This is a genomic window from Algibacter sp., from assembly GCF_029245835.1.
In the GTDB taxonomy this organism is placed as follows: Bacteria; Bacteroidota; Bacteroidia; order Flavobacteriales; family Flavobacteriaceae; genus Algibacter_B.
On record NZ_JAQWOO010000029.1, the window covers coordinates 1 to 51,307 of the forward strand.

General features: G+C 32.7%; 58 protein-coding genes. 25 read left to right on the plus strand and 33 right to left on the minus strand.

All coding sequences use genetic code 11. The features are described from left to right. The first annotated feature begins 108 nt into the window (after window positions 1-108). On the plus strand, window positions 109-384 hold the full coding sequence (locus P8K68_RS04360) for a YHS domain-containing (seleno)protein (protein WP_300248433.1): 276 nt from the start codon (window positions 109-111) through the stop codon (window positions 382-384). 125 nt (window positions 385-509) lie between these two features. On the opposite strand, the gene tyrS is transcribed toward P8K68_RS04360, so the two are convergent. Continuing rightward, window positions 510-1,805 carry a tyrosine--tRNA ligase gene (tyrS, locus tag P8K68_RS04365; RefSeq protein WP_300248434.1) on the minus strand — a complete coding sequence of 432 codons (1,296 nt, stop codon included), beginning with the start codon at window positions 1,803-1,805 and terminating at the stop codon, window positions 510-512. An 87-nt stretch (window positions 1,806-1,892) separates the two neighbouring features. Between tyrS and P8K68_RS04370 the strand changes: the two genes are divergently transcribed. Beyond that, window positions 1,893-2,900 (plus strand): NAD-dependent epimerase/dehydratase family protein, encoded by a 1,008-nt coding sequence (locus P8K68_RS04370; protein ID WP_300248435.1) that lies wholly within the window; start codon window positions 1,893-1,895, stop codon window positions 2,898-2,900. Here P8K68_RS04370 and P8K68_RS04375 read toward each other — a convergent pair. From P8K68_RS04375 to P8K68_RS04385, 3 genes are read right to left on the minus strand one after another with little or no spacing between them, the layout of a single operon-like run. After that, complete coding sequence (locus P8K68_RS04375; RefSeq protein WP_300248436.1) at window positions 2,887-3,426, minus strand: DUF4296 domain-containing protein; 540 nt, start codon at window positions 3,424-3,426, stop codon at window positions 2,887-2,889. The two genes, P8K68_RS04370 and P8K68_RS04375, sit on opposite strands and share 14 nt — an antisense overlap. Continuing rightward, the gene (locus P8K68_RS04380) at window positions 3,423-4,769 is read right to left on the minus strand and encodes a dihydroorotase (protein ID WP_300248437.1); all 1,347 of its coding nucleotides are present in this window, start codon (window positions 4,767-4,769) and stop codon (window positions 3,423-3,425) included. Before P8K68_RS04380 ends, P8K68_RS04375 begins: the two co-directional genes overlap by 4 nt. 4 nt (window positions 4,770-4,773) lie before the next feature. Continuing rightward, window positions 4,774-5,496 carry a polyprenol monophosphomannose synthase gene (locus tag P8K68_RS04385; protein ID WP_300248438.1) on the minus strand — a complete coding sequence of 241 codons (723 nt, stop codon included), beginning with the start codon at window positions 5,494-5,496 and terminating at the stop codon, window positions 4,774-4,776. Window positions 5,497-5,614: 118 nt separating this feature from the next. On the opposite strand from P8K68_RS04385, the gene P8K68_RS04390 reads away from it, so the two are divergent. Both P8K68_RS04390 and P8K68_RS04395 read left to right on the plus strand, forming a co-directional pair. Next, a complete protein-coding gene (locus P8K68_RS04390) occupies window positions 5,615-6,262 on the plus strand; it encodes a DUF4271 domain-containing protein (protein WP_300248439.1) in 648 nt (215 codons plus the stop codon). Window positions 6,263-6,283: 21 nt separating this feature from the next. After that, window positions 6,284-7,033: a uroporphyrinogen-III synthase gene (locus P8K68_RS04395; RefSeq protein ID WP_300248440.1), complete on the plus strand. Its 750-nt coding sequence runs from the start codon at window positions 6,284-6,286 to the stop codon at window positions 7,031-7,033. A gap of 61 nt (window positions 7,034-7,094) precedes the next feature. Here P8K68_RS04395 and pckA read toward each other — a convergent pair whose 3' ends face one another. Then, window positions 7,095-8,711 carry a phosphoenolpyruvate carboxykinase (ATP) gene (gene pckA, locus P8K68_RS04400; protein ID WP_300248441.1) on the minus strand — a complete coding sequence of 539 codons (1,617 nt, stop codon included), beginning with the start codon at window positions 8,709-8,711 and terminating at the stop codon, window positions 7,095-7,097. Window positions 8,712-8,771: 60 nt separating this feature from the next. Continuing rightward, on the minus strand, window positions 8,772-9,170 hold the full coding sequence (locus P8K68_RS04405) for a DUF423 domain-containing protein (RefSeq protein ID WP_300248442.1): 399 nt from the start codon (window positions 9,168-9,170) through the stop codon (window positions 8,772-8,774). 110 nt (window positions 9,171-9,280) lie between these two features. Here P8K68_RS04405 and P8K68_RS04410 point away from each other — a divergent pair, with 110 nt between their 5' ends. The 3 genes from P8K68_RS04410 (at window position 9,281) to P8K68_RS04420 (ending at window position 11,965) form a co-directional block, all read left to right on the plus strand. Next, on the plus strand, window positions 9,281-10,645 hold the full coding sequence (locus P8K68_RS04410; protein ID WP_300248443.1) for a saccharopine dehydrogenase C-terminal domain-containing protein: 1,365 nt from the start codon (window positions 9,281-9,283) through the stop codon (window positions 10,643-10,645). 189 nt (window positions 10,646-10,834) lie between these two features. After that, window positions 10,835-11,305, plus strand: a complete 471-nt coding sequence (locus tag P8K68_RS04415; protein ID WP_300248444.1) for an Lrp/AsnC ligand binding domain-containing protein — start codon at window positions 10,835-10,837, stop codon at window positions 11,303-11,305. 93 nt (window positions 11,306-11,398) lie between these two features. Next, window positions 11,399-11,965: a DUF3575 domain-containing protein gene (locus tag P8K68_RS04420; protein WP_300248445.1), complete on the plus strand. Its 567-nt coding sequence runs from the start codon at window positions 11,399-11,401 to the stop codon at window positions 11,963-11,965. A 78-nt stretch (window positions 11,966-12,043) separates the two neighbouring features. On the opposite strand, the gene P8K68_RS04425 is transcribed toward P8K68_RS04420, so the two are convergent. After that, a complete protein-coding gene (locus P8K68_RS04425; RefSeq protein WP_300248446.1) occupies window positions 12,044-13,585 on the minus strand; it encodes a glycine--tRNA ligase in 1,542 nt (513 codons plus the stop codon). Between the two features lie 81 nt (window positions 13,586-13,666). On the opposite strand from P8K68_RS04425, the gene P8K68_RS04430 reads away from it, so the two are divergent. Beyond that, a complete protein-coding gene (locus tag P8K68_RS04430) occupies window positions 13,667-14,344 on the plus strand; it encodes a phosphoribosyltransferase family protein (RefSeq protein ID WP_300248447.1) in 678 nt (225 codons plus the stop codon). Window positions 14,345-14,538: 194 nt separating this feature from the next. After that, a complete protein-coding gene (locus P8K68_RS04435) occupies window positions 14,539-16,143 on the plus strand; it encodes an Ig-like domain-containing protein (RefSeq protein WP_300248448.1) in 1,605 nt (534 codons plus the stop codon). Here the strand turns inward: P8K68_RS04435 and P8K68_RS04440 are convergent. From P8K68_RS04440 to leuS, 7 genes are all read right to left on the minus strand, one after another. Beyond that, on the minus strand, window positions 16,136-16,915 hold the full coding sequence (locus tag P8K68_RS04440) for an amidohydrolase (protein ID WP_300248449.1): 780 nt from the start codon (window positions 16,913-16,915) through the stop codon (window positions 16,136-16,138). The genes P8K68_RS04435 and P8K68_RS04440 overlap by 8 nt on opposite strands. Window positions 16,916-17,011: 96 nt before the next feature. Next, a complete protein-coding gene (locus P8K68_RS04445; RefSeq protein ID WP_300248450.1) occupies window positions 17,012-17,500 on the minus strand; it encodes a hypothetical protein in 489 nt (162 codons plus the stop codon). 60 nt (window positions 17,501-17,560) lie between these two features. After that, window positions 17,561-18,703, minus strand: coding sequence for a methionine aminotransferase (locus P8K68_RS04450; RefSeq protein ID WP_300248451.1), 1,143 nt, complete (start codon window positions 18,701-18,703; stop codon window positions 17,561-17,563). 137 nt (window positions 18,704-18,840) lie between these two features. Further along, window positions 18,841-20,613 (minus strand): DNA mismatch repair protein MutS, encoded by a 1,773-nt coding sequence (locus P8K68_RS04455; protein ID WP_300248452.1) that lies wholly within the window; start codon window positions 20,611-20,613, stop codon window positions 18,841-18,843. 81 nt (window positions 20,614-20,694) lie between these two features. Beyond that, complete coding sequence (locus P8K68_RS04460; protein WP_300248453.1) at window positions 20,695-21,390, minus strand: zinc metallopeptidase; 696 nt, start codon at window positions 21,388-21,390, stop codon at window positions 20,695-20,697. Window positions 21,391-21,467: 77 nt separating this feature from the next. Further along, window positions 21,468-21,740 carry a SemiSWEET transporter gene (locus P8K68_RS04465; protein WP_300248454.1) on the minus strand — a complete coding sequence of 91 codons (273 nt, stop codon included), beginning with the start codon at window positions 21,738-21,740 and terminating at the stop codon, window positions 21,468-21,470. Further along, complete coding sequence (gene leuS, locus P8K68_RS04470) at window positions 21,740-24,613, minus strand: leucine--tRNA ligase (protein WP_300248455.1); 2,874 nt, start codon at window positions 24,611-24,613, stop codon at window positions 21,740-21,742. Before leuS ends, P8K68_RS04465 begins: the two co-directional genes overlap by 1 nt. 217 nt (window positions 24,614-24,830) lie before the next feature. Between leuS and P8K68_RS04475 the strand changes: the two genes are divergently transcribed. The 6 genes from P8K68_RS04475 to P8K68_RS04500 all read left to right on the plus strand — a co-directional run bounded on the left by P8K68_RS04475 (window position 24,831) and on the right by P8K68_RS04500 (window position 28,943). Continuing rightward, window positions 24,831-25,709, plus strand: a complete 879-nt coding sequence (locus P8K68_RS04475) for a permease-like cell division protein FtsX (RefSeq protein WP_300248456.1) — start codon at window positions 24,831-24,833, stop codon at window positions 25,707-25,709. A 70-nt stretch (window positions 25,710-25,779) separates the two neighbouring features. Next, the gene (locus P8K68_RS04480; protein WP_300248457.1) at window positions 25,780-26,034 is read left to right on the plus strand and encodes a DUF3098 domain-containing protein; all 255 of its coding nucleotides are present in this window, start codon (window positions 25,780-25,782) and stop codon (window positions 26,032-26,034) included. A gap of 57 nt (window positions 26,035-26,091) precedes the next feature. Beyond that, the gene (locus P8K68_RS04485) at window positions 26,092-26,886 is read left to right on the plus strand and encodes an undecaprenyl-diphosphate phosphatase (RefSeq protein WP_300248458.1); all 795 of its coding nucleotides are present in this window, start codon (window positions 26,092-26,094) and stop codon (window positions 26,884-26,886) included. A 3-nt stretch (window positions 26,887-26,889) separates the two neighbouring features. Then, window positions 26,890-27,585 carry a tRNA pseudouridine(55) synthase TruB gene (gene truB / locus P8K68_RS04490; RefSeq protein ID WP_300248460.1) on the plus strand — a complete coding sequence of 232 codons (696 nt, stop codon included), beginning with the start codon at window positions 26,890-26,892 and terminating at the stop codon, window positions 27,583-27,585. Window positions 27,586-27,622: 37 nt separating this feature from the next. Then, window positions 27,623-28,171, plus strand: coding sequence for a hypothetical protein (locus P8K68_RS04495; protein ID WP_300248461.1), 549 nt, complete (start codon window positions 27,623-27,625; stop codon window positions 28,169-28,171). A gap of 58 nt (window positions 28,172-28,229) precedes the next feature. Further along, window positions 28,230-28,943 carry a hypothetical protein gene (locus P8K68_RS04500; protein ID WP_300248462.1) on the plus strand — a complete coding sequence of 238 codons (714 nt, stop codon included), beginning with the start codon at window positions 28,230-28,232 and terminating at the stop codon, window positions 28,941-28,943. Here P8K68_RS04500 and P8K68_RS04505 read toward each other — a convergent pair. Beyond that, window positions 28,930-29,547, minus strand: coding sequence for a thioredoxin family protein (locus P8K68_RS04505; protein WP_300248463.1), 618 nt, complete (start codon window positions 29,545-29,547; stop codon window positions 28,930-28,932). The two genes, P8K68_RS04500 and P8K68_RS04505, sit on opposite strands and share 14 nt — an antisense overlap. Before the next feature lie 132 nt (window positions 29,548-29,679). Here P8K68_RS04505 and P8K68_RS04510 point away from each other — a divergent pair, with 132 nt between their 5' ends. From P8K68_RS04510 to P8K68_RS04520, 3 genes are read left to right on the plus strand one after another with little or no spacing between them, the layout of a single operon-like run. Next, the gene (locus tag P8K68_RS04510) at window positions 29,680-30,243 is read left to right on the plus strand and encodes a DNA-3-methyladenine glycosylase I (RefSeq protein WP_300248464.1); all 564 of its coding nucleotides are present in this window, start codon (window positions 29,680-29,682) and stop codon (window positions 30,241-30,243) included. Next, window positions 30,209-30,808, plus strand: coding sequence for a hypothetical protein (locus tag P8K68_RS04515; protein ID WP_300248465.1), 600 nt, complete (start codon window positions 30,209-30,211; stop codon window positions 30,806-30,808). Before P8K68_RS04510 ends, P8K68_RS04515 begins: the two co-directional genes overlap by 35 nt. Continuing rightward, window positions 30,795-31,475 (plus strand): DUF2490 domain-containing protein, encoded by a 681-nt coding sequence (locus tag P8K68_RS04520; protein WP_300248466.1) that lies wholly within the window; start codon window positions 30,795-30,797, stop codon window positions 31,473-31,475. Before P8K68_RS04515 ends, P8K68_RS04520 begins: the two co-directional genes overlap by 14 nt. A 144-nt stretch (window positions 31,476-31,619) precedes the next feature. On the opposite strand, the gene ppk2 (P8K68_RS04525) is transcribed toward P8K68_RS04520, so the two are convergent. The 5 genes from ppk2 (P8K68_RS04525) to P8K68_RS04545 all read right to left on the minus strand — a co-directional run bounded on the left by ppk2 (P8K68_RS04525) (window position 31,620) and on the right by P8K68_RS04545 (window position 35,424). Continuing rightward, window positions 31,620-32,396 (minus strand): polyphosphate kinase 2, encoded by a 777-nt coding sequence (ppk2, locus tag P8K68_RS04525; RefSeq protein ID WP_300248467.1) that lies wholly within the window; start codon window positions 32,394-32,396, stop codon window positions 31,620-31,622. 3 nt (window positions 32,397-32,399) lie between these two features. Further along, a complete protein-coding gene (gene ppk2 / locus P8K68_RS04530; RefSeq protein ID WP_300248468.1) occupies window positions 32,400-33,248 on the minus strand; it encodes a polyphosphate kinase 2 in 849 nt (282 codons plus the stop codon). 58 nt (window positions 33,249-33,306) lie between these two features. After that, entirely contained in the window at window positions 33,307-33,933 is a 627-nt protein-coding gene (gene aat / locus P8K68_RS04535) for a leucyl/phenylalanyl-tRNA--protein transferase (RefSeq protein ID WP_300248469.1), read from the minus strand. A 181-nt stretch (window positions 33,934-34,114) separates the two neighbouring features. After that, complete coding sequence (locus tag P8K68_RS04540; RefSeq protein WP_300248470.1) at window positions 34,115-34,492, minus strand: DUF3127 domain-containing protein; 378 nt, start codon at window positions 34,490-34,492, stop codon at window positions 34,115-34,117. Between the two features lie 62 nt (window positions 34,493-34,554). After that, entirely contained in the window at window positions 34,555-35,424 is an 870-nt protein-coding gene (locus P8K68_RS04545; RefSeq protein WP_300248471.1) for a flavin reductase family protein, read from the minus strand. Window positions 35,425-35,549: 125 nt separating this feature from the next. Here P8K68_RS04545 and P8K68_RS04550 point away from each other — a divergent pair, with 125 nt between their 5' ends. Together P8K68_RS04550 and P8K68_RS04555 are read left to right on the plus strand one after the other, a co-directional pair. Continuing rightward, a complete protein-coding gene (locus P8K68_RS04550; RefSeq protein ID WP_300248473.1) occupies window positions 35,550-36,701 on the plus strand; it encodes a HAMP domain-containing sensor histidine kinase in 1,152 nt (383 codons plus the stop codon). A gap of 118 nt (window positions 36,702-36,819) precedes the next feature. After that, window positions 36,820-37,170 (plus strand): hypothetical protein, encoded by a 351-nt coding sequence (locus tag P8K68_RS04555; RefSeq protein ID WP_300248474.1) that lies wholly within the window; start codon window positions 36,820-36,822, stop codon window positions 37,168-37,170. Here the strand turns inward: P8K68_RS04555 and P8K68_RS04560 are convergent. Together P8K68_RS04560 and greA are read right to left on the minus strand one after the other, a co-directional pair. After that, window positions 37,165-37,554 (minus strand): HIT family protein, encoded by a 390-nt coding sequence (locus tag P8K68_RS04560; RefSeq protein WP_300248475.1) that lies wholly within the window; start codon window positions 37,552-37,554, stop codon window positions 37,165-37,167. The genes P8K68_RS04555 and P8K68_RS04560 overlap by 6 nt on opposite strands. A 50-nt stretch (window positions 37,555-37,604) precedes the next feature. Beyond that, window positions 37,605-38,078 carry a transcription elongation factor GreA gene (greA, locus tag P8K68_RS04565; protein ID WP_300248476.1) on the minus strand — a complete coding sequence of 158 codons (474 nt, stop codon included), beginning with the start codon at window positions 38,076-38,078 and terminating at the stop codon, window positions 37,605-37,607. Window positions 38,079-38,334: 256 nt separating this feature from the next. Between greA and P8K68_RS04570 the strand changes: the two genes are divergently transcribed. Continuing rightward, entirely contained in the window at window positions 38,335-38,766 is a 432-nt protein-coding gene (locus P8K68_RS04570) for a hypothetical protein (protein ID WP_300248477.1), read from the plus strand. 51 nt (window positions 38,767-38,817) lie between these two features. On the opposite strand, the gene P8K68_RS04575 is transcribed toward P8K68_RS04570, so the two are convergent. The 8 genes from P8K68_RS04575 to P8K68_RS04610 form a co-directional block, all read right to left on the minus strand. Next, on the minus strand, window positions 38,818-40,995 hold the full coding sequence (locus P8K68_RS04575; protein ID WP_300248478.1) for a TonB-dependent receptor: 2,178 nt from the start codon (window positions 40,993-40,995) through the stop codon (window positions 38,818-38,820). 290 nt (window positions 40,996-41,285) lie between these two features. Next, window positions 41,286-41,693, minus strand: a complete 408-nt coding sequence (gene arfB / locus P8K68_RS04580; protein WP_300248479.1) for an alternative ribosome rescue aminoacyl-tRNA hydrolase ArfB — start codon at window positions 41,691-41,693, stop codon at window positions 41,286-41,288. 153 nt (window positions 41,694-41,846) lie between these two features. Continuing rightward, window positions 41,847-43,406, minus strand: a complete 1,560-nt coding sequence (locus P8K68_RS04585; RefSeq protein WP_300248480.1) for a DUF4301 family protein — start codon at window positions 43,404-43,406, stop codon at window positions 41,847-41,849. After that, window positions 43,407-43,976, minus strand: a complete 570-nt coding sequence (locus P8K68_RS04590) for an ATP-binding protein (RefSeq protein ID WP_300248481.1) — start codon at window positions 43,974-43,976, stop codon at window positions 43,407-43,409. Beyond that, on the minus strand, window positions 43,937-44,569 hold the full coding sequence (pnuC, locus tag P8K68_RS04595) for a nicotinamide riboside transporter PnuC (protein ID WP_300248482.1): 633 nt from the start codon (window positions 44,567-44,569) through the stop codon (window positions 43,937-43,939). Before pnuC ends, P8K68_RS04590 begins: the two co-directional genes overlap by 40 nt. Beyond that, entirely contained in the window at window positions 44,553-44,813 is a 261-nt protein-coding gene (locus P8K68_RS04600) for a thiamine-binding protein (RefSeq protein WP_300248483.1), read from the minus strand. Before P8K68_RS04600 ends, pnuC begins: the two co-directional genes overlap by 17 nt. 122 nt (window positions 44,814-44,935) lie before the next feature. Continuing rightward, window positions 44,936-45,661, minus strand: coding sequence for a geranylgeranylglyceryl/heptaprenylglyceryl phosphate synthase (locus P8K68_RS04605; protein ID WP_300248484.1), 726 nt, complete (start codon window positions 45,659-45,661; stop codon window positions 44,936-44,938). After that, the gene (locus P8K68_RS04610; RefSeq protein WP_300248485.1) at window positions 45,661-46,287 is read right to left on the minus strand and encodes a 4'-phosphopantetheinyl transferase family protein; all 627 of its coding nucleotides are present in this window, start codon (window positions 46,285-46,287) and stop codon (window positions 45,661-45,663) included. Before P8K68_RS04610 ends, P8K68_RS04605 begins: the two co-directional genes overlap by 1 nt. Window positions 46,288-46,419: 132 nt before the next feature. On the opposite strand from P8K68_RS04610, the gene ahcY reads away from it, so the two are divergent. Continuing rightward, window positions 46,420-47,736 carry an adenosylhomocysteinase gene (ahcY, locus tag P8K68_RS04615; RefSeq protein WP_300248486.1) on the plus strand — a complete coding sequence of 439 codons (1,317 nt, stop codon included), beginning with the start codon at window positions 46,420-46,422 and terminating at the stop codon, window positions 47,734-47,736. A gap of 227 nt (window positions 47,737-47,963) precedes the next feature. On the opposite strand, the gene P8K68_RS04620 is transcribed toward ahcY, so the two are convergent. Continuing rightward, a complete protein-coding gene (locus P8K68_RS04620; RefSeq protein WP_300248487.1) occupies window positions 47,964-48,236 on the minus strand; it encodes a hypothetical protein in 273 nt (90 codons plus the stop codon). Between the two features lie 95 nt (window positions 48,237-48,331). Here P8K68_RS04620 and P8K68_RS04625 point away from each other — a divergent pair, with 95 nt between their 5' ends. The 3 genes from P8K68_RS04625 (at window position 48,332) to P8K68_RS04635 (ending at window position 50,530) form a co-directional block, all read left to right on the plus strand. After that, window positions 48,332-48,808 carry a DUF1569 domain-containing protein gene (locus P8K68_RS04625; protein ID WP_300248488.1) on the plus strand — a complete coding sequence of 159 codons (477 nt, stop codon included), beginning with the start codon at window positions 48,332-48,334 and terminating at the stop codon, window positions 48,806-48,808. Between the two features lie 82 nt (window positions 48,809-48,890). Further along, on the plus strand, window positions 48,891-49,256 hold the full coding sequence (locus tag P8K68_RS04630; protein WP_300248489.1) for a S24 family peptidase: 366 nt from the start codon (window positions 48,891-48,893) through the stop codon (window positions 49,254-49,256). A gap of 2 nt (window positions 49,257-49,258) precedes the next feature. Then, entirely contained in the window at window positions 49,259-50,530 is a 1,272-nt protein-coding gene (locus P8K68_RS04635) for a Y-family DNA polymerase (protein WP_300248490.1), read from the plus strand. A gap of 337 nt (window positions 50,531-50,867) precedes the next feature. Here P8K68_RS04635 and rpmA read toward each other — a convergent pair whose 3' ends face one another. Then, a complete protein-coding gene (gene rpmA, locus P8K68_RS04640) occupies window positions 50,868-51,128 on the minus strand; it encodes a 50S ribosomal protein L27 (RefSeq protein WP_300248491.1) in 261 nt (86 codons plus the stop codon). A gap of 22 nt (window positions 51,129-51,150) precedes the next feature. After that, on the minus strand, window positions 51,151-51,307 hold a 157-nt coding region (locus P8K68_RS04645), incomplete at its 5' end, for a Rho termination factor N-terminal domain-containing protein (protein ID WP_300248492.1).

Here is a 51,307-nt window from a genome sequence, read left to right on the forward strand (position 1 = left end):
CAGAAGCTTTGGGAACTTTCTTAGCAACCTGATTTCAGGGCTTATCGCATATAGCTTCTTGCCTAAAAAACCGTCTATTAAATTTCAAACTATAAATTCCAATCAAGTTTGCCTGTTTTAATAATCGAACTCAGGTTAAAAATATTTAATAAAAACCCTAAAAAGTATATACCACAATACGGCGGCTATTGTGCTTACGCCATTGCTGTTAAAAGCGATAAAGTTTCTATAAACCCCAAAACATTTCAAATTAAAGGTGATAAACTCTATTTATTCTATAACGCTTGGGGCACTAATACATTAGACTTGTGGAAGAAAGAAAACGAAAACGTATTACGAGAAAAAGCCGATGAAAATTGGAAAAACTTGAGGTTTAAAAAATAATTGTAAACTTTAGTAAGTTATTGGGAAAAAATACGACTAAAAAAAAGCTAAGAATAAAGAAAAATTAGTTTTTAGTTGGTTGGTTAAATGTAAAGCCTGGGTTTTTCACTCAGGCTTTACTATTTTTAAACAATTTGTAATACAAAGTAATTCTTTTTACCTCTTTGTAGTAGTACAAATTTATTGTTTATTAAATCTTTTGAAGTAATACTATAACCTTCTTTTACCTTCTCTTTATTTACAGAAATAGAATTTTCTTTTAATGCTCTTCTGGCTTCTCCATTAGATTTTAAAAACCCACCTTTTTCAGCTAATGCTGCAATAATATCTAAACCATTTTCAATTTCAGATTCAGCTATTTGTGTTTGTGGTACACCATCAAAAACATCTAAAAATGTTTTTTCATTCAATGCTTTTAAATCTTCGCTTGTAGATTTACCAAAAAGAATATTACTTGCTTTTATAGCATTATCTAATTCGGCTTTAGAATGCACCATAACTGTAATTTCTTCAGCCAAACGCTTCTGTAATACTCTTAAATGAGGTGCTTCTTTATGTTCTGATATCAAACCATTTATAGCATCTTCATTTAAAAAAGTGAAAATTTTAATGTACTTTTCTGCATCATCATCACTTGAATTTAGCCAATACTGGTAAAATTTATAAGGTGATGTTCTGTTGGCATCTAACCAAACATTCCCGCCTTCAGATTTTCCGAATTTAGAACCGTCAGATTTTGTAATTAACGGACACGTAATTGCGAAACCTTTTCCGCCAGCAATCCTTCTAATTAATTCGGTTCCAGTTGTAATGTTCCCCCATTGGTCGCTACCTCCCATTTGAATAGAACAATCACTTGTTTTGTAAAGATGAAGAAAATCATACCCTTGTACCAATTGATAGGTAAACTCTGTAAAACTCATCCCTTCAGAGGCATCTGAAGAAATTCTATTTTTCACAGAATCCTTCGCCATCATATAATTTACAGTGATGTGTTTACCAACATCGCGAATAAATTCAAGAAATGAAATATCTTTCATCCAGTCGTAATTATTCACAAGTTCAGCTGCATTAGCATCACTACTTTCAAAATCTAAAAAATGGGCTAATTGTGCTTTTATAGCGTCTTGATTATGTCTAAGTGTTTTTTCATCTAACAAATTACGCTCGTTAGATTTCCCTGAAGGATCACCAATCATTCCTGTGGCACCACCAACTAATGCTACTGGCTTATGCCCACAACGCTGATAATGCGCCAAAAGCATAATAGGAACCAAGTTACCAATGTGTAAAGAATCTGCCGTAGGATCAAAACCTACGTAAGCACTTCGCATGCTTTCCATTAAATGTTCTTCAGCTCCTGGCATAACAGTATGTATCATGCCTCTCCAAGTTAATTCTTCAACAAAATTGTTTATCATTCCTCTTAAATTTTTACAAAACTATGCAAAGATAAAAATACAGCTATAATTCCTTATGGATTCTGAATAATTCTTTAATTTAGTTGCATGATTTTAGTAACAGGAGGAACAGGATTAGTTGGATCGCATTTACTTTATAAACTCGTTTTAGAGCATGAAAAAGTAAAAGCAACTTATAGAAATGAAAGTAAAATTTCTAATACTAAAAATATATTCTCTTGCTATACTGAAGATTTTGACACCTTATTTAATGCGATTGAGTGGATACAGGCAGACCTTGTTGATGTTCCAGCGCTTTCTAAAGCGTTTCTTGGAGTAACTAAAGTATATCATTGTGCTGCATTTGTTTCTTTTGAACCAGATAAATATCAGCTTTTAAGAAAAACAAATATTGAAGGTACAGCAAATATTGTAAATCTCTGTATCTCAAATAACATTAAAAAACTTTGTTATGTAAGCTCCATTGCCACTTTAGGTGAGGCTTTGAATAATGAACCTATTTCTGAAGAAACGAATTGGAATCCGGAAGACGACAATAGTGTTTATGCCATTACAAAATATGGTGCTGAAATGGAAGTCTGGAGAGGAACACAAGAAGGTATTGATGCTGTAATTGTAAATCCTGGAGTTATTTTGGGGGCAGGTATTTGGCGTTATGGCACAGGGAGTCTATTTAAAAAAGCTAAAAAAGGCTTAAAATATTATACTTCTGGAACATTAGGAGTTGTTTCTGTTGACGATGTTATCTCTGTTATGACCATTTTAATGGAAAGTGAAATAACAAACGAACGCTTTGTTTTAGTTGCTGAAAATTGGACTTACAAAAATTTCCTTCAAGCTTTAGCGAAAGCAGTACATGCAACCCCACCTATAAAAATCGCTAACCATAGCCTTTTAAGTATCGCTTGGAAATTAGATTGGTTAAAACATAAAATTACTGGTAAAAGAAGACTATTAACTAAGCACATAGTTAAATCTTTAATAACTGAAACACATTACAGTAGTGATAAAATAAAAACAGCTTTAAATTATAAATTTAAAGCTGTTGAAGAAACCATTAAAACTACTGGGATTCATTATCTTAATCAGAAATAGGCTCTACTAAACCTTCTATTTCTTTTATGCTTTCTTCAAGCAATTTTTTATCTATTTGAATAGCATCTTTTTCATTAATAACTTCTAATTTTAAGGAGTCTTTATTTATCTTTTGTTCTTTAAAAACTTTTGCTAAAGAGTCTGCTTCCCTTTTTGTTTTTTCTTTCCATTCTTCAGCTTCAATAGTTTTGAGTTCAGCTTTAAGAGCTTCTAAACTATCTGATAACAATGTGTAAATTTCCTCATAATCATCAACATGAAAAGCATAATAACTATTACTTAAAGCAAATTGCAAGCTATCAATGTTGTATTTTTCATAGACGTAAGTATTAATATTAAGACTACTATCTCTCATGATAATTTTATTTTTTGAATTTGCTGATGTAATAAGTTTAGCATCAATTAAAATATTGACCATCTTACCTTTAGAAATTAGATTTTTTGGTTTTTCCGGACCATCTAATTTATTACAAGCTAAAGCAATAAAAATTATTCCAACAAATAGTATGAGTCTTTTTAAAATCATCTATTAAAAGTTAATCGTTTTGCTACTTTCACATCACTAAATTTTTTGTTGTGATATGCTAAGCTACCATTTAAAAAAGTATGTGTGATTCTTGATTTAAAAGTAGCGCCTTCAAAAGGCGACCATCCACATTTATATAAAATATTATCTTTTGTAACAGTCCAAGGATTATTTAAATCTACTAATACTAAATCGGCAAAATACCCTTCTTTAATATATCCGCGTCTTTCAATTTGAAATAAAATAGCTGGATTATGACACATTTTTTCAACGATTTTCTCTAGAGATATTTTTTCTTTATGATACATTTCTAACATGGCTGGTAAAGCATGTTGTACTAACGGGCCTCCTGAAGGCGCACTTGTATAAACGTTACTTTTCTCATCCTTAGTATGTGGTGCATGATCTGTAGCTATAACATCAATTCTATCATCTAATAAAGCGTCCCATAATTGATCTCTATCTTTTTTAGTTTTAACCGCAGGATTCCATTTTATAAGCGTCCCTTTTTTATCATAATCTTCATCAGAAAACCATAAATGATGGATACAAACCTCTGCTGTTATTTTCTTTTCTTTTAAAGGTATTTTATTAGTGAATAAATTAGTCTCTTTACCTGTTGAAAGGTGAAAAACATGTAATCTTGCACCAGTTTTTTTAGCTAACTTTATGGCTTGAGAAGATGAAAAATAGCAGGCTTCTTCACTTCTAATAATAGGATGATATTTAATAGGAATATCGTCTCCAAATTTATCAGTATACTGTTTTAAATTCTTCTTTATTGTACCTTCATCTTCACAATGTACTGAAATTACCATATTGGTGCTTTCAAAAATCTTTTCTAAAACTTTTGGATCATCAACCAACATATTCCCTGTTGAAGACCCTAAAAATAGTTTTAAACCAGCAACCTGATTCACATCTAGTTTTAAAATTTCATCCAAATTATCATTAGTACCGCCAAACATAAAAGAATAGTTTGCAGATGATGTTTTTGCTGCTATTTCAAACTTCTCTTCTAACTTTTCAATAGTTGTTGTTTGCGGATTGGTATTTGGCATTTCAATAAAAGATGTTATACCTCCAGCAATAGCCGCTTTAGATTCGGTTTCAATATCAGCTTTTTGCGTTAACCCTGGTTCTCTAAAATGCACTTGATCATCAATAGCTCCTGGTAAAAGATATTTCCCTTCAGCATCATAAACTAAAACATCTGCAGATTTTGGACTAATAGACGCTGCAATCTCTTTTATGTAATCCCCTTCAATTAATACATCGCCACTAAAAATAGTACCTTCATTAACTATTTTAGCGTTTTTTATAAGTGTCGTTTTTTTAATCATAATTTTACTTATTAAATATACTTTTTAACTTCATAGAAATAACTCCAAAAATAGCTTCGGAAATAATTCCTGAACTTAATTTAGACTTACCTCGGATTCTATCTGTAAAAATAACGGGAACTTCAACAATTTTAAACTTTTTTAAATAGGCTTTAAATTTCATTTCAATTTGAAACGCATACCCTATAAACTTAACAGCATCTAAATCAATTGCTTCTAAAACATGCTTTTTATAACAAACAAAACCTGCAGTAGTATCATGAATTTTCATGCCTGTAATTAAACGCACATATTTTGAAGCGCAGTAAGACATCAGTACTCTACTCATAGGCCAATTAACCACATTTACACCTGTTTTATATCTAGATCCAATAGCCATATCTGCACCCCCTGTATGGCAAGCATTATAAAGTTTTAGGACATCCTTTGGGTCATGTGAAAAATCGGCATCCATCTCAAAAATATAATCATAGCCTTTTAACAAACTCCATTTAAAACCATGAATATAAGCAGTACCTAAACCTGATTTCTCTTTCCGAAGCTCTAAAAACAATCTTTTAGGAAACTCTTTTTGAAGTTCTTGTACCTTTAAAGCTGTTAAATCTGGTGAATTATCATCAACAATAAGAACGTGAATATCCTCAGATTGAGAAAATACAGCCTTTATAATAGCTTCAATATTTTCAATCTCATTATATGTTGGAATAATTACAACAGTATTAAGCATATTTCCTTTTATTGAAATTCTTTTTAATTTTAGCAAATGTACACTAATCAGTGTTTATTTATTTTAAATATTTCCTAATAATACATACCTTTCTTAAAAATTATAATAATTTTATGCCATGCTTCGTCACATAGTTTCAAACGAGATATTTACCATCTTATTAGTCATAGGCTTAATTATTGTTGCTATAGCAAAATTAGTATCTCCAAAGCGTTTTGATGATTTTGTTTTAGTTTTAGTAAACGACAAATACCTAAAAATTTACTCCAGAGATCAGAAATTTTTCGACAAGTTTGACGCTTTATTATTTATTAATTTAATTTTATCGTTATCTGTATTCTGTTTTATTGCTTACAAGCAGATTACGGAATCTCATACTGTTACTAATAATGCCATGTTTAAACTAACTTTTAGTATTGGCGTTTTTATTTTGATAAAAGTACTTATAGAACGTTTAATAGGTAGTCTTTTTGAAATTGATAAATTAATAGATCAGTATATTTTTCAGAAAATAAGTTTTAAAAATTATTTAGGCATTGTATTATTGCCAATTAATGCACTATTGCTCTTCACTTTTCAACCAACATCTCAAATTATTTATGGCATTATTGTAATATTATTAATTGTTAATATTATTGGCTTAATAAGTTCATTTAAAACACATCAAAATCTAATAAAAAATAACTTACTCTATTTTATTTTGTATCTTTGCGCTCTTGAAATTGCACCCTACATCATTTTGTATAAGGTGTTTATTCCAAATTAAAAGAAAAAAATACCTGCGCATATGAAAGTGAAAACCATTTTAGTATCTCAACCAGAACCTAAAGTTGAGAACTCGCCTTACTTCGATTTACAAGAAAAACAGCGAGTAAAAATAGATTTCAGACCATTCATTCACGTGGAAGGTGTTTCTGCTAAAGAAATAAGACATCAAAAGATTGATTTAAGTGACTACACTGCAATTATTTTAACGAGTAGAAATGCTGTTGATCATTTTTTTAGAATTGCTGAAGAAATGCGTTTTAAAGTTCCAGACTCTATGAAATATTTCTGTCAGTCTGAAGCTGTCGCCTACTATCTTCAAAAATATGTAGTTTATAGAAAGCGTAAAATTTATGTTGGAAAACGCACTTTTGCTGAGTTATCGCCTTTAATTAAAAAATATAAAGACGAAAAATTTTTGTTGCCAAACACAGACAAAGTAAAACCAGCTGTTCCAGAGATATTAAATGGTTTAGGTTTAGATTGGAAACAAGCTACTTTTTTCAAAACGGTTGTTAGTGATTTATCTGACTTAGCAAATGTTTCCTATGACGTTTTAGTATTTTTTAGTCCTTCTGGAATTGAATCCTTATTTCATAACTTTCCAGATTTTAAACAAAACGAAACGCGTATAGCAGTATTTGGAAATACGACTATTAAAGCTGTTGAGGAAAAAGGATTACGTGTAGATATTGCTGCACCAACACCTGAAACACCCTCAATGACTATGGCGTTACAAAAATACATTGAAAAGGCTAATAAAGGGAAATAAGACATTTATTTACTGATAAAAAAAAGGGAATGATTTTTCAAATCATTCCCTTTTTTTGTTCTTAAAACGCATATCGTTGCGGCCCCCCGCGTCTAATTTCTTCGCTACAATGTGCTTCAAACTTTTTAAAATTTTCTCTAAACGCATTGGTTAGCTTAAAGGCCGTTGTATAATAGGCTATATCGTCATTCCAAGTTGCTCTAGGACTTAATACACTTGTTGGTACACCAGGGCACGTTCTTGGTTGCGCCACACCAAATACAGAATGAATGTGATAATCATCATAATTATACAACCCTAATTTACCATCTAAAACAGCTTTAATCATAGCACGGGTATATTTTAGTTTCATTCGGGTTCCAACACCGTAAGGACCTCCCGTCCAACCCGTATTTACTAACCAAACATTCACACCAGCATCTATCATTTTTTTACTTAGCATCTCTGCATATTTAGAAGGATGCAAAGGCATAAAAGGCGCGCCAAAACATGCCGAAAATGATGGCACTGGTTCTTTAACCCCAGCTTCAGTTCCAGCAACTTTTGCTGTATATCCAGATATGAAATGATATGCTGCCTGACTTGGTGTTAACTTAGAAATCGGAGGAATAACTCCAAAAGCATCAGCTGTTAAAAAGAATATGTTTTTTGGATTTTTTCCTATGGACGGAACCTGTATGTTTTCAATATGATGAATAGGATAACTTACTCGTGTATTTTGTGTAATTGATTTGTCTTCAAAATCCACATCACCATTATCTTTTAAAATTACATTTTCAAGAATGGCACCTTTTTTAATGGCATCATAAATTTCAGGTTCATTATCTCTTGAAAGGTTAATCACTTTTGCATAACAACCACCTTCAAAATTAAACACCGTGTTTTCATTGGTCCAACCATGTTCGTCATCGCCAATTAAACTTCTATCAGGGTCGGTTGATAATGTTGTTTTTCCAGTGCCTGATAAACCAAAGAAAATACTGGTATCTCCATCTTTCCCAACATTTGCGCTACAGTGCATTGGTAGTGTGTTTTTAAACACAGGAAGTATAAAATTTAAAGCAGAAAAAATCCCTTTTTTAATTTCACCAGTATATCCTGTACCACCAATTAAAGCGATTTTTTTTGTGAAATTTAAAATCGCAAAATTATGTTGACGGGTTCCATCTTTCTCAGCATTTGCCATAAAACCTGGTGCATTAACCACCGTCCATTCTGGCTCAAAGTTTTTTAATGCATCATCCGTAGGACGCAAAAACATATTATATGCAAATTGGTTACTCCATGGGTATTCATTAATCACTCGAATATTTAGCTTATAATTATCATCTGCACATGCATAGCAATCCCTTACAAACAGCTCTTTTTCAGATAAATAACCAACAACCTTATCATATAATTTATCGAAGCTTTCAGGCTTAAAAGGAATATTAATATTGCCCCACCAAATGCGATCTTTGGTAATATCGTCTTTTACAATAAATCTATCTTTAGGGGAACGCCCAGTAAATTCGCCTGTATTTACCGCTAATGCACCCGAAGACACTTCAACCCCCATCCCTTTTGATATCGTAATATCATGAAGCTCATCTGGGGATAATTGATAATTTACTTTCGCATTTTTTATACCATATCCTTCTAACGAAATCGTTTTCGTAACCTGATCATAATTTCTCATAAATTGACAAAAAATTAATTATCCTACAATATTAAAACAATTATTTTAAGTATCTGGAAATTATATTGGCTTTTTAAACGAAATCTTTATGAAATCGATAAAAATAAATAACCATGCAAAAATTAATGATAAACCGCCAATTGGAGTGATGAAACCAATGGTTTTAAAATTGAAAGACGATAATTCATTGGTTGCCAAACCATAAATTGACCCCGAAAAAAACAAAAGCCCAATAACGACTAAATAATAAATAACTTTTTTAGTTTTAGGTCCAATTAAAGTAGTACTACCAACAAATAATAACAAAAGGGCATGATACATCTGGTAACGCACTCCGGTTTCAAAAGTTTGTTGCGATTCAAAAGGTAATAACTCTTTGAGTGCATGTGCGCCAAAAGCTCCTAGAATGATACTCAAAAGACCTAACACAGACGCGGTAACTAAAATAGTTTTATTCATTTTCTATAAATTATTCTCAATAAATACTATTAATATTTATTAATTTCGTAAAATTAAATACATTTTAAGCATCTCAATAGTTAAAACAAAATTACTCAACAAAAGGCAATATGCGAAATATTTTAATCATTGGTTCTGGAAAATCTACATCATATCTTCTAAAATATCTGTTAGATAAGTCTTCATCCGAAAAATTACAGATAACAGTTGGCGATTTAAATGTAGCACATGCTAAAACCTTAATTGACGGCCACCAAAATGCAAAAGCGATTACTTTGGATGTTTTAGATGCATCCTCAAGAACTCCAGCCATTAAAAATACAGATATTGTGGTTTCCATGCTACCAGCTCACCTGCATATTGAAGTTGCTAAAGATTGTATTACCCATAAAAAGCATATGGTAACGGCATCTTATGTAAGTCCAGAAATGCAAGCTTTAGATAATGATGCCAAAACAAACGGACTTATTTTAATGAATGAAATAGGTGTAGATCCAGGAATAGACCATATGAGTGCTATGCAAGTTTTAGACAGCATACGAGATAAAGGTGGAAAAATTATTTTATTCGAATCCTTTACAGGAGGCTTGGTTGCTCCAGAAAGCGACAACAATCTATGGAATTACAAATTCACCTGGAACCCAAGAAATGTAGTCATAGCAGGTCAAGGTGGTGCTGCCAAATTTCTTCAAGAAGGCGCTTATAAATACATCCCTTATAACCGTTTATTTAGACGAACCGAGTTTTTAGAAATTGATAATTTTGGACGTTTTGAAGTCTACGCCAACAGAGATTCCTTAAAATACCAAAGTGTTTATGGGTTAAACAATGTTAAAACCCTTTATCGTGGAACGATGCGTCGCGTAGGTTTTAGTCGCGCTTGGAATATTTTTGTTACACTCGGAATGACGGATGATAGCTACATCATCGATGATAGTGAAAATATGAGTTACCGCGATTTTACAAATGCGTTCCTACCTTATAGTCCATCAGATTCTGTTGAGTTAAAACTAAGGCACCAGCTTAAAATCGATCAAGATGATGTGGTTTGGGACAAACTCATTGAAATCGATATATTTAATCCCAACAAACCCGTAAAACTCAAAAAAGCAACTCCAGCACAAATACTTCAAAAAATATTGATGGATAGCTGGACGCTTTCAAAAAACGATAAAGACATGATTGTCATGTACCATAAATTTGGCTACGAACTACACGGAAAAAAACACCAAATAGACGCCAATATGGTCGTTCTAGGCGAGGACCAAACCTATACCGCCATGGCAAAAACTGTGGGCTTACCAGTGGCTATGGTAACTCTTGCTATTTTAAACGGTAAAATAACCACTCCCGGAGTTCAAATTCCAATCACCAAAGAAGTATACCAACCTATTTTGAAAGAATTAAAAGCCTATGGCATCCAATTTCAAGAAAAGGAAATCCCTTATTTAGGCTACAACCCATTAAATAATTAGTATTTGGCGTTACCACGCTCATACCTACAAGGTCTTCAAAACCTTTCAGGATCGCTTAGGTCGGGCTATTCGCTACAAGTCCGCGCACCTCCTTCGTCGGGCTGTGGGCTTTCCACTACTATCCCTAACGCAATTTATAGTTTCAATTTAAAATCAAATACTTACTTTTATGTTTTAGATTGAAATACTATGAAGCAAAAAAATAAAATTATCACTATAGATGGTATTGATAAAAAAATACTTCGAGCCTTAACCACAGATGCCAGAACCCCTATTTTAGAAATTGCCAGAAACGTAGGTATTTCTGGAGCAGCTATTCATCAACGCCTCCGTAAACTTGAAAAATCTAAACTTATTTCTGGTTCAAAATTCATAATTAATCATGAGGTTTTAGGTTTTACAACTTTGGCCTTTGTCGGTATTTATCTTGATAAAGCTGCAAATACCGATGATGTAGTACGTGCCTTAAAACGTATTCCTGAAGTTTTAGAGTGCCACTACACCACAGGAAACTACAGTCTGTTTATAAAACTTTTAAGCAGAGACAATGCCCATTTAATGCAATTGCTCCATGAAAAAATTCAAACTATAACAGGTGTACAAAGGACCGAATCACTCATTTCTTTAGACCAACAAATTGATAGACAGGTACATATCTAATTTTATAAGATTTAAACTAAAATAGCGTTTTCATTTCCTACTCTCGGTATAATTATTGATTAATATTGCTTCAAACTTTTCAAATTAAAATTTATGAAAAATCCTTATCTAGTATTACTTATTACTGCTTTCATTTCAATGTCTATGTTCTCTCAAGAAAATACAGAAAACAAAGAAGCTTCTAAAAACTTCAATGAATTAAAAATAAACATGACTAACCTAATAGGCTTTAAATGGTTTGATATAGGTTATGAGCGCACTATAAATGAAGAGTCTTCGTTTGGAGTTGGTGTACTAACAAGAATAGGTTCTGATAGAGATGATAGCGATGGTTTAGATGAGTATAGAACATTTTCCATAACACCTTATTACAGACACTTTTTTTCTCAAAAATATGCTCAAGGCTTTTTTATTGAAGGCTTTGCTATGGTTCATTCTGGTAAGCATGAAATATATAGTTACAACTCAATAACTCAAAACGGAAGTTACAGCGGAAATAAATATACAGATTTAGCTATAGGTGTTTCTGCAGGGGCTAAATTTGTTACAAAAAGAGGATTTATTGCAGAAATATATTTAGGTATTGGTAGAGACATGCTAGACCAAAGTGATATTGAGGTTGTTGGAAGAGGTGGTGTAGCACTTGGTTATAGGTTATAAAAAACTTAAACTAAAAACCCCAAGCTAACGCATGGGGTTTTTAGTTTTTTATGAGATTTCTACTTTCGCAGGAATGAGTTACATTTTCATCAACCAAGAACGCACATCTACTTCTTGCTTAATAATAGCTCTTAAATCTTCAATTTTAACACGTTCTTGCTCCATAGAATCTCTATGACGAATGGTAACCGTGTTATCGTCTAAAGTATCATGATCAACAGTAATACAAAATGGTGTTCCATTAGCATCTTGCCTTCTATAACGACGTCCAACAGCATCCTTTTCATCATAAATGACATTAAAATCCCATTTCAATTCGTCTACAATTTGTTTTGCTATTTCTGGCAATCCATCTTTTTTAACTAATGGTAAAATGGCTGCTTTTACAGGCGCTAATACACTTGGCAATTTTAATACCGTTCTTGTTGTTCCATTTTCAAGTTCCTCTTCTTGTAAAGAGTTTGAGAAAACTGCTAAAAACATACGGTCTAAACCAATAGATGTTTCTAAAACATACGGGGTATAACTCGCATTATCTTCATGGTCAAAATATTGCAACTTCTTCCCAGAAAATTCTTCATGGGCTTTTAAATCAAAATCGGTACGTGAATGTATACCTTCCAATTCTTTAAAACCAAAAGGGAATTTAAACTCAATATCGGCAGCGGCATCAGCATAATGGGCTAACTTCTCATGGTCATGAAAACGGTAATTATCCGCTCCCATTCCTAAAGATAAGTGCCACTTCATTCTATGTTCTTTCCAATACTCATACCATTCTTTTTGAGTGCCTGGTTTTATAAAAAATTGCATTTCCATTTGCTCAAACTCACGCATTCTAAAAATAAATTGTCTCGCCACAATTTCATTTCTAAAAGCTTTACCTGTTTGTGCAATTCCAAAAGGAATTTTTTGGCGACTCGTTTTCTGTACATTCAAAAAGTTAACAAAAATACCTTGAGCTGTTTCTGGACGTAAATATAAATCCATCGCAGTTTCGGCAGAAGCACCAAGTTTAGTCCCAAACATTAAATTAAACTGCTTTACATCCGTCCAGTTTTTACTTCCTGTTAACGGGTCTGCAATTTCTAATTCTTCAATAAGCGCTTTTACATCAGCCAAATCTTCATTTTCTAAAGATTTTGCCATCCGCGAAAGGGTCATATTTATTTTTTCTTGATAACCAACTACACGACCGTTTGTAGATAAAAACTCTTCTTTATTAAAGGCATCGCCAAATCGTTTAGCCGCTTTTTTTACTTCTTTATCAATTTTAGCTTCAATTTTAGCACAATAATCTTCAATTAAAACATCTGCTCTATAACGCTTTTTAGAATCTTTGTTATCAATCAACGGGTCATTAAACGCATCAACGTGACCTGAAGCTTTCCAAGTAGTTGGGTGCATAAAAATAGCAGCATCAATACCAACTATATTTTCATTCATTTGCACCATGGCTTTCCACCAGTAGTCACGTATGTTTTTCTTTAATTCTGCTCCGTTTTGCGCATAGTCATATACTGCACTTAAACCGTCATAAATCTCACTACTCTGAAACACATAGCCGTATTCCTTTGCATGTGAAATTACCTTCTTAAATTGATCATCTTGATTTGCCATAGGTGCAAAAATAAAAAACCGCTTAAAACAAACGTCTTTTTATGAAAAATAATTAAGTTTACAACACAACATTTCTATAAAATGGTTAAATCTATCGTTAATTTATTCTTTCCAAAAGTATGTTATGCTTGTCTTAACTTACTTAACGACAATGAGGATACTATTTGTTTAGACTGCCGGCATGATTTACCTATTACAAATTTTCATTTTGACAATAACGATGCTGTAAAAAAAGTACTTTATGGCCGTGCTGAATTAGAACATGGCACTGCGCTGTTTAGATTTGAAAAAAAAGGAAATGTACAACGGCTTATTCATAATCTTAAATATAAAGACCATGAACATATTGGCTTTGTTTTAGGAAACTGGCTTGGTGGTGAATTAAAAACTCTTGATGCTTATAAAAATATTGATGCTGTGATTCCAGTGCCGCTTCATAAAAATAAACTAAAAAAAAGAGGCTATAATCAAGTGGCGAAGTTTGGGCAGCAAATTTCTGAAGCTTTGGGCGCTGACTATTTAGATGATGTATTAATTAAAATTACAAATACAAAATCGCAAACCACCAAAGCACGTTTTACCCGTTGGATGAACAATGATGAATTATTTGCACTTAAAAACATGGAATTGATAGACAAGAAACATATATTAGTTGTAGATGACCTGATTACAACTGGCGCCACTCTTGAAGCTTGTATTGGTGTTTTAAATCAGGCTAAAAATGTAAAAATAAGTATCGCAACAATGGCAATAGCTTAAGTGCAATAAGCGTTATTTTTTAGGAGAATTTATGTAGGCTTCTTTTGAGTAGAACCAAATTTTGCACTAAAAAAATAGAAAATTTTGTTTCACTTTAGTAACCGCTTTGCTAGCAAATGATTTTTTTCATTCTGTTTTTAAGAATTTCAGAACAAAAAAATTCATGTACTTTTGCTAAAAATTTAAAATTGGTAATGAACAAGACCCTTTCAAATTTTATTTTATCAGCTATTATTGGCTTAGTTTTTATAAATTGTGCTAATCGTGGAACTCCTGATGGAGGCCCAAAGGACGAAACGCCGCCGAGTATTATTAAGTCTGAACCTGAAAATTATTCCACAAATTTTAAGGGTAATGAAATTAGAGTTTATTTTGATGAATATATTAAAATAAAGGACCTCCAAAAGCAGCTTATTATTTCGCCACCCATGAAAACACAACCTGACGTTATGCCTCTAGGTGGCGCCAGCAAATACATTACTATTAAAATTTACGATACGCTTCAACCAAATACTACTTACGCCTTTAATTTCGGAAATAGCATCACCGACAATAACGAAGGTAACCCATACCCTTATTACCGTTATGTGCTTTCAACCGGGGATTATATTGATTCGCTTTCGGTTAACGGAAACATTGTTGATGCCTTAAAAAAACAACCAGAAACCTTCGTTAATGTGGCGCTTTACGAAGTAGATTCTACATTTACTGATTCTATCATTTATAAAGAAACTCCAAAATACATCACTAATACCTTAGATAGCGTAACCACTTTTTCTATTGAAAATCTTAAACCAGGAAAATATCTATTAATGGCTTTAAAAGATGGTAATGGGGATAATAAATTTCAGCAAAAAACAGATCAATTAGCATTTCATAAAAATTTTATAGAAGTACCAACGGATTCATCATATAGCTTAAGACTTTTTAAAGAAAAGCGAGATTTTAACGCTACAAGACCTAGATTGATTTCTGGTGAAAAAATCGCATTTGGTTTTGAAGGTAGTTATGAAGGCATGAAAATAGATATTACATCTGATACGCCTCCAGAATTTGAATACCGCATTACTAAAGACCCAAAAACAGATACTTTAAATTATTGGTACAAACCAAGACTAGAAGTTGATTCTTTGAATTTTAAAGTGTCTAAAAATGATTTTGAAAAAGAGTTTACCGCAAGAATCAGTGAACAAAAAAGAGACACTTTATTGATTTCTACTTTCCCTTCTGGTACTATAGGTTACGATGAGGATTTTAAGATTTCAGCAAATACACCGTTATCAAATTTTGATGTTTCTAAAATATCTTTAATGGATAAAGATTCAACAATTGTAACTTTTAAAACAGATTTTGATTCGATAAGAAATACATATTTATTTCAATTTGACAAAACGGAGGACAACAATTACGAAATGAAAGTACTTCCTGAAGCCTTTGAAGATTTTTTTGGAGATGAGAATAAAGACACACTAACTTATACTTTAAAAACGAAAAAGACTTCTGATTTTGGGTATGTAAGATTCACTTTAGTTAACGCAACTTATCCGCTAATTATTCAATTAACTGATAAACAAGGTGAGGTAAAAGTAGAAAAGAATGCTAAAAATCAAGGCAATATAGATTTCTTAAACCTAGATTCTGGAATGTATTCCATTAGAGTAATACACGATGTTAATGGCAATAAAAAGTTTGACCCAGGAAACTATTTAAATAAAATTCAACCTGAAAAAGTAAGCCATTTTCAAGACATTGAAATCAGAGCAGACTGGGGAATTCAAGAAACACTTCAGTTTAAGTAAAACTGAAAACATCTCTATCATCTAAAAACTTAAGCTTATTCCGATACGCCCTAATATGTCTTTTTTCTAAAGTTACAATTTGTATATCTTCTTCATTTGACTTGAATGAAGTCAACTCTTCTCCTAGCACATCATAAACTGCGGAGTGACCAGAATACATACTATTCAAACCATCTACACCAACCCTATTTACACCAATACAATAACACATATTTTCTATAGCACGAGCTTTTAACAAAACATCCCAAGCTGAAACTCTGGGTTTTGGCCAATTGGCAACATAAAGCAAGACATCATAATCTTCAGTATTTCTTGACCAAACCGGAAAACGTAAATCGTAACAAATTAAAGGGCGGATTTTCCAGCCTTTATAATGTAAAATTACTTTTTCTTTTCCTGCGGTGTATGTTTTATTCTCGCCAACTAAAGTAAATGTGTGTCGCTTATCATAAGACGATATAAACCCTGAAGGCTCAACAAAAAGTAATCTATTATAAAATTTATTGTTTTCTGAAATAACGATACTACCCACTATAGCGGCTTCTGTTTTTAAAGCTAAATCTTTCATCCAAGAAATAGTTTCTCCATCCATAGTTTCGGCTACTACTTTGGCATTCATTGTAAAGCCTGTGGTAAACATTTCTGGAAGAATAATAACATCTACGGCCGCAGATATATTATCGATTTTCTTTTTGAAGTTTACTCGATTTTGCTCTGGGTTTTCCCAAACTAAGTCGGACTGAATTAAAGCTATTTTGAGTTCGTTTTGCATTTTAATTTTTTTTAAACTGAACCTTAAAATAACGCTTTTAAATTTTATTTCAAAACAGAAAAATGTTAATTCTATTTTAATAAAAAGTGAAGATTACTATATTTTTTTCTTGGTCTTTTCTGAAGCGTCCTTGTGTTTTCCAATTTTTTCTAACCACTTTTCTTCATCTTGAGGGGATAGCTTGCCTTTCTTTTTAAGCTTCTCGTACTTCTTTATGGCGTCTTTGTGATTTTTGACGGATTTATCAAAATTAGATTGCGCTTTTTGTCTTTGCTTTAATTCTTTTTCAGCCTTTTTTTGCTTCTTTTCAGCTTTTTTTTGATCTTTTTCGGCATTTTTTTGTTCTTTTTCAGCTTTTTCTATACGTTTTTGAGTCTCTTCAGCTTCTTTCACTTGAAGCATTTTTTTATCAAAAGCTGTCATAACTTGTTGCTTTTCCTCTACTGAAAGTGTATCGGTAACGTCCATATCACCTTTGAAAACTCTATCCTTTTTAATCTCATAAGTTACCCCATTAAAACTTATGCCTTGGGCATTAACCATAAAACCAAAACCTAAAAACATTACTATTATTAGAAATCTCATAATTCTTATTTTAAAAATTTTACATCTAACATTTAGACACAATATTATTTAAAAAGTTACTTAAATATGGTTTAAAATATCTGCTGCTCTTTTTAAGGTATCGTCTGTTTTAGCAAAACAAAAACGTAGCACCTTATTATCTAAATTATTTTCGTTGAAAACAGATAATGGAATGGATGCTAAACCTGATTCTTTTGTGAGTCTTTTTGCAAAATCAACATCGTATTCATCAGTAATTTTAGTATAATCTAACACTTGAAAATAAGTCCCCTTTGAAGGCAGAAACGTAAATCTTGAATCTTGAATTAGACTTAAAAACAAATCTCTTTTTTTCTGATAAAATGCAGACAAGCCCAAATAATGCTTTGGTTCTTGCATATAATCTGCAATTCCTTTTTGAGTAGGATGATGCACACAAAACACGCTAAATTGGTGAACTTGCCTAAATAGTTCCATTAATGCTTTTGGTGCGCAGCAATAGCCAATGCGCCATCCGGTATTATGAAAGGTTTTGCAAAATGAAGCTACTACAAAACTTCTGGATTTTAAATCTGGAAATAGGCAAGCACTTAGATGTTTTTCACCGTCATAAATTATATGCTCATAAACCTCATCACTTAAAACGATAATATTTGTGTTTTTCGTAATCTTTTCCAACTGTAACATATCTTCTTTTGAAAAAATAGTACCAGATGGGTTATGAGGCGTATTTATAATAATCATTTTAGTACGATTATTAATCTTTTGGCCGACCACATTCCAATCTACACTGAAATTTGGAGCTTGGAGTTGAATAGGAATAACTTTACCACCATTAAGTTTTATTCCAGGTTCGTAACTGTCATATGCAGGTTTAAAGATGACAACTTCGTCGTTTGGTTTTACGAATGTAGAAATGATTGTTGAAATGGCCTGAGTTGCCCCAGCTGTAATAGTAATTTCACTTTCTGGATGATATGTAGAATTATACAATGTATCCATCTTTTTTGCAATGGCTTCTCGTAATTCTAAATTTCCAGCCATGGGCGCATATTGATTGTAGCCTGAATTCATAGCTTTACAAACCAAATCAATTAACTTTTGGTCGCTACCAAAATCTGGAAAACCTTGAGATAAATTTATGGCGTCGTGCTTTCTTGCCAAACTACTCATTATTGAAAAAATCGTGGTTCCTACATCAGGAAGTTTAGATGTGTGCTGCATAAATGTAAAGATAATGACTTCCGTAAACTTCTTTACGAAATAATGGCTGACTCTTCTAACAGATTACTATATTGATGCCCTTGGATGACGACGACCTGTAGAATCTAAACTTCTATGAGAATATGTGTTTATAAGACCTAAACAATATCCATCTTCTTCAATAAAAACGACGCGTTCATATTTTGGCAAATGCCCGCTTTTAAAGTATAATCAAAGTGAAGTTCGTCTTTAATTATTTCAGCATCAAAATAATAGTTTTTCACCTCGTCGAGTTCTTTTTCTATTTCACATAAACTTAAATCGTGTGTCGCTATAATCCCTGTAGCATTCGAAGCAACTAATTTTTCAACAAACTTTCTGGAGCCAATAGCCTTATCTGTACTGTTGGTTCCTTTTAAAATTTCATCTAAAACAATGAAGTAAGGCTCTTTTTGAATGGCATCAACAATAAATTTAAGTCGTTTTAATTCTGAAAAGAAATACGAACTATCATCTGTTAAAGAATCTGATGTTCGCATACTCGTAATCAATTTTACTGGTGAATATTTACTAGATTTTGCGCAAATTGGTAGCCCAACATTCGCCATGACAATATGTAAAGACACTGTTCTTAAAAAGGTACTTTTACCCGCCATATTAGCGCCTGTAACAATAAAAAACTGTTCATCTTCTATTGTTACATGACTATCAACACGTTTTTCTTTATTTAATAATGGATGCCCTAAATGTTCAGCTTTTATAACCGAACCGTTATTTACTATTTCTGGAAATACAAAATCAGGGTGGTTATAGGCATAATTTCCTAATGAGTTATAAGCATCAAAAAAAGAAACCACTTCAAACCAATCAGATACCTTATTTCCATATTGTTCAATCCATTTTTCAATTTGATAACTATTTTTTATATCCGTTAGAAAATAACCATTGCCGAAAATAGCGCCTATTAAGTTATTCCGGTTATCTAAAGCATCTAAAGCCTTTGAAAATGCTTTAAAAATGTCGGAAGCTTTTTTGTCACCAGACTGAATTTGTTTCTGCTTTTCCTTTAATAATTTCGAAGAAAACGTTTCATTTTCAATCAAATCTAACAACGATGCATATTGACGAAAGGTATCTCGAATTTTATCTGTATTACTAGCCAATACATTTATTTTTTTAAGATAACGGCCAGTAATACCTAGGCCTAATAACAACCAATAACCTATTAAAGTCTGATGTTCAACAACTCCAAAAACAATAAGTAAAAATAAGGTTATTGAAAACAAAGTAAATACCATAGGTATCCACGACATCCCTTTTGGTAGAAATAATTTATGATTTTGCAACCACGTTAAAATATGTTTTGTAGGAGTTTCAACAACAACTAAATTGGAATTTGCCGAATAATATTGACGCCATTCTATTTTTAAGCTCAGTTCTTTAATCGCTTCTTGACGCTTTTCAATATCATTAATATTGTTTGCTTTTAGAGCATTTACTAATGTATGTGTGCCTTCATTTATGGTAGTTCTATTCATAAATTGGAAAAACGAACCACGCCCAAACAAATCAATATCTAAACTATAAAAATGACTAGAATCTTGAAACTGAAGCCCTTCATCTCTATCATGAAAATCTCCTGAGGCTATTTTAATTTCTTCCTCATTAATATGTACCAAGGCCTTATTAAAACTATGTTTTCGTTTAAAATTAGTGTATTTTGAAAGTAAGTAAATAAATAAGACCACCCCTAAAACGCCAATGGAAATAGCTATTTGCCACTGCTTAAAAAACATATAAACTCCAAAACCTGTTCCTAAAAACACCAATAAACGCAAAGTACTAAGCGTTGTCATTTGCTTATACAACTTTTTAGCTTCAGCTTCATAGGCTTTTGAATGCACTTTATAATATTCTAACGGGTTTTTCATTTTAAATTTTAATGAATATAAAGAAACAAAAAAGCCCTAAAGTAGTTCAGAGCTTTTTAAATTGTATTTATTGAAATAATTTTAATCTCGTCCTCCAAAAACTTGAAATCCCCAATACACTAAATTCGCTAAGGCACCAATGGCAGCAACTAAGTACGTTCTAGCTGCCCATTTAAGAGCATCTTCAGAACCTGAATATTCTTCTTGCGAAACCATGTTTTTATTTTTCAACCATGCCAATGCACGATTACTAGCATCATACTCTACAGGTAAAGTTATGAAACTAAATAAGGTAGCGAACCCCATCATAGCCAAACCTGCAATAGCTATCCAATAACCAAATCCCACTTGAGCGGCAGCGCCTAATACTATTCCGCCAATAACGACCCATTGAGACATTCCAGAAGTAACACTAACAACTGGCACTAAAGCAGAACGCATTTTTAACCACTCGTAAGCTTGTGCATGTTGTACAGCATGTCCGCATTCATGAGCTGCAACAGCTGCCGCAGCAGCATTACGCTGATTATAAACAGACTCACTTAAATTTACCGTTTTATTTTTTGGGTTATAATGGTCTGTTAATTGCCCTGGAGTCGAAATCACCTCAACATCTCTAATGCCATGATCTGCTAACATTTTTTCAGCAATTTCAGCACCGCTTAAACCATTACGCAATTGTACTTTAGAGTATTTAGCAAACTTCTTTTTTAAGGTGCTACTCACTAACCAACTTACTAAGGCTACAGCACCAAGTAATATATAATATCCTAACATTTTTTTTAATTTTAAAATTCTAATTAAATATAGCAAAAATAACGCCAATTACAATCAACTGTCATTCCGTCAAAAAACTATTCTTTCTTACTATATTTTATTTTAAGTAAAATAAGTACAAGTATTAATGATGACGTAATAATATTGGCAATAAGCATCGACAAGCTATTCATGTAAATACCGTAAAGAAGCCACAAAAACACACCTGTAAACATGACTAAATACATGGTTAGCGATATCGCCTCAACATTTTTTGTTTTCCACGTTTTATATACCTGAGGAACAAACGCCGATGTTGTTAAAAAAGCTGCTATAAATCCTATAATTTCAATGGCGTCTATTTCAAACATTAGCCTACAATATTTACAATTTTACCAGGAACAACAATCACTTTTTTAGGCGTTCGTCCTGCTAACTGTTCTTGTGTTTTTTCATGAGCTAAAACCGCTTTTTCAATATCATCCTTACTCAAATCCAAAGGTAATTCCATAGTAAAACGCATTTTACCATTAAACGAAATGGGGTAATTCTTGCTGCTCTCCACTAAATGACTCGCATCAAATTCTGGAAATGGCGCTGTGGAAATAGAACCACTATTTGCTAACTGACTCCATAACTCCTCAGCAATATGTGGCGCATAAGGGGATATTAAAACCAATAAAGGTTCTAATATTTCTTTTGAAGTACATTTTTGAGCCGTTAATTCATTAGCAGCAATCATAAACGTTGAAACCGATGTATTAAACGAAAAGTTCTCAATATCTTCCTGTACTTTCTTTATGGTTTTATGAAGCGTTTTTAAAGCCTCCCCTAACTCTTCCGAAGTTGGGGAACTCGAAACGTAAAAAGTTCCATTTTCTCCTTGATGGTATAGTTTCCATAGTTTTTTAAGGAAGTTATGCACTCCTGTTATACCGGCCGTATTCCAAGGCTTGTATTGCTCTAATGGGCCTAAAAACATTTCGTAGAGACGCAAACTATCTGCACCGTAATCTAAAACAATATCATCGGGGTTTACGACATTGAATTTAGATTTGGACATTTTTTCTACATCACGCCCTACTTTATAAACACCATTTTCTAAAATGAATTTTGCATCAGTATAATCCTCTCCAAATTCTGTATCAGATTTTAATCCTTCAATATCTAATTCATCGGAAGCGTTAACATATTTTACTTTAACATGAATTGGCTGAACTTTTTTACCTTCAATCAATCCTAAGGACAAATAATTATTTGTGCTTTCTTCTCTATAAACAAAAGCACTAGTCCCCAAAATCATCCCTTGGTTAATCAGTTTTTTAGCAAACTCATCATGGTTTACATAGCCTTTATCAAACATGAATTTTTGCCAAAAACGCGAGTATAATAAATGTCCTGTGGCATGCTCTGAACCTCCAATATATAAATCGACTTGTTGCCAATAATCAATCGCTTCTTTTGAGAAAATAGCATCGCCATTATTAGGGTCCATGTATCGATTAAAATATTGCGAACTTCCTGCCCACCCTGGCATGGTATTCAGCTCAAGTGCCCCACCTAGCCTCCCCAAAGGAGAGGAGTTTTCAAACTCATCTTTTGAAACGATTTCAGCTTTATCGCCATACTGCAACCAATGCCATTTTTTTGCGTTTCCTAGCGGCGGTTCTCCGGTTTCAGTTGGTAAGTATTTGTCAACTTCGGGTAATTCTAACGGTAAAAATTTCTCGTCTATCATTTGCGGCATTCCATGCGCATCATAATACACCGGAAAAGGCTCACCCCAATAACGTTGACGACTAAACACAGCATCACGTAAACGGTAGTTGGTTTTACCCTCACCTTGCCCAATCTGCTCCAATTCGTAAATAGCACGTTTGGTCGCTTTTTTATAATTCATCCCGTTCAGGAAATCACTATTTCCAATAACGGTTTTTTCTTTATCTGAAAACGCTTCTTCTGAAATATCAATCCCATCAAAAATATTAGGAATCGGAATATTAAAATACTTTGCAAAATCATAATCACGCTGGTCACCACATGGCACAGACATCACTGCTCCTGTTCCGTAACCTGCTAAAACATAATCGCCAATCCAAACAGGAATCGGTTCTTTGGTGAATGGATGTTCCGCATAAGCGCCTGTAAACACACCTGAAATGGTTTTTACATCTGCCATTCTATCGCGCTCGCTGCGTTTTGAAGATGCTATAATATAGGCTTCAACCTCTTCTTTTTGTTCTGGAGTTGTTATTTTTGATACTAATTCGTGTTCTGGAGCTAAAGTCATAAATGACACTCCAAAAATGGTGTCGGGTCTTGTTGTGAACACGTCAATTTTGTGAGATTGCTTCGTTCCACTCGCAATGACTTTAAAAGAGACCGACGCCCCAACCGATTTTCCAATCCAGTTACGCTGACTTTCTTTTAAAGAATCTGTCCAATCAATGGTATCTAGTCCTTGAAGTAATCGTTCTGCATAAGCCGAAATACGCATACTCCATTGGGTCATCTTCTTTCTAATTACAGGATGTCCGCCACGTTCTGAAACACCATTGACTATTTCATCATTGGCTAAAACCGTTCCTAATGCAGGACACCAGTTTACTTCGGTTTCAGCTAAGTATGTTAATCTGTATTGTAATAATATTTCTTGTTGTTTTTTGGAATCAAAAGCATTCCAATCATCAGCAGAAAAAGGTTCAATATTTTCATCACAAACCGCATTAACTTTTGCATTTCCTTCCGAAGCAAACACCTTTTCTAATTCTGAAATATCTTCAGCTTTGTCAGTATCAATATTAAACCAAGACTCAAACAACTGAATAAAAATCCATTGTGTCCATTTGTAATAACTTGGGTCTGATGTTCTCACTTCACGTGACCAATCAAATGAAAAACCAATTTGATCTAGTTGGCGACGATAGGTTTTAATGTTTTCGGCAGTAGTAATCGCAGGATGCTGACCTGTTTGAATAGCATACTGTTCCGCAGGTAATCCAAAACTATCATACCCTTGTGGATGCAATACATTAAATCCTTGATGACGCTTATATCGTGCATAAATATCTGACGCTATATAACCCAACGGATGCCCAACGTGCAAACCCGCACCACTTGGGTAAGGAAACATATCCAAAACATAATATTTTGGTTTATCGCTACCATTTATGGCTTTGAAAGTTTGATTATCCGCCCAATATTTTTGCCATTTGGCTTCTATGGCGTTGAAATTGTATTTCATCTCTTTCTAATATCTGAATGTCATTGCGAAGGAGGTACGACTGTGGCAATCCTTTTAAACATATTTAAATATTTAACAGATTCCCACGCTTCGCTCGGAATGACGAATTTGAAAGCGCAAATTTAAACTTATTATAACAATGTTGAAAGTTTAAACGTTGTAAAGAACAATCAATTAGAATACTTTATTATTTTTACGTCGTTAATCCAATAACTTTATGAGTTCATCATTTGAAAAGCATCAAAAACGAAAACTTATTTCTTCATATTTTTCAGTGGTGTTAAGTATTGCATTAGTCTTGTTTTTATTAGGATTGTTAGGCATGCTGATTTTAAATGCTAAGAAAGTTTCCGACCATTTTAAGGAGCAAGTTGTTGTAACGATTTATCTAAAAGACAGTGCTAAAGATGTTGAAACCAAACAGCTTGAAAAAAGTTTAGCCATGGCAGATTATGTAAAATCTACCGAATATGTATCTAAAGAACAGGCTGCCGAGTTTATGAAAGTTGAAAATGGTGAAGATTTTATGGACTTTGTAGGATATAATCCGCTGCAAAACTCTATTGATGTGCATTTAAAAGCAGATTTTGTAACCTCAGAACATCTTGAAAAAATTTCTGCGGAAGCGATAAACAAAAATTTTGTACAAGAAGTAACTTATGATAATGACTTGGTAAACCTTATGAACGACAACGTTAAGAAAATCAGTTTTTGGGTACTTATTATTAGTGGCATATTCACTTTAATTGCCGTTTTATTGATTAATAGCTCTATACGTTTGGCTGTTTATTCTAAGCGATTTACCATTAAAACGATGCAAATGGTTGGAGCAACAAAACAGTTTATTCGTCGCCCATTTGTTTGGAAGAGTGTACGCTTAGGGATGATTGGAGCATTTTTAGCGCTAATTGGAATGGCCATTGTTTTATATTATTTAAATAAAACATTTACTGAACTAGAATTACTTAGCAACCCTATTTTATTAGGCTTATTATTTGTTTTAATATTTGCTTTGGGCATTATAATTACTTGGATAAGCACACATTTTGCAACACAACGTTTCTTGAATTTAAAGACAGATGACTTGTATTACTAATATTTTATATAAATGTTACGGACCATTTTTCAATAAATGCGTTAATTTGCAATAATATTTCGACAAAGTTATGGGAGAAAAAAAACGAAAAGAAGCGGCAAAACCTGTTTTTGTATTTGGGAAGAAAAACTATAAATTCATGTTTATAGGTTTAGCCATTATTGCCCTAGGCTTTATTTTGATGGCTGGTGGTGGTAGTGATAACCCTAATGTTTTTAATCCTGAAATTTTTAGCTGGAGACGTATAAGACTCGCACCAACATTAATTTTAATTGGATTTGGTATTCAGATTTATGCTATTCTTTTGAATCCTGATAAAGAATAAATCCAAAATAAAACTTCGTTTTATTTTTAAACTACTCAATTTTAGTACTTTTGAATCATGGAAATAATTGATGCTGTAATTTTAGGTATTATTCAAGGCTTAACCGAATTTTTACCAGTTTCATCTAGTGGCCATTTAGAAATAGGTAAAGCCATTCTTGGTGATAACTCTCTGCCTAAAGAAAGTTTATTATTTACCGTTGTTTTGCATTTTGCAACGGCTTTAAGCACCATGGTGGTTTTTAGAAAAGATATTTTAGATCTGATCAAAGGTGCATTAAAATTTAAATGGAACGACGATTTGCAATTCATTTCTAAAATTGCGCTTTCCATGATTCCAGCTGCCTTAATAGGATATACTTTTGAGTCTGAATTTGCTGAATTGTTTGGAAACAATATTAAACTTGTGGGCTTCATGCTTATTATTACGGCTCTTTTACTCTATCTAGCAGATAAGGCAAAAAGTACTGATAAAAAAGTATCATTCTCTAATGCTTTAGTCATTGGTTTTGCGCAAGCCATTGCTATGTTACCGGGAATTTCGCGCTCTGGAGCCACCATTTCAACTTCTGTTTTATTAGGAAACGACAAAACTAAAGCAGCTCGTTTTTCGTTTTTAATGGTTGTTCCATTAATTTTTGGAAAAATTGCTAAAGACGTATTGAGTGGCAATTTAACCTATGACAGTGAAAGTTTCGCCGCCTTATCTATTGGTTTTATTGCCGCGTTTGTAGCTGGATTATTTGCTTGTACTTGGATGATTGCCCTTGTAAAGAAAAGTAAACTGACTTACTTTGCTATTTACTGTATTATTGTTGGTGTAAGTGCTATTATTTATGCTTCGTTAAATTAACAGATGAAAACTGTAGAAGATTATCTTTCCGGGCAAGTTTTACTAATTGACAAACCACTTAATTGGACGTCTTTTCAAGTAGTTAATAAACTGCGTTGGGAAATTCGTCAAGCCTTCAAAATAAAAAAAATAAAAGTTGGTCATGCAGGCACCTTAGATCCTTTAGCAACAGGTTTGCTGGTAATTTGTACTGGAAAAATGACCAAACAAATTGACACCTTTCAAGGACAAATAAAAGAGTATACGGGCACTTTTGTTTTAGGGAGTACAACACCATCATTTGATTTGGAAACTAAAATCAATGAAACCTTTTCAACAGAACACATTACTGAGGATTTAATTCAAAAAACAACCAAACAATTCATTGGTAAAATCCAACAATTTCCACCCGTGTTTTCAGCCTTAAAAAAAGATGGAAAACGGTTATATGAATTTGCAAGAGCAGGTGAACATGTAGACATTCCATCAAGAACGGTAACTATTTCAGAATTTGAAATCACTAAAATTAATGGCTTAACTATAGATTTTAGAGTGGTTTGTAGCAAAGGCACTTACATTCGTTCTTTAGCTAACGATTTTGGAAAAGCTTTAAATTCTGGGGCTCACTTATCTGTTTTACGACGTACAAAAATTGGAGCTTTTGATGTTGCTATTGCCACTTCCATTGAGGACTTTATTAAAAACTTAAGTTCGGAATAATTGTTGATACATTACTTGCTTCATCAAACCAACTCCTATGAAGCGGATGTTTATCTTACTTTATCTATTTTCACTCATTTCTTTGTATTCATTTTCTCAAATAAAAAAAGAAAAACCAAATGGTCTTTTTTATAAAGGTTCTTTAGCCACAACCCTAAGCGTGAATGAAGAAAACACTCTCTTTGCTGATGATGATGAACCTTTCTTTAATTTAAGTGCACTTTTTGTAAATAACACTTTAGGCTATCAATTTGACAAACGTACATCTATTGCTACTAACTTAGAATATAATTGGCATTCTCAACAAGGGCTTCACTTTGCACCTGCATATGTAAGTTTGCGTCATAATATTATTGTAGATGATGATAATATATTTGTTAGAGGCGGCTACGGAAGTCTTCTTGGAATAAGTAAAGACTTTGAAAAAGGTAACATGTATAAACTCGGTTTAGGTTTACAAACTGTTAATTTTGATAATGACAACTCTTTTCTAATTGGGTTAGATTTTACAAGAAAACGATTCGGTTACAGAACGTTAGAAGGCTTATCAAGTGTCTCAATTTTTATAGAATATATGTTTTTTTAATCTTTTTAACGTATTTTGCCGTATATACTAATACGATTTCCAATTTAAAAAAACCGTATTGAGCCTCAGTAATCAACATAAAGCCCTACTTATTACAATTCTAATTTCTGGAACTGTAGTACTCTCTGTTTTTAATTTGAGCCTTAAAAAACAGAGCGAATTTGCGTCTGAAAGTTACTATGAAATTGAGCCTGAAAAAGAATTAACTGAAGAAGAAGTTAAAATTCTTGAAGCATTAGACAAACTTAATAACACTAAGGTAGAAACCAATAAAGCCTTTAACGAAGCTGATCAAAACAAACACTTTGCGCAAGCTTACAAAACTATTGCACCACCTGAAGACTATGTGCCAAAATCCACTAATACTTCAGAAAATGAGGCTATAGCAAGAAAAGCTTATGCAGTTCCTGAAGATTCTAAATTAAATCAAGACGAATTATCAAAATTCAGCAAAGTGAATGATTTACTAAAACAACAACAATCAAAAGGAAGCAACGCTAAAAGTTCTATTCGGTTTTCTTTAGTTAATAGAAAAAAAATTCACATCCCTATTCCTGTTTATTTATGTGAGGAGGATGGCAAAATAGTAGTAAATATAACAGTAAATTCTGATGGCAGCGTAATAGATGCTTATGTAAACACCTCTTCAACATCAAATAATGAATGCTTAATTGAGCATGCCATTGACTATTCGAAAAAATCTCAATTTAGCAAAGACACTTCAAAAGAAACCCAAATAGGCTCCATTACATTCTTCTTTATTGGCAAGTAATAGGTTGGAGTTCACAAAGTATTTCAATAATATCTTCAATGACGTTTTGCCCTTTGTTTTTATTATACCAATGCTGTAAATCTTCTTTAAACTCAGGTGTTAATTGACCGTGTTTAGCCTTAAATCTATTTACATAGCTAGTAGCTTCAGTTGGTCTAGGCCCATAAGTATTTAAAACTTCTCCTGTTTCATTATCAATCATAATAACTTTAGCTATAGCCCTACCGCCTTTGGTTAAAAACATATCCATAAGTTCTAAATTATCGTCGCGAAGCACTATTTTAATATCAATATTGGCATTTAATTCTGCAATTTTATTGAGCGCAGGTATTACATGGGCTGCATCACCACACCAACTTTCTGTAATAACTAACCACGTTATGGGTTGAGTAAATTCTCTTAATCTTTGTTGATCTTCTTCAGATACTTTTATGGTTTTATCCCAACGCTTCATCCGTCTATCATTAAGGAATGTATAGTTCGCTAACGCTTCTGTTTTCTCTAATCCTGAATTCGAATTTTCTTCAGCTAATTGCTTTACTAAGACTCTATAATCTTGATAAGAGATACTACGTTTAATACTTTGTGCAATAATAGGATTCATAATATTTATTTTTTAAAAAAAATCTTCTAAAACAAAATTAATATGTTGAAGTTTTAATTAAGGTGATATTTGTCATACTTTTACTTTAAACCTTACAACCAGAGTATAATATGTTAATAATTAAAGTGTAATATGAAAAAACAAAGATGCGGATGGTGCGAAGGAGACAATTTGTATGAAGCCTATCATGATATGGAATGGGGCGTCCCTGTTTATGATGATAATACCTTGTTTGAATTTTTAATATTAGAAACTTTTCAGGCTGGTTTAAGTTGGATAACGATTTTACGCAAGCGTGAGAATTTCAGAAAAGCATTTGATAATTTTGATTATAAGAAAATAGCCAACTACCAACAAAGTAAAATTGATACTTTACTACAAGATGCAGGAATCATCAGAAATAAACTAAAAGTAAATGCAACAGTTAGTAATGCTCAAGCTTTTATGAGGGTTCAAGAAGAATTTGGTAGTTTTAGCAAATATATCTGGGGCTTTACTGATGGAAAACCAATTAAAAACCAACTAAAAACTTATACAGATGCCCCAGCAAACATGCCTCTTAGTGACACTATTAGTAAAGACTTAAAAAAGCGAGGTTTTAAATTTGTAGGTTCCACAGTTGTTTATGCACATATGCAAGCTACTGGTATGGTAAATGATCATGAAATTAATTGTTTTAGATATGAAGAGGTTTAATACGTTTATGTTTTGCATGTTTTTCTCATTTTGTTTTTCTCAAAACAAAGATGAATATGAAGCGCGTATAAATCTTAAAGAATTTCCAGAAAGGACTAAAAGCTATTTTAATTTTATTTCTTACGATGCTAAGTATTTGAAATTTTACAAAGAAATTGATAATGAAAAGCAAAGTTTTGAAGCAAAATTCAAAATTAATAAATTGCACTATAGTGTCGAGTTTGATACTCTTGGAAACCTAGAAGACCTGGAAATTGTTATCAAAAAAAAGTTCATCTCTAAAGAAATATTCAAGCAAATTGATTTTTACTTTAATTCAAATTTTAAGAAAACACGAATTATTAAAATTCAAAAACAATATGTAAATTATACTGATAAAAGTGACAAGTATTTTATTCAGCATATTGTAAAAAATCCAAACAATAAACATACTCACTTTGAAATTATTGCTGAAACAAAAACAGAAAAGAAGCATGAGTTGAGAGAATTTACGTTTGACCGAAACGGTTTATTTCAAAAATCCAGATTAGTAACCTCTTCTTCTTACGAGCATGCGTTGTATTAATTTATTTTTAACACTAGTACTTTGTTTCTCTAGTTTTAATGCTATTTCGCAAATTGATTTTAGCACATTAGGAGAATCTGCCTTATCCATTAACCATAAGGTTTCAAAAGAATACAGCATTAATTTTGCTTTTAGAAGTCGGTATTTTTTGTATAATCATAAGACTGTTCAATACCTACAACAGCAAGTTGATTTTTATCATTTTTCTACATTTAAATTAAACTATAGCCACAAATTAAGTTTTGGAGTGTATTACAGAAATAGAGATTGGTTTGAAACTGGTAGCGATGAGTTACGTTTTACACAACAATTTAACTATACAAAACAAAAGCTTGGTGTGCGTTACGGACATCGTTTTAGAGCAGAACAACGCATTTTAGAGAACCTAACTATTTTTAGGCAACGCTATCGGTTTGCAGTAGACTTCCCTTTGAATGGAGAAAAACTAGATATTGGCGAAACTTATTTAGTAAGTGCCATTGAAAGTTTATTAAGTTTAAGTAAAACCGAAAAATTTGAGACCGATATTAGAATTTCTGCACAAATAGGATGGCAAATTACCCAAGACTTAAAACTTCAAACAGGTTTAGAGCATCGATTAGAAGCTTTTAATTTAATTGCTAAAAATAATTTATTTGTATTAACCTCAGCCATTTTAAAGATTTAAACTTAGTTTCCTTTGTGCATAATCAAGCTATTGGTATGGTAAATGATTGTGTAGTTGGATGTTTTAGACACGACAAGAAAAACAAATATATTTTAGGATAATTCCATAAATGCGATTCTTTCACTTAAAATCTCAAACTAATAATTAAATCTCCTTTTTATAAGGAACTAAATCTAATATTTTCTGCATTGCTTCAAGTCTTGCAGAACTTTTTCTATTGGCTTTAATAATTATCCAAGGCGAGATTTCTGTATTTGTTTTAGCAAACATTCGATTCTTATAATCTGTATAAGAATCCCAAAGTCTAATGGCTTGCTGATCAACTTTACTTAATTTCCATTTCTTTATTGGACTTGTTTTAATATCGTCAAAACGTTTTTTTTGTTCAGTTTTTGAAATTGAAAAATAGAATTTTATAACACGTATTCCAGATTCGATTATCATACGTTCAAAATCATTTACCTGATTCATGAAAATGTTATATTCTTCTTCGGTACAAAATCCGTTCACTGGTTCTACAACCGCCCGATTATACCAACTTCTATCAAAAAAGACGATTTTACCTTCTCTTGGTAAATTATTTATGTAACGCTGAAAATACCATTCTCCTTGCTCTTCGTCTGTGGGTTTTGGCAAGGCTACTACTTTAAATTCACGTGGATTTAGATGTTGTGTAATACGACGAATGGCACCCCCTTTCCCTGCGGCATCGCGTCCTTCAAAAATGATTACAACTTTTTCGTTGTTTGTCTCAACCCACTGCTGTAACTTAATGAGCTCGCCTTGTAATTTTTTTAATTTACTTTCGTAGTTCATTATCCGAACAGCTTTTACAGGCGTCATCCCATCTTCTAATAAAAAATATTTTAAGCCTTTTTTAGAATTTAGCTGTTTTAAACTTTTATCTGATAATTTTTGCATGTCTTAATCAATTTGTTTTATCATTCTATGATAGCGTTGAACAACATTTGGATCTGGCAGAATAGTCGTTCCTGAGTTGCCCTTCCCTTCATAATTAAATTTAGAAAGTACGTGCCTCATGCTTTCTAACCGTGCTTCTTTTTTATTATTGGTTTTAATAATAATCCAAGGGCTAAATGAAGTATGTGTTTTACTATACATTTGCTCTTTAAAATAGGTGTACTTGTCCCAAAGTATTTGGCCTTGTTTATCTACCTCACTAAATTTCCATTCTTTTAATGGATTTGCCATTCTGGAATTAAAACGTCTTTCCTGTTCGTCTTTAGAGATTGAAAACCAAAATTTAATTATAATAACTCCATCTTCATAAAGCATATGCTCAAATTCGGTTACCTGGACCATAAACTTATTATACGCTTCTTCATTACAGAAACCCATAACAGGCTCCACAACAGCCCGATTGTACCAACTTCTGTCAAAAAAAACAAGTTCTCCAGGATCTGGTAATTCTTTAATATATCGTCTAAAATACCATTGACCTCTCTCTACATCGGTTGGTTTTGTAAGTGCAACCACTCGCATGGACCGTGGATTTAAATGCTCTGTAAATCTACGTATTGCACCACCTTTCCCAGCGGCATCTCGCCCTTCGAATAAAATGCAAACACGCTTATTATGTTTTGCAACCCATTGCTGTAAATCGACCAATTCTGCCTGAAGTTTAAGTAGTTCTTTTTCGTAATTAACAGAATACAGAATGCCATTATAGGCTTCTTCTGGTAATTTATCTTTAAGGATTTTTAGAAATTCTTCTTTATTATTTCCTTTTTGGAAATCGTCTCGTGTAAGCATATATTTATAAATAAGGCACTAATATCAACAATTTTTTATGCATTTAATATGACTTTTATCAATTTATTATGGATAAGAACTCTGCTCTAGAAATCTCCTCAGCTCCCAAACTTTGCAAGTGATTGGTGTAAACCTGACAATCTATAAGTTTGTAATCCGTATTCTGAACAAACGAAATAAATCCAACTTTACTAGCATTGCTTTCTTTAGTAAACATACTTTCACCACAAAACACACCATTACTTATATCAACACCATAAAGCCCTCCAACTAAACTATCATCTTTCCAAACTTCAACAGACTTGGCATAGCCTAATTCATGAAGATTTGTATACGCTTCAATCATCGTATCTGTAACCCAAGTACTTTCTTGTCCGTTTCGTTTCACAAAAGCACATTCGGAAATTACCGCTTTAAAATCCTTATTTACAGTAATCTTATAATCTCGATTTCTCATGATTTGTTTCATGCTTTTTGAAACTTTTAGTTTTTCTGGAAACAAAACAAATCGGGGATCTGGAGACCACCACAAAATTGGCTCATCAGTTTCAAACCATGGAAAAACCCCCTTTTTATAAGCTAGCAGTAACCGCTCAGTAGACAAATCGCCTCCAACAGCTAATAAGCCTTCTGGAGTAGCTTTATTAACATCTGGAAACCATATATTTTCATTTAGGTAATGCATTTGGAGTCAATTTAAAAAACCTCAACGTTAAATTAAACATTGAGGTTTATTTTATGAGATTTGTGTTTTTACGAGAATTACAAAAATTTATATTTTAGATAATTTTCATGACCCCTTCCGTCTTTTGATTCCTTAGAATCAAAAGACACCTTACCTTAAAAAAGGAAGGCGTTTTTTTAAATTAAAACGGTAAATCGTCGTGATCTTCTTCTTTTAAATCGCCTGCAGGCTCAAAAGCATCTGCTGGCGGTACTGGGGGCATGTTTTCGCCTCCTGCCTCAGATTGTAATGCTTCTATTCTCCATCCTTGAATAGAGTTAAAATATTTAGTCTCCCCTTGAGGGTTAACCCATTCTCTACCACGTAAATTAATGTTTATTTTAACTTGTTGCCCTACTTTATAGCTGTTTAGCAAATCTGTTTTATCTTGAACAAATTCCACCATGATGTGCTGTGGGTATTGCTCTTCAGTTGTTACTACAACTTCTCTTTTTCTAAACCCATTACTTCCAAAAGTTTGAGTTTCTCCAACCATTTTTATTCTTCCTTGAACTTCCATGTATTCGTAATTAATTATTTACTTTGTTATTAATTATTCTCTAAAATTATTTTTTAACTACTCTAAGATAGTAATATTTTCCATGCACTTTCAATATCTCCAAAACTGAGATAGTTACGTGCCAGTTTATGTTTTTCTCTATGTGTTGCCGTTTTGATATTTGGATATCTCCCTCCTACTTCTTCAACAAAAGCATTTACACTTTCTTCATTTGGTAATGCTTTAATATTTGCCAACATTCCTAAATTATTTCCTGTTAAAATCATGCTGTTTTTAACATGGTCTGGAAAAGCATCAACACCAATCCCTATGGTTGAAAGTGGTTTTGGTATTTCAAAAAAACCTTCTTTAGCACGACTGTAATAACTGCCTCCTGCTCTAGCTACTAAATCTATTTTTTTTTGGTCGATAGCCTCATTATCATCAAGTACCTCTTCATCAATATGTAGTTTAACCACTTCACATATAATTAAATTTCCAGCACCTCCCTCAGTTCCTAATTTAATAATGTCATTTACTCTACACTCAAACTGCACTGGTGCTTCACCAACTCTAAATGGCTTTACGATATCCGACTTAAGCATAGTTAATCCTGATTTCTCAAACTCATTAACCCCCTCAGGATACTCTGTACTACTTAATGACATTTGATGCACCATATCAAAATTCACCACGTTAATAACTACTTCTTTTGTGGCTTCAGCATTTATTAAAGTATGCTTAATCGTATTATCTCTTATGCGTCTAGCAGGAGAAAAAATTAGTATTGGTGGATTTGCACTAAATACATTAAAAAAACTAAATGGTGACAAGTTTGGGTTTCCATCAGCATCAACTGTACTTGCAAAGGCTATAGGTCTTGGCGCTACAGCACTCAACAAATAACCGTGTAATTTACTGGTTGATAAGCTTTTTGGATCTAATGACAGCATTCGCCTTTATAATTTTAACAAATGTAATTAATCTATAACGCATCTAAAAACAGACTTACTAACAACTTGGACAATAATATTAACAGATTTGCATTATATTACAAGTTAATACCAATTTAGTACAAATGATTTTTACAAAACATAGTAATGCTTTCCGTTGGATAATTATTATTACCTCCTTTGCCATTGTTTCTCTTATTCTATGGAAAACATATGAGTTTTTTCAGCATTTTAAAGATGAGGAGCGTAACAAAATGGAAAATTGGTCTTTTGCACAAACCGAGTTTGTTAATTCTGATACAAACACCAATTTAAATCTTACGCTTAAAATTTTAAACAGTAATACTTCTACGCCTATGATTGTTGTAGATAAAGAAGGGAATTTAAGTAGCTCAAATAATATTGATGAAAACAAAATTAAAGACGCTTTATATGTTAAAAAACTAATTGAGATATTTAAAGGCGAAAACAAACCTATTGAAATAAGATATCAAGGTGAAATTTACTCCACCATATATTACGGAAACTCACCCTTATTAAATAAACTAAAATATTACCCCTTAGCATTAATACTTATTGTTGTTTTATTTGGGGCTGTAATTTTCTTTTTTTACAGTAGTAATAAAAATGCTACTCAAAACAAATTATGGTCTGGTATGGCCAAAGAAACAGCACATCAAATTGGCACACCTTTATCCTCTTTAATTGGTTGGACTGAACTATTAAAAACGGAACATATAAATCCAGAATATATTACTGAAATGGAAAAAGACGTAAACCGTTTAAGCACCATTGCAGAACGTTTTAGCAAAATAGGATCTTTGCCTACTTTAGAAAAAGCTGATATTATAAAGGAAACTATAGAGGCTTATGATTACTTAAAAACGCGGTCATCAAAACTTATTGATTTTGAACTTATAGTCCCTAAAGGTGAAATTCCAGTAAATCTAAATAAACAATTATACAGTTGGACTATTGAAAACCTAGTAAAAAATGCCATTGATGCCATGAAAGGAAGAGGAAAACTTACCGTTGAAATTTCGCAACTTGAAAATGATGTAAAAGTTAGTGTTACAGATACTGGAAAAGGCATTTTAAAAAAACATTTTAACACCATTTTTGAACCCGGTTATACAACAAAAAAGCGTGGTTGGGGCTTAGGTTTATCTCTATCTAAACGTATTATTGAAGATTTCCATAACGGAAAGATTAAAGTTTTACAATCTGAAAAAGAAAAAGGTAGTACCTTACAAATAAGTTTAAAACGTGCACTATAAAGAATTTCTGGTATCCAAATTCTTTATTTAAATTTCCGTTTTTTTCAGGAATAACAATTCCAAAGGAAACCACAAGGCGAAAGATTAGTATGTTTTTTTTAACTAAACACTAATTTGTATGGATGAAAAACTAATTGATGTTAAAGAAGTGGCACTAAAAAATAATTGTCCGGAGTGTTTTAGTAAAGATGGTTTACGCTTAACTTTTAAACAAAAAATAAAAGAAACGAAATACTACAAATCGGTAACTTCTGTGATACACCATGAGATTTCTTGTAACACATGTAAATCTGTAATTTACCCTGTGCAATGGACGGATGATATTGATCGTGTTTTTGAATATCAGAAAAAGGCTTTCAACCCAAATAAGCCCTCAACATATTTAAAAAAAGTGTCTTGGATTGCCCTTGGAATAACTACAGCAATAATTATTCTTATAGTATTTTTAATATTTTATATGAATTTATAATTGCGCTTTGATAGCTTTTGCTAAAGCCTCAAATTCTTCTGAAGATAATTTTACTTTCTGAATAAATCGTGCATCATCCATAGAGTGCAATGGAATTAAATGCACGTGTGCATGCGGCACTTCTAAACCAATAACGCTTATGCCAATGCGCTTACAAGGCACTACTTTTTTTAAGCCCAAAGCAACCGTTCTTGAAAAACTCATTAAGCCAGTATAAGTGGCTTCATCTAAATCGAAAATTTTGTCGACTTCTTTTTTTGGAATACAAAGCGTATGTCCTTTAGCATTTGGATTCACATCAAGAAATGCCAAAAAATCGTCAGTCTCTGCTATTTTATAACAGGGCATTTCGCCGTTTACTATTTTTGTGAATATGGAAGCCATATGTTTTCTGAGACCTTTCAGGTTTTTAAAACCTGAAAGGTCTTTTTAATTTATCTTGTTATTTCTATAATATCAAATTTCATAGTACCATTAGGCACTTGTATTTCAGCAACATCACCAACTGATTTACCTAATAAGCCTTTTCCTATTGGAGAATTAACCGATATTTTTCCTGAAGCTAAATCTGCTTCCCCATCCGCAACCAAGGTATAATTCATTTCCATACCATTGGTTTGATTTTTTATTTTCACTTTCGATAGCACCAATACTTTAGAATTATCTAACTGAGACTCATCAATAATACGAGCACCAGCTAAAGCGTCTTCTAATTTAGAAATACGCATTTCTAACATCCCTTGGGCTTCTTTAGCAGCATCGTATTCTGCGTTCTCACTTAAATCGCCTTTATCTCTAGCTTCAGCAATAGCTTTTGAGGCCTTTACGCGCTCTACATCTTTAAGTTGTCTTAACTCGTTTCTTAATTTTTTTAATCCCTCAGGTGTGTAGTATGATACTTTACTCATAACTTCATCGTTTTACTTAATAAAAGATGCTGAGAAACTTCAAATAACGCATTGAAGCATTCAGCAAATAAAAAAATCCCGCATACACGAGATTTTAACAAAAGTACAAAATTTTAGTTAAATATGTATTGAAAACATGAATAGACTTTACCTTAAGCCTTATTTAAAATTAAAAACCATTCTAAGAAAATATACAAAATATTTAAATAGGCAATTTGCTTTTTATTGTAAATTGCATTTAAATTATCATAGACTTATGAAAACATTTTTTAGCCTAATATTATTTACTTTTTTACTGTCTTGCAGCGGTAATTCTAACGATGATAGAAACTGTAGATTCTTACTAGATATTGGGGTTAATCGACAAATAGATCTTAATTTATTTCCTTTCACAGAACTTCTTTTTCCTGGTAATTCCGTTTATGTCCCAAACGAAGGAAATGCTGGCATTATAATATCTACAACCACCGGTAAAGATTTCTATGCTTGGGATGCTGCAGATCCTAATCATCAACAAAGTAGTTGCTCAGTTTTGGCTCCTGAGGGGCTTTTTGCAACTTGTGGTTGTGAAGATGCTAATAAATATGAATTGGTTAACGGAACGGCTGTTGGACAAAATGATTTAAGATGTGCTTTAAGAAATTATCGTGTTCAACAAACAGGAAACACCCTTTTAATTTTTAACTAAAAAAGCGCAGTTAATATAATACCAACCACGCTTTTTCTCCTTTAATATTTCTTAAAATTTCAACGTAACACCTACCAAAAAGTTAGTTCTAGCTTGCGGATAATATACATAAAATCCGCCACCATAATCAAAACCATTAGCATTATATTCTTCACCCAAAACGTTATTTAACATCCCATTAATTAAAATGGATTTAAAAATTGCTTTAGGTTTAAATTCATAATTCAAATTAAAATCAACAACACTATAAGCTTCTAAATTCGAGGCTTTATCTCCTATATTATTCATTAACTGCTCTCCAACATATTTTCCTATAAGTGATAATTGCAAGTCTTTAATTGGCGTATAATTTAATGCTGAAGTAGTAATAACATCTGGAGAATAGGCTATATCTGTTTCGCCTAATTTATTACCATCTAAAAACTGTCCTTTATTCAAATTACGATTTCTACTGATTGTTGCATTAGACTGAACGCTAAAATTATCTGTTACTCCAATAACAGCCTCTAACTCAAAACCTGCTCTATAACCTTCTCCTGCATTGGCTCTTATTGGCGCTCCTACATCATCAATAGCGCCTGTTAAAACCAACTGATCATTATAATACATTAAGTAAGCATTTGCATTAAACTTTATGTTTTTACTTGCATATCTATACCCTAATTCAAAATCATTTAATTGCTCAGGATTAACCTCTGCACTGTTTTCAAAATCTGTTCTACTTGGTTCTCTATTTGCTCTTGCATAAGAAGCATACACATTCGTTTGTTCGTTTAAATTGATACTTACTCCAACTTTTGGATTTATAAAATTGTATGTCTCGTCAATTTCAAAAGGGTTACGTTTAGAGTCTATACCTGTGGTTTTATAATCTACATGTCTATACTGAACATCACCATATAGGCTTACTTTTTCATTGAGTTGATACGTTGCTTTAGCAAATCCACTAGCATCTCTTTTTATGCCTTGCCCAAAATAATAACGATAATCTTTAGGAATACTTACAGCATATTGAGCCCAAATTACTTCCCCAAAATGGTCGCCTTCATATAAACTGAAAGAACCTCCAGTGACTAAATCTAAATTTTCATTCTTATAATTTAAGCTTGCATTAGCAACATAGAAGTTGTTATCTAGCCAGCGTCTTCTGGCATAATCCATACTTTCAACAACATTCCCTTCAACAGTAATAGGATTTAAGCCAATAAAAGAACGCTGAGAATCATCAGAGAAAAACACATTAGTATAAAAGTAATCATCTATATATTCCTCATAAAACCCTCTTCCGTTGGTATAATTCAATCCAATGTTTAAAGAAAGTGTATTATCAAATCGTTCATTCCAATGCAATTGATAATGATCTTGCTTATAATTATCTACCTGGTCATCATAAAAGCCTGTAATAATTCCTGCATCATCCATAATGGTTCCTGCAACATTATATGTTCTGTCAGAATCAATGGTAAATACATCAACACCATACCATGCTTGATAAGTAACTTCTTGTCCGCCAAACGCAAGTGCTTTAATTAATCTTTTATCATCTTTATAAGTTCCTTGTAAGAAATACGATTTTAAATCTGAACTTGCTCTATCAATAAACCCATCCGAAGTGATTTTTGATAATCGCCCTGAAAGTTCAATATGGTCATTCAATAATCCAGTGCTAAACTTCACATTGTGTCTAAGCGAATTAAAACTACCATAACTATTAGAAATTGAAGCCGAAGCTTCTTTACTAACAGCATCAGTTAAAATATTCACACTTGCTCCAAAAGCACCAGACCCGTTTGTTGATGTTCCTACACCACGTTGTACTTGAAGATTCTCAATAGATGATGAGAAATCCTGTAAATTTACCCAAAACGTACCTAAGCTCTCAGCATCGTTATAAGGTATTCCGTTTATAGTGATGTTTGTAGACTCACTACTCACCCCTCTAATACGAATACCGGTATAGCCTATTCCAGCTCCCGCATCACTTGTGGTGACTACAGAAGGCAAATAGTTTAATAATACAGGAATATCCTGCCCCAAATTACGCTTTGCAAGTTCTTCCTTAGAAACATTGGAATGTGTAATTGGCGAATCTGCATTTACACGAACAGCATTTACTAAAACTTCATCTAGTTTTTCTGTTTTAGTTGAATCTTGTGATTTTTGATTTTGTTGTGCATTAGCACTGACTGATAACACGAGTAGTGTTAAAAAAAGAAATAAATTTTTCATTACGATTATGTTTATAATCGAATAAAAAGAGGTCATTATTCTTTATTGTTAATAATTAGTTTTTTGTCATTACGATGAATTTTTACGTCGTGGTAATCTCTTCCTTTTTAACAGATTGCCACAGTCATTAAAAAATGACTTCGCAATGACGGTACATTTTATTTCCTAAACAGCATTACCTGTTCTAGGTTCAATGGGTATGATCTCAGCCGATAATAGGCACCCCTTTTTTGAGAACGAGGCAAAGATATGTTAGATTTCTGAATTTCGATTTACGATTTTCGATTTTTTTAGTCGAAATCTGGTTTTTGTCTATTTGCCTTCTTTTCAGAGTGTTTTCGTTTACTTTTAAGTCGTTTTCTAATCACAGACTTTGGGACTTTTGTTGGGCGACGCCTTTTTGGAACTTTTAAAGCATCTTTTATTAAGGCAAAAAAACGTTTTATTATAATGTCTTTGTTTTTATGCTGGCTCCGGCTTTCTCCACATTGTAAAATCAGCAAACCTTCTTTTGTTAATCTGTTTTGAAGTTTTCTGAAAAGACGTTCTTTTTGATCGTAATTAAACAATAGCGTGTCTGACAAATTAAACGTTAATTCAACTTTTGAAGATACTTTATTTACATGTTGCCCACCACTGCCCGAACTTCTTATGGCTTTAAAAGTTAATTCTTTCAGTATGGTTTCCTCATCAAACATAAATACCAATTAGGTTTTAAAATAAACTATATAATTCGTTTCTATCTCGCCCATATTTCAATATAAAATAAAATCGTAACTATGGCTATCCTTTAATTTTCTATTTTATCTGAAAAAGAAATAATTCAAATTATTTATAGCTCATTTTAAAACCTAATTGGTATGGGATACTTGATGCACAGGTTGCAGTAAATCATTTACTGTTTTTACCGGATTAAACGTTTCAAGAGGTACTTCTACAAAAATGGAATTCCAGTACGCCATACTTCCATTCCATAATCCAGGAAGCTCTAAAGCATCTATATCTACTCCATTTTGAGTTTTCGTAGTAATAAAAGCAGCTTCAGAATCCACAAACTTTGTCAAGTCAAATTTTTCGCCTTTATAATTTTTAACGCCACAAACTAAATCTGTAGGATTAAAATGCGTTGCTTTATAAACAATACTTTGTTGATTTTTTTTGCTAAAATTAATCTGAGCAAACTCAACTATTTGTAACGATATATTACCATGCTTATCCTTAACCCAAAACGGACCACCACCAGGTTCCCCTTGGTTTTTAACCATGCCACAAACACGCATAGGTTTATTCAATTTATCTTTTAAATATTTTACTTTTTCCTCAGCAGTAAAATCCTCAAAATCAATAGTAATAGGCACATTTAGCCTGTACCTTAAAAATAAAGCCATTACTTTAAAATCTGTATCAGTTAAATTTCCAGAATCCAATTTGTGCATGTATTTAAACACCTTTTCTTGGGCTTCAATTAGCACACCTGCTAATAATTTCTTGTAATCAGAAACGCCAATATTTCTATTTGACACAACAATATTATCAATGTTTTTAATAAAAATTAAGTCATTATTTAAATGATTTAAATTTTCTAAAAGCGCTCCATGTCCAGCAGGTCTAAATAATATAGATCCATCTTCCTTTCTAAACACCTCATCTTTTTTTGTTAGCGCCACTGTTTCAGTAGCTTCATTTTGATATGAAAAAGACACATTAAATATGGTATTTGTTTGCTTTTCTAGCGCTTCTCTTATGCGACTTAACTCATTTGTAAAATATAATTGATGGTCTTTAGAAACCGTAAAATGGAGGTTTGCTTTTCCGTTAGAAGACGCATATAGTGTGGATTCAAACAAGTGCTCTTCAAAGGCTGTTTTTACTTTTTCTTCATATTTATGAAATGGCAACAAGCCCTTTGGAAGAAAACTATAGTTAAGTCCGTTTTCATCAAGCATCGTTTTTACAAACTGTAAACATTTTTCATCTTCAGATAAAGTATCAAAATCGGGATTCGATTTTTTAATTTTAGACAAAACCTCATCGTAAAACGGAAACTGCTTTAACTCTTCAATAAAAGTAAAAATTAATGCATCATTCTTCCTGTCTGCATACTTTTCAATACTCTCTTTTGAAGACTTGAAATTTTTTAAAAACTGAAACAAAAATTTAAACATTCTAGTTGCAGCGCCTGAAGCTGGAACAAACTTAATTATAGAATATTCATTTTGTTTAGCTTCGTACAAGCCTATAAATTCTTGTGTTTCGGTTTCATCATAACGCTCAATTCCCTTTCCAATAGTCGCAGCAGCAACTAAAGCAGAAAAAGACATACCATCTTTTAATCGTGATACTTGTGCATTTACCTCATCAATTGTAATGCCTTTACTTTTTATTTGTTGAATATCTTTATTTGAAAACATTTATACTTTGATATTTAATAGTTTGTCAATATGTTTCACAGCGGTTTCTAAACGCGTTTTTTTATCTCCTTTTAAAAGTACATAAGTTTTTTTATATTTTTCTAAAGCGCTTTGAAAAGCTTCAAACATGTCTTTTCTATGCTCTGGCTTATCCCGCAAATCATCAGCTTCCCATGGTGTATCAATATAAGTTAAAAAATACAAATCGTACGAATTTCCTAATGCATGTTTTTCAAGAATCGGGTCGCAACTTCCCAAATAATATGCCTCAGCATACACTTTGGTTTCTAACAAATCGGTATCGCAAATTAAAACAGAATCTGTTTTTTTTGCCAATTCGTTTTCAAGTTTTATTTGTCCTTCAGCAATGGGTAACAAATCATGTGGCTCGCATGTTTTACGCTCATCATTCCATTTTTTTTGAAGATATTCACGCGCATATTCTGGTACCCAAACCGAGTTATAATGACGCGCCAATTGACGAGATAGTGTTGTTTTTCCAGTAGATTCTGGACCAAACAAAACTACTTTTACGCAGTTAGCGGGTTGTTGTTTATACTTTTCTTCCATGCAAAATATCCAAAAACGGCAATAAATGTAAATCCTAAATACTGTAAACTAGTAAATGTAAATCCTTTATAAAAATACAAAGGAATAGAAATAAAGTCTCCAATAATCCAGAAAATCCAGTTTTCTAGCTTCCGCCTTGCCATTAACCACATACCTACAAAAAATATAGCTGTAGTTATGGTGTCAATATAAGCTACCCAACTCGTCCATTTATCAAACGCTTGGTAAACTAAGTAAACAAATAGTAAGGTTGCTAAAAAGATGGCTATACTTATTTTTTTTTCGTTGAAAGACATTCTAGAAATTGGAGTAACATGTTCATCATCCACTTTTCTTGTCCATATATACCAACCATAAACACTCATTATAAAATAATAAGCATTAATCATCATATCGCCTAACAATTCCCACTTAAGTAATAAATACACAAAAATAATAGTACTTATCATACCCGTGGGAAACACCAAAACCTTGTTCTGTTTTGAAAACCAAACAGAAAGGAAACCAAAAATTACGGCTACAATTTCTAGAACAATATCTATAGTTTCATATCCAGCATATTGCCCGAAGAAAAACTCAAAAATGAGGTTCATAATCGTGTCTGTCTGATTTTACAATTTTCATATACAAAAGACCTCTTTCAATTAATTCGAAAGCTTCTTTTATTTCGGTAGTAAGTAGATGCATCACATCATCATAATCACCATAAACTTGAGTGCTTAATGGGTTTTCAAGCACTTTTAAGTTTGATGCTCTTAGTTTTTTAATAAAATGAATGATGGCCGGTTCGTAATCGTCATGCAATGGTGTTAAGGTTAATTCTACTGATATTTTCATAAGCTCAAAGCCCTTCTTAATCTCCCCAAAGGAAAGAAACTGTTATGTTAAACTTCATTATTTTTTACCACAAATTAAATTTTTTTTTTCAGTTTTACCCAATTAAATTCGTGCATTAGTGGCTATTTTTTTATCTCTTCAAAAAACATTTCATCTTCTTCAAAGGCTGTCCCAATAACAATCAAATCTGCCCCAGCATGATAGGCATTTTCTAATTGAGCTTTACTTCTAATACCCCCGCCTACGATTAAAGGAATATCCATTTCTTGTTTAACCCTTTTAATAATAGTAGGAGTTAAGGGTTCTTTAGCACCGCTTCCCGCTTCTAAATACATAAGCTTCATTCCTAAAAACTGTCCTGCTTTTGCGGTATCAACTATACTCTGAATATGTTCTCTGTGCATTGGCTTAGTACCTGTAACCATTTGTACAGCTGTTTCCTTACCGCTTTCAATTAAAATATAACCTGTTGAAATGACTTCCAAATTTGTATTTTCCAATTTTGAAACTGCCTCTACATGTTTCCCAATTAAATAGTCTGAGTTTCTCCCCGAAAGTAAAGATAAAAACAACAATCCATTTGCTTTATCGGTTATTTGACTAATATCTCCGGGAAATAAAACAATTGGTAAGGTCGTGTGCTCTTTAATTTCTGAAACTAAACGATCTGTAGCGTCTTCATCAACAATACTTCCTCCAATAAAAATATGCGTGGCGATAGATGCATTCACTTTTTCAATAAAACAAGTCGTATTTTTAATTGAAAATTTATCAGGATCAATTAATACTGCCAATAATTTTTGATTTTTACTAATAGAATCTTGTATGTTTTTATATATCAAATTCATTAAGCAATTGCGTAAGCACATGTAAATCCTTCAAACTCTAAAAAGTGAATATTGTAACGGTATTTTTTCGCTTCATAATCAACCCAAGCGATGGTTTCATTATCGTCTTTTGAAAACGGGATGACTAAACAATGCTGTTTAAAACTCAATCCGGGTGTACAAAAAAGTTTGTAAAGTGATTCTTTAACACACCAAATTGCTGTGAGTGTCTTAATATAATCAGCAGCGTCTTTATTTAAATAATCAAACTCATAATCAATAAATTTGTGCGCTATAACACTAATCTTATCACGTTGTTTTTCAATATCAATCCCAACTATCAAATCACTAACAATAACTGCCGAAAAATTAAACGAATGGGTAATAGAAATCTTTTTACCATCCCTTAAATGCGGTTTTCCGTTTTCATCATAAAACAAATCTGCATCTGTATATCCAAATTCTTGCAATAAATGGCGTACACTTAAAAACCCGCGCTGATGCAATTCACTTTTCATCCCTAAAACACGGTCTAAAGCAACTGGCTTCAAACTAACCTTCTCCATTAAATCCTTATAAGACTCCGCAATCTTCCAGATTTTAACAGTAGTTTGTGAATTTGGAGTAATGGTTTTATATAACGGCATTTAATATTCTAAAAGTTAATAGTTATCTTTGCAACCTCTAAGCAGAAAAGTGTTTTTTCTAGAAGCGAATTTAAGTATTTTAAGTTCTAAACACAATGAAGCTTAGCATTTAAAAACAAAAGAAAAATTACTATGAGTACAAAAACAATTCCTTACGTAGCTAGCAAAGTAAAAGATTTATCTCTTGCTGATTGGGGACGAAAAGAAATAGAGTTAGCTGAAGCTGAAATGCCAGGTCTAATGAGTCTTCGTGAAGAATACAAAAACGAACAACCACTAAAAGGTGCGCGTATTGCTGGATGTTTACACATGACTATCCAAACTGCGGTTTTAATTGAAACTTTACAAGCTCTAGGAGCTGAAGTAACTTGGAGTTCTTGTAACATATTCTCAACGCAAGATCAAGCTGCTGCTGCAATTGCTGCTGCTGGAACTTCTGTTTACGCATGGAAAGACATGACAGAAGAAGAATTTGATTGGTGTATCGAGCAAACCTTATTTTTTGGTGAAGACAGAAAACCACTTAATATGATTCTTGATGATGGTGGCGATCTAACCAACATGGTTTTAGATAAATACCCAGAATTATCTGCAGGAATTAAAGGTTTAAGCGAAGAAACTACAACAGGTGTTCACAGACTTTACGAGCGTGTAAAAAACGGCACATTAACAATGCCTGCCATTAACGTAAATGATTCTGTTACAAAATCTAAATTTGATAATAAATACGGCTGTAAAGAAAGTGCTGTAGATGCTATCCGTCGTGCTACTGATACTATGCTTGCTGGAAAACGCGTAACTGTTTGCGGTTATGGCGATGTTGGTAAAGGTACAGCAGCCTCTTTTAAAGGCGCAGGAAGTATTGTAACCGTTACAGAAATCGACCCTATTTGTGCACTTCAAGCCGCTATGGATGGCTTTGAAGTAAAACGACTAGAAACTGTTATTGCCAATTCAGATATTGTAATTACAACTACAGGAAATAAAGATATCATTCAAAGTCGCCATTTCGAAGCTTTAAAAGACAAAGCCATCGTTTGTAACATTGGTCATTTTGATAACGAAATTGATATGGCTTGGTTAAATAAAAACTACGGACATACCAAAAACACCATCAAACCTCAAGTAGATAAATATACCATCGACGGAAAAGATGTTATTATTCTTGCCGAAGGGCGCTTGGTAAACCTAGGTTGCGCTACAGGCCACCCAAGTTTTGTAATGAGTAACTCATTTACAAACCAGACTTTAGCACAAATCGAACTTTGGACTAATGCAGATGCTTACCAAAATGATGTGTATATGCTCCCAAAAGCATTAGACGAAAAAGTAGCAAAATTACACTTAGCAAAAATTGGTGTAGAGCTTACAGAACTTCGTGATGATCAAGCAAGTTACATTGGTGTAACTGTTGATGGACCATACAAGCCAGAGCATTACAGATATTAAAACGTTATTGCAAGGAGTTAGCGACGTGGCAGTCTCATTGTTTTAACTAGAATTATAAATTAGAATCCCAAATCCCGATAGTTATCTGGATTTGGGATTTTTTTATTTGGGCGTTACCCCGAAAAGGGGTCGGGCTTTCGGCAGTCGCTTTTTTGTGTTGCATAGGTGCAACAACACAAAAAGAGCTTCAACAAATGCCTCAATCCCTAACGTAGTATACACAACTTCTATTTATCAACCATATCCTCTTCAAAATACCACCATAAACTAGATTCTATAGATTGTTGCATTTTATTAATATCAACACCTTCTTTTAAAAATATAGTAATATTTTCACCTACTCGGTTTTGACCAATACTTTCCCTTATTTCAATAGTTTCTATTTCTTTAAAATGCTCTAAGTGCTTTTTAATTCTTCCATCCAAAGATTCATCACTTAAAAAAATCTTAATGGTTGGTTGTGTTGGGGAGTTTCTAATTTCAGATCTAAATGGCAGCATAATCAAATAATTTCAAGTTATACAAATCACAAATTGCGAATGCAATAGCTTAAAGTTAAGAATTTAATTAATACCTTTTTAAAAAAATTTCATCAATGACAAAAAATCGTATTGAAATACTGAACCAACTCTTATCTCAAATAGAGAAGAACATACCCAATAAAGGGCTTAAAGATGATACCGTTTCAAAGTCTACTATTGGTTGGCAATTAGATCATGCTTTAAAGGTTTTTAATGCCGTTAGCGAGTGGACTAAAAACTCAAATCCAAACGATTATAAATTTAAATTTAGCATTTGGCGCAGTGTTTTATTTCCAATAGGCTATTTCCCTAGAGGCAAAGTAAAAGCACCTAAATATGTATTGCCTCCAGAAATTATTGAAACTGAAGATTTAAAAAGTCAATTACAATCCGCAAGAGCACATATTAAAAAACTAGAAACACTTCCTGAAAAATCTTATTTCAAACATTTTATATTTGGGATGCTAACCAAAAAACAAACGCTTCGTTTTTTAGAAATGCACACCAATCATCATTTAAAAATCATCCATGATATTTTAAATAAAAAATAAGCACACTAAAGAAACTTCAAAATTGTTAATTCTTTATTCAGAATTAACAATAATGTATTTATATTTCTTTTAATTTTAATGCATGAAAAGTCCCCAAGCACATCAAATTAAAAAATCAAAAAAAAACTACAGGGTTGTACGCCCTATACAAACTGGATTTTCTAGTCCTGCAACACACTACACTGAGCCTAGAATAGATCTTAATGATGTACTGATTGAAAACGCATCTTCAAGTTTTTATGTAAGAGTGATTGATGATTCTTTTTCAGATTTCAACATCTTTAAAAACGATGTGCTTATTATCGACAAGGCTTTAACACCAAAAAAAAACCAGTTAGTTATTGTTATTCAAGACGAAGCGTTTAAAATTGTTAGAATAGAACATGGTAGCACAACCAAATTGCAAATCTGGGGCGTTATCACTTACATTATTAAATCTGTTTTATAACTATGATTGCCCTTGTAGATTGTAATAGTTTTTACGCCTCTTGTGAGCAGGTTTTTAGGCCTGATTTACAAAATAAACCTGTTGTAGTTTTAAGTAATAACGATGGCTGTATTATTGCTGCAAATAAAGAAGCTAAAGCATTAACAGACATTCCTATGTTTCAGCCCATATTTAAAATTAAAAAAGTACTAGATGATAATAACGTGGTATGTTTTTCATCTAACTATACGCTCTATAGTGATATGTCTCGTAGAGTTATGGATACTCTAAAAAAGTTTTCTCCATTAATAGAAGAGTATAGCATTGATGAAAGTTTTATAGACCTATCCTATTACAAGAATGAGGAGTTAGAGGATATCGCTCATAAAATAAAAGACACCATATACAAAAATACAGGAATTCCTGTTGGCGTTGGCGTTGCAAAAACAAAGTCGCTTGCAAAAATGGCCAACAAGTTTGCAAAAAAAATCCCTGAAAACAATAATGTTTATGTTATCAATTCGGAAGAAAAACGAAAGCATTTATTAGTAAGTTCTAAAATTAAAGACATTTGGGGTATTGGCAGAAAACATACGGTTCGCATAGAAAATAAAGGTAAAAAAACAGCGTGGGATTTTGCTAATATGGAAGTCGCCTGGGTGAGAAAAGAACTAACTGTTATAGGCGAACGCCTTTGGCGAGAACTTAATAATTTACCTTGTTTAGACATGGTTAGGCTACCTAATGCAAAAAAAGGGATTGGTACAGCCAAATCTTTTGGATGTAAATTATCTGATTATGGATTAATTGAAGAAGCTTGCAGTTATTATGTGGCTGAAGTTGCCGATTTATTAAGGCAACAAAAAAGTGCAGCAAACCAAATAGAGGTGTTTTTAGCCACTAATTACTATAGTGATTACGACAAACAATATCACAATAAAATTATTATTACATTAGATAGCCCGACAAATAGCACCATTAAATTAACCCAGCAAGCTTTAATGGGTTTGAAAAAAATCTATAAAGCTGGGTATCGGTACAAAAAAGTTGGTGTGAATTTATTTAATCTGGTTCCAGAAGACCAAATTCAATTGAGTTTATTTACAGCACCTTCTAAGATTGAAAATAAAAAATTAACCAAAACTATAGACACTTTAAATAGCAAGTTTGGTAAAAACAAAGTAAAACTTGCCACCGTTGGTAATCGAGAAAAACAATGGGCATTAGTTAAAGAACATCGTAGCCCTAGGTTTACCACACAATGGAAGGAGCTTCTTACTATAGGCAAAGATTAAATATTATGATCTAATACGGATTTTCAATATCCTTCCTAAAAAGTTGTTACTGAGTACTAAATTTGCAATAGCGATTGTAGCGGCATCCTTTGTGAGAAGCTTTAATGTTATATATATTCTAACAAACTAAAACTTCCTAAATAATGAGATCCCGAAACAAGTTCGGGACTGCTTCGCAGAAAGATATAGCGTAAAGCGCGGTGCTTTAGCAATTGCCAAAAAAATTCAAGGGATCAAGACTATTTTATAACGCTATTTCAGGACGAGGCATTACATAAATTTAAAACCCCTCTCTGTAAACAGAAAGGGGTTTTAAAAATTTCAAGAAAGTAATTTCTTAAGCCTCAAAAGGCTCAATAGAAACATAAGATTTGTTGTCTCTTTTCTTGGTGAACTTTACCAATCCATCCACTTGAGCGTGAAGGGTGTGGTCTTTTCCAAGGTAAACATTTTCACCTGGGTTGTGAGCCGTCCCACGTTGACGGATAATGATATTACCTGCACGTGCTGCTTGACCACCAAAAATTTTAACTCCCAAACGTTTCGAGTGTGACTCTCTACCGTTTTTTGAACTACCTACTCCTTTTTTATGTGCCATGATACAATGGTTTTGGATTTATTTATTTAGATAAAGCTGCTATTAAATCTGCTTTTTTCATCGCAGAAATACCTTCAACACCTTTTTTCTTAGCTTCTGCTTTTAATTGGGCTACAGTCATTTTGCTGTAATCTGTTGCTTCTACTTTCGGTGCTGCTTTCTTTGCAGCGGGTTTAGCG

What these genes read in the sequence shown, in the direction of transcription:
- P8K68_RS04545 (WP_300248471.1), bottom strand. Translation starts at nt 35,424, where the DNA reads ATGCTGTCATTAGATCCAAAAAGCTTATCAACCAGTAAATTACACGGT.
- P8K68_RS04475 (WP_300248456.1), top strand. Translation starts at nt 24,831, where the DNA reads ATGAGTTCATCATTTGAAAAGCATCAAAAACGAAAACTTATTTCTTCA.
- P8K68_RS04450 (WP_300248451.1), bottom strand. Translation starts at nt 18,703, where the DNA reads ATGCAGCACACATCTAAACTTCCTGATGTAGGAACCACGATTTTTTCA.
- P8K68_RS04630 (WP_300248489.1), top strand. Translation starts at nt 48,891, where the DNA reads ATGAAAAGTCCCCAAGCACATCAAATTAAAAAATCAAAAAAAAACTAC.
- P8K68_RS04435 (WP_300248448.1), top strand. Translation starts at nt 14,539, where the DNA reads ATGAACAAGACCCTTTCAAATTTTATTTTATCAGCTATTATTGGCTTA.
- P8K68_RS04590 (WP_300248481.1), bottom strand. Translation starts at nt 43,976, where the DNA reads ATGGAAGAAAAGTATAAACAACAACCCGCTAACTGCGTAAAAGTAGTT.
- P8K68_RS04520 (WP_300248466.1), top strand. Translation starts at nt 30,795, where the DNA reads ATGCGTTGTATTAATTTATTTTTAACACTAGTACTTTGTTTCTCTAGT.
- P8K68_RS04515 (WP_300248465.1), top strand. Translation starts at nt 30,209, where the DNA reads ATGAAATTAATTGTTTTAGATATGAAGAGGTTTAATACGTTTATGTTT.
- P8K68_RS04485 (WP_300248458.1), top strand. Translation starts at nt 26,092, where the DNA reads ATGGAAATAATTGATGCTGTAATTTTAGGTATTATTCAAGGCTTAACC.
- P8K68_RS04570 (WP_300248477.1), top strand. Translation starts at nt 38,335, where the DNA reads ATGAAAACATTTTTTAGCCTAATATTATTTACTTTTTTACTGTCTTGC.
- leuS (WP_300248455.1), bottom strand. Translation starts at nt 24,613, where the DNA reads ATGAAATACAATTTCAACGCCATAGAAGCCAAATGGCAAAAATATTGG.
- P8K68_RS04465 (WP_300248454.1), bottom strand. Translation starts at nt 21,740, where the DNA reads ATGTTTGAAATAGACGCCATTGAAATTATAGGATTTATAGCAGCTTTT.
- P8K68_RS04460 (WP_300248453.1), bottom strand. Translation starts at nt 21,390, where the DNA reads ATGTTAGGATATTATATATTACTTGGTGCTGTAGCCTTAGTAAGTTGG.
- P8K68_RS04600 (WP_300248483.1), bottom strand. Translation starts at nt 44,813, where the DNA reads ATGAAAATATCAGTAGAATTAACCTTAACACCATTGCATGACGATTAC.
- P8K68_RS04415 (WP_300248444.1), top strand. Translation starts at nt 10,835, where the DNA reads ATGAAGCAAAAAAATAAAATTATCACTATAGATGGTATTGATAAAAAA.
- P8K68_RS04385 (WP_300248438.1), bottom strand. Translation starts at nt 5,496, where the DNA reads ATGCTTAATACTGTTGTAATTATTCCAACATATAATGAGATTGAAAAT.
- P8K68_RS04445 (WP_300248450.1), bottom strand. Translation starts at nt 17,500, where the DNA reads ATGAGATTTCTAATAATAGTAATGTTTTTAGGTTTTGGTTTTATGGTT.
- P8K68_RS04455 (WP_300248452.1), bottom strand. Translation starts at nt 20,613, where the DNA reads ATGAAAAACCCGTTAGAATATTATAAAGTGCATTCAAAAGCCTATGAA.
- P8K68_RS04510 (WP_300248464.1), top strand. Translation starts at nt 29,680, where the DNA reads ATGAAAAAACAAAGATGCGGATGGTGCGAAGGAGACAATTTGTATGAA.
- P8K68_RS04550 (WP_300248473.1), top strand. Translation starts at nt 35,550, where the DNA reads ATGATTTTTACAAAACATAGTAATGCTTTCCGTTGGATAATTATTATT.
- P8K68_RS04625 (WP_300248488.1), top strand. Translation starts at nt 48,332, where the DNA reads ATGACAAAAAATCGTATTGAAATACTGAACCAACTCTTATCTCAAATA.
- P8K68_RS04620 (WP_300248487.1), bottom strand. Translation starts at nt 48,236, where the DNA reads ATGCTGCCATTTAGATCTGAAATTAGAAACTCCCCAACACAACCAACC.
- P8K68_RS04635 (WP_300248490.1), top strand. Translation starts at nt 49,259, where the DNA reads ATGATTGCCCTTGTAGATTGTAATAGTTTTTACGCCTCTTGTGAGCAG.
- P8K68_RS04370 (WP_300248435.1), top strand. Translation starts at nt 1,893, where the DNA reads ATGATTTTAGTAACAGGAGGAACAGGATTAGTTGGATCGCATTTACTT.
- P8K68_RS04505 (WP_300248463.1), bottom strand. Translation starts at nt 29,547, where the DNA reads ATGAATCCTATTATTGCACAAAGTATTAAACGTAGTATCTCTTATCAA.
- pckA (WP_300248441.1), bottom strand. Translation starts at nt 8,711, where the DNA reads ATGAGAAATTATGATCAGGTTACGAAAACGATTTCGTTAGAAGGATAT.
- P8K68_RS04540 (WP_300248470.1), bottom strand. Translation starts at nt 34,492, where the DNA reads ATGGAAGTTCAAGGAAGAATAAAAATGGTTGGAGAAACTCAAACTTTT.
- ppk2 (WP_300248467.1), bottom strand. Translation starts at nt 32,396, where the DNA reads ATGCAAAAATTATCAGATAAAAGTTTAAAACAGCTAAATTCTAAAAAA.
- pnuC (WP_300248482.1), bottom strand. Translation starts at nt 44,569, where the DNA reads ATGAACCTCATTTTTGAGTTTTTCTTCGGGCAATATGCTGGATATGAA.
- P8K68_RS04405 (WP_300248442.1), bottom strand. Translation starts at nt 9,170, where the DNA reads ATGAATAAAACTATTTTAGTTACCGCGTCTGTGTTAGGTCTTTTGAGT.
- P8K68_RS04395 (WP_300248440.1), top strand. Translation starts at nt 6,284, where the DNA reads ATGAAAGTGAAAACCATTTTAGTATCTCAACCAGAACCTAAAGTTGAG.
- P8K68_RS04560 (WP_300248475.1), bottom strand. Translation starts at nt 37,554, where the DNA reads ATGGCTTCCATATTCACAAAAATAGTAAACGGCGAAATGCCCTGTTAT.
- ahcY (WP_300248486.1), top strand. Translation starts at nt 46,420, where the DNA reads ATGAGTACAAAAACAATTCCTTACGTAGCTAGCAAAGTAAAAGATTTA.
- P8K68_RS04440 (WP_300248449.1), bottom strand. Translation starts at nt 16,915, where the DNA reads ATGCAAAACGAACTCAAAATAGCTTTAATTCAGTCCGACTTAGTTTGG.
- P8K68_RS04430 (WP_300248447.1), top strand. Translation starts at nt 13,667, where the DNA reads ATGGTTAAATCTATCGTTAATTTATTCTTTCCAAAAGTATGTTATGCT.
- arfB (WP_300248479.1), bottom strand. Translation starts at nt 41,693, where the DNA reads ATGTTTGATGAGGAAACCATACTGAAAGAATTAACTTTTAAAGCCATA.
- P8K68_RS04480 (WP_300248457.1), top strand. Translation starts at nt 25,780, where the DNA reads ATGGGAGAAAAAAAACGAAAAGAAGCGGCAAAACCTGTTTTTGTATTT.
- P8K68_RS04610 (WP_300248485.1), bottom strand. Translation starts at nt 46,287, where the DNA reads ATGCCGTTATATAAAACCATTACTCCAAATTCACAAACTACTGTTAAA.
- P8K68_RS04495 (WP_300248461.1), top strand. Translation starts at nt 27,623, where the DNA reads ATGAAGCGGATGTTTATCTTACTTTATCTATTTTCACTCATTTCTTTG.
- truB (WP_300248460.1), top strand. Translation starts at nt 26,890, where the DNA reads ATGAAAACTGTAGAAGATTATCTTTCCGGGCAAGTTTTACTAATTGAC.
- P8K68_RS04585 (WP_300248480.1), bottom strand. Translation starts at nt 43,406, where the DNA reads ATGTTTTCAAATAAAGATATTCAACAAATAAAAAGTAAAGGCATTACA.
- rpmA (WP_300248491.1), bottom strand. Translation starts at nt 51,128, where the DNA reads ATGGCACATAAAAAAGGAGTAGGTAGTTCAAAAAACGGTAGAGAGTCA.
- P8K68_RS04380 (WP_300248437.1), bottom strand. Translation starts at nt 4,769, where the DNA reads ATGATTAAAAAAACGACACTTATAAAAAACGCTAAAATAGTTAATGAA.
- P8K68_RS04605 (WP_300248484.1), bottom strand. Translation starts at nt 45,661, where the DNA reads ATGAATTTGATATATAAAAACATACAAGATTCTATTAGTAAAAATCAA.
- tyrS (WP_300248434.1), bottom strand. Translation starts at nt 1,805, where the DNA reads ATGATAAACAATTTTGTTGAAGAATTAACTTGGAGAGGCATGATACAT.
- ppk2 (WP_300248468.1), bottom strand. Translation starts at nt 33,248, where the DNA reads ATGCTTACACGAGACGATTTCCAAAAAGGAAATAATAAAGAAGAATTT.
- P8K68_RS04420 (WP_300248445.1), top strand. Translation starts at nt 11,399, where the DNA reads ATGAAAAATCCTTATCTAGTATTACTTATTACTGCTTTCATTTCAATG.
- P8K68_RS04425 (WP_300248446.1), bottom strand. Translation starts at nt 13,585, where the DNA reads ATGGCAAATCAAGATGATCAATTTAAGAAGGTAATTTCACATGCAAAG.
- aat (WP_300248469.1), bottom strand. Translation starts at nt 33,933, where the DNA reads ATGCATTACCTAAATGAAAATATATGGTTTCCAGATGTTAATAAAGCT.
- P8K68_RS04375 (WP_300248436.1), bottom strand. Translation starts at nt 3,426, where the DNA reads ATGATTTTAAAAAGACTCATACTATTTGTTGGAATAATTTTTATTGCT.
- P8K68_RS04555 (WP_300248474.1), top strand. Translation starts at nt 36,820, where the DNA reads ATGGATGAAAAACTAATTGATGTTAAAGAAGTGGCACTAAAAAATAAT.
- greA (WP_300248476.1), bottom strand. Translation starts at nt 38,078, where the DNA reads ATGAGTAAAGTATCATACTACACACCTGAGGGATTAAAAAAATTAAGA.
- P8K68_RS04575 (WP_300248478.1), bottom strand. Translation starts at nt 40,995, where the DNA reads ATGAAAAATTTATTTCTTTTTTTAACACTACTCGTGTTATCAGTCAGT.
- P8K68_RS04410 (WP_300248443.1), top strand. Translation starts at nt 9,281, where the DNA reads ATGCGAAATATTTTAATCATTGGTTCTGGAAAATCTACATCATATCTT.
- P8K68_RS04390 (WP_300248439.1), top strand. Translation starts at nt 5,615, where the DNA reads ATGCTTCGTCACATAGTTTCAAACGAGATATTTACCATCTTATTAGTC.